The 55,752-nt window shown below is 64.5% G+C and carries 51 protein-coding genes (1 of these 51 only partly in view); 26 read left to right on the plus strand and 25 right to left on the minus strand.

What is annotated here, in order from left to right; all coding sequences use genetic code 11:
• From AB7A72_RS22280 to AB7A72_RS22295, 4 genes are all read left to right on the plus strand, one after another.
• On the plus strand, positions 1-251 hold a 251-nt coding region (locus AB7A72_RS22280), incomplete at its 5' end, for an electron transfer flavoprotein subunit alpha/FixB family protein (RefSeq protein WP_369459085.1).
• A gap of 174 nt (positions 252-425) precedes the next feature.
• Positions 426-2,219, plus strand: coding sequence for an acyl-CoA dehydrogenase (locus tag AB7A72_RS22285; protein WP_369461211.1), 1,794 nt, complete (start codon positions 426-428; stop codon positions 2,217-2,219).
• 106 nt (positions 2,220-2,325) lie between these two features.
• Entirely contained in the window at positions 2,326-3,315 is a 990-nt protein-coding gene (locus AB7A72_RS22290; protein ID WP_239808948.1) for an NAD(P)H-dependent flavin oxidoreductase, read from the plus strand.
• An 86-nt stretch (positions 3,316-3,401) separates the two neighbouring features.
• On the plus strand, positions 3,402-4,046 hold the full coding sequence (locus AB7A72_RS22295; protein ID WP_369461212.1) for a hypothetical protein: 645 nt from the start codon (positions 3,402-3,404) through the stop codon (positions 4,044-4,046).
• On the opposite strand, the gene AB7A72_RS22300 is transcribed toward AB7A72_RS22295, so the two are convergent.
• Positions 4,043-4,504: a hypothetical protein gene (locus AB7A72_RS22300; protein WP_369461213.1), complete on the minus strand. Its 462-nt coding sequence runs from the start codon at positions 4,502-4,504 to the stop codon at positions 4,043-4,045. The two genes, AB7A72_RS22295 and AB7A72_RS22300, sit on opposite strands and share 4 nt — an antisense overlap.
• Before the next feature lies 1 nt (position 4,505).
• On the minus strand, positions 4,506-5,090 hold the full coding sequence (locus AB7A72_RS22305; RefSeq protein ID WP_239808945.1) for a GbsR/MarR family transcriptional regulator: 585 nt from the start codon (positions 5,088-5,090) through the stop codon (positions 4,506-4,508).
• A gap of 209 nt (positions 5,091-5,299) precedes the next feature.
• Here AB7A72_RS22305 and AB7A72_RS22310 point away from each other — a divergent pair, with 209 nt between their 5' ends.
• Positions 5,300-6,484: an acyltransferase family protein gene (locus AB7A72_RS22310; RefSeq protein WP_312807647.1), complete on the plus strand. Its 1,185-nt coding sequence runs from the start codon at positions 5,300-5,302 to the stop codon at positions 6,482-6,484.
• 6 nt (positions 6,485-6,490) lie between these two features.
• On the opposite strand, the gene rnk is transcribed toward AB7A72_RS22310, so the two are convergent.
• Positions 6,491-6,904 (minus strand): nucleoside diphosphate kinase regulator, encoded by a 414-nt coding sequence (gene rnk, locus AB7A72_RS22315; protein WP_133858575.1) that lies wholly within the window; start codon positions 6,902-6,904, stop codon positions 6,491-6,493.
• 266 nt (positions 6,905-7,170) lie between these two features.
• Between rnk and AB7A72_RS22320 the strand changes: the two genes are divergently transcribed.
• The gene (locus AB7A72_RS22320; protein WP_407065015.1) at positions 7,171-8,361 is read left to right on the plus strand and encodes a PA0069 family radical SAM protein; all 1,191 of its coding nucleotides are present in this window, start codon (positions 7,171-7,173) and stop codon (positions 8,359-8,361) included.
• Here the strand turns inward: AB7A72_RS22320 and AB7A72_RS22325 are convergent.
• The 8 genes from AB7A72_RS22325 to AB7A72_RS22360 form a co-directional block, all read right to left on the minus strand.
• Positions 8,358-10,214, minus strand: a complete 1,857-nt coding sequence (locus AB7A72_RS22325; protein ID WP_369461215.1) for a phosphoethanolamine transferase — start codon at positions 10,212-10,214, stop codon at positions 8,358-8,360. The two genes, AB7A72_RS22320 and AB7A72_RS22325, sit on opposite strands and share 4 nt — an antisense overlap.
• A 132-nt stretch (positions 10,215-10,346) precedes the next feature.
• On the minus strand, positions 10,347-11,657 hold the full coding sequence (locus AB7A72_RS22330; RefSeq protein WP_239808941.1) for a citrate synthase: 1,311 nt from the start codon (positions 11,655-11,657) through the stop codon (positions 10,347-10,349).
• 20 nt (positions 11,658-11,677) lie between these two features.
• On the minus strand, positions 11,678-11,971 hold the full coding sequence (locus AB7A72_RS22335) for a succinate dehydrogenase assembly factor 2 (protein ID WP_369461216.1): 294 nt from the start codon (positions 11,969-11,971) through the stop codon (positions 11,678-11,680).
• A gap of 15 nt (positions 11,972-11,986) precedes the next feature.
• Positions 11,987-12,691, minus strand: a complete 705-nt coding sequence (locus AB7A72_RS22340) for a succinate dehydrogenase iron-sulfur subunit (RefSeq protein WP_021026927.1) — start codon at positions 12,689-12,691, stop codon at positions 11,987-11,989.
• 31 nt (positions 12,692-12,722) lie between these two features.
• Entirely contained in the window at positions 12,723-14,528 is a 1,806-nt protein-coding gene (sdhA, locus tag AB7A72_RS22345) for a succinate dehydrogenase flavoprotein subunit (RefSeq protein WP_239808938.1), read from the minus strand.
• 22 nt (positions 14,529-14,550) lie between these two features.
• Complete coding sequence (sdhD, locus tag AB7A72_RS22350; RefSeq protein WP_239808937.1) at positions 14,551-14,916, minus strand: succinate dehydrogenase, hydrophobic membrane anchor protein; 366 nt, start codon at positions 14,914-14,916, stop codon at positions 14,551-14,553.
• Between the two features lie 42 nt (positions 14,917-14,958).
• The gene (gene sdhC / locus AB7A72_RS22355; RefSeq protein ID WP_312415071.1) at positions 14,959-15,393 is read right to left on the minus strand and encodes a succinate dehydrogenase, cytochrome b556 subunit; all 435 of its coding nucleotides are present in this window, start codon (positions 15,391-15,393) and stop codon (positions 14,959-14,961) included.
• Positions 15,394-15,528: 135 nt separating this feature from the next.
• Positions 15,529-16,323 (minus strand): GntR family transcriptional regulator, encoded by a 795-nt coding sequence (locus tag AB7A72_RS22360; protein WP_239808935.1) that lies wholly within the window; start codon positions 16,321-16,323, stop codon positions 15,529-15,531.
• Between the two features lie 277 nt (positions 16,324-16,600).
• Between AB7A72_RS22360 and AB7A72_RS22365 the strand changes: the two genes are divergently transcribed.
• From AB7A72_RS22365 to AB7A72_RS22390, 6 genes are all read left to right on the plus strand, one after another.
• A complete protein-coding gene (locus AB7A72_RS22365; RefSeq protein WP_230774505.1) occupies positions 16,601-17,587 on the plus strand; it encodes a malate dehydrogenase in 987 nt (328 codons plus the stop codon).
• Positions 17,588-17,603: 16 nt separating this feature from the next.
• Positions 17,604-18,392 (plus strand): trans-aconitate 2-methyltransferase, encoded by a 789-nt coding sequence (tam, locus tag AB7A72_RS22370; protein ID WP_369461217.1) that lies wholly within the window; start codon positions 17,604-17,606, stop codon positions 18,390-18,392.
• A 12-nt stretch (positions 18,393-18,404) separates the two neighbouring features.
• The gene (locus AB7A72_RS22375; protein WP_369461218.1) at positions 18,405-19,391 is read left to right on the plus strand and encodes an HpcH/HpaI aldolase/citrate lyase family protein; all 987 of its coding nucleotides are present in this window, start codon (positions 18,405-18,407) and stop codon (positions 19,389-19,391) included.
• A gap of 53 nt (positions 19,392-19,444) precedes the next feature.
• Positions 19,445-20,038 (plus strand): hypothetical protein, encoded by a 594-nt coding sequence (locus tag AB7A72_RS22380; RefSeq protein ID WP_239808932.1) that lies wholly within the window; start codon positions 19,445-19,447, stop codon positions 20,036-20,038.
• A gap of 70 nt (positions 20,039-20,108) precedes the next feature.
• The gene (gene acnB / locus AB7A72_RS22385; RefSeq protein ID WP_369461219.1) at positions 20,109-22,694 is read left to right on the plus strand and encodes a bifunctional aconitate hydratase 2/2-methylisocitrate dehydratase; all 2,586 of its coding nucleotides are present in this window, start codon (positions 20,109-20,111) and stop codon (positions 22,692-22,694) included.
• Positions 22,695-22,920: 226 nt separating this feature from the next.
• Positions 22,921-23,370, plus strand: a complete 450-nt coding sequence (locus tag AB7A72_RS22390) for a hypothetical protein (protein ID WP_369461220.1) — start codon at positions 22,921-22,923, stop codon at positions 23,368-23,370.
• Between the two features lie 69 nt (positions 23,371-23,439).
• Here AB7A72_RS22390 and AB7A72_RS22395 read toward each other — a convergent pair whose 3' ends face one another.
• Positions 23,440-23,733, minus strand: coding sequence for a hypothetical protein (locus tag AB7A72_RS22395; protein WP_239808929.1), 294 nt, complete (start codon positions 23,731-23,733; stop codon positions 23,440-23,442).
• 265 nt (positions 23,734-23,998) lie between these two features.
• Here AB7A72_RS22395 and AB7A72_RS22400 point away from each other — a divergent pair, with 265 nt between their 5' ends.
• A complete protein-coding gene (locus AB7A72_RS22400) occupies positions 23,999-24,676 on the plus strand; it encodes a 7-cyano-7-deazaguanine/7-aminomethyl-7-deazaguanine transporter (RefSeq protein ID WP_239808928.1) in 678 nt (225 codons plus the stop codon).
• A 104-nt stretch (positions 24,677-24,780) separates the two neighbouring features.
• Here AB7A72_RS22400 and bfr read toward each other — a convergent pair whose 3' ends face one another.
• The gene (gene bfr / locus AB7A72_RS22405; RefSeq protein WP_369461221.1) at positions 24,781-25,245 is read right to left on the minus strand and encodes a bacterioferritin; all 465 of its coding nucleotides are present in this window, start codon (positions 25,243-25,245) and stop codon (positions 24,781-24,783) included.
• A 209-nt stretch (positions 25,246-25,454) separates the two neighbouring features.
• On the opposite strand from bfr, the gene AB7A72_RS22410 reads away from it, so the two are divergent.
• Positions 25,455-26,273, plus strand: a complete 819-nt coding sequence (locus tag AB7A72_RS22410; RefSeq protein ID WP_369461222.1) for a nucleotidyltransferase domain-containing protein — start codon at positions 25,455-25,457, stop codon at positions 26,271-26,273.
• On the opposite strand, the gene AB7A72_RS22415 is transcribed toward AB7A72_RS22410, so the two are convergent.
• The gene (locus AB7A72_RS22415; RefSeq protein WP_369461223.1) at positions 26,274-27,173 is read right to left on the minus strand and encodes a LysR substrate-binding domain-containing protein; all 900 of its coding nucleotides are present in this window, start codon (positions 27,171-27,173) and stop codon (positions 26,274-26,276) included.
• A gap of 198 nt (positions 27,174-27,371) precedes the next feature.
• Between AB7A72_RS22415 and AB7A72_RS22420 the strand changes: the two genes are divergently transcribed.
• The 3 genes from AB7A72_RS22420 to AB7A72_RS22430 all read left to right on the plus strand — a co-directional run bounded on the left by AB7A72_RS22420 (position 27,372) and on the right by AB7A72_RS22430 (position 31,315).
• Entirely contained in the window at positions 27,372-29,078 is a 1,707-nt protein-coding gene (locus AB7A72_RS22420; RefSeq protein WP_312415099.1) for an acyl-CoA dehydrogenase family protein, read from the plus strand.
• Between the two features lie 150 nt (positions 29,079-29,228).
• Positions 29,229-30,155 carry a Bug family tripartite tricarboxylate transporter substrate binding protein gene (locus AB7A72_RS22425; RefSeq protein WP_239812746.1) on the plus strand — a complete coding sequence of 309 codons (927 nt, stop codon included), beginning with the start codon at positions 29,229-29,231 and terminating at the stop codon, positions 30,153-30,155.
• A gap of 17 nt (positions 30,156-30,172) precedes the next feature.
• On the plus strand, positions 30,173-31,315 hold the full coding sequence (locus tag AB7A72_RS22430; protein ID WP_369461224.1) for a CaiB/BaiF CoA transferase family protein: 1,143 nt from the start codon (positions 30,173-30,175) through the stop codon (positions 31,313-31,315).
• A gap of 78 nt (positions 31,316-31,393) precedes the next feature.
• Here AB7A72_RS22430 and AB7A72_RS22435 read toward each other — a convergent pair whose 3' ends face one another.
• Both AB7A72_RS22435 and AB7A72_RS22440 read right to left on the minus strand, forming a co-directional pair.
• Positions 31,394-32,104 carry a DNA/RNA non-specific endonuclease gene (locus AB7A72_RS22435; RefSeq protein ID WP_312415103.1) on the minus strand — a complete coding sequence of 237 codons (711 nt, stop codon included), beginning with the start codon at positions 32,102-32,104 and terminating at the stop codon, positions 31,394-31,396.
• A 107-nt stretch (positions 32,105-32,211) separates the two neighbouring features.
• Positions 32,212-33,147, minus strand: a complete 936-nt coding sequence (locus tag AB7A72_RS22440) for a LysR family transcriptional regulator (RefSeq protein ID WP_369461225.1) — start codon at positions 33,145-33,147, stop codon at positions 32,212-32,214.
• Between the two features lie 230 nt (positions 33,148-33,377).
• Here AB7A72_RS22440 and AB7A72_RS22445 point away from each other — a divergent pair, with 230 nt between their 5' ends.
• Positions 33,378-34,178, plus strand: a complete 801-nt coding sequence (locus AB7A72_RS22445) for an IclR family transcriptional regulator (RefSeq protein WP_312463181.1) — start codon at positions 33,378-33,380, stop codon at positions 34,176-34,178.
• A 44-nt stretch (positions 34,179-34,222) separates the two neighbouring features.
• Here the strand turns inward: AB7A72_RS22445 and AB7A72_RS22450 are convergent, their stop codons facing one another.
• Both AB7A72_RS22450 and mutS read right to left on the minus strand, forming a co-directional pair.
• Entirely contained in the window at positions 34,223-35,047 is an 825-nt protein-coding gene (locus tag AB7A72_RS22450; protein ID WP_312531638.1) for a proteasome-type protease, read from the minus strand.
• Positions 35,044-37,635 (minus strand): DNA mismatch repair protein MutS, encoded by a 2,592-nt coding sequence (gene mutS / locus AB7A72_RS22455; RefSeq protein ID WP_312531642.1) that lies wholly within the window; start codon positions 37,633-37,635, stop codon positions 35,044-35,046. Before mutS ends, AB7A72_RS22450 begins: the two co-directional genes overlap by 4 nt.
• Before the next feature lie 547 nt (positions 37,636-38,182).
• On the opposite strand from mutS, the gene AB7A72_RS22460 reads away from it, so the two are divergent.
• On the plus strand, positions 38,183-38,563 hold the full coding sequence (locus AB7A72_RS22460; RefSeq protein ID WP_239808834.1) for an RcnB family protein: 381 nt from the start codon (positions 38,183-38,185) through the stop codon (positions 38,561-38,563).
• Positions 38,564-38,644: 81 nt separating this feature from the next.
• On the opposite strand, the gene AB7A72_RS22465 is transcribed toward AB7A72_RS22460, so the two are convergent.
• Positions 38,645-39,556: an inositol monophosphatase family protein gene (locus tag AB7A72_RS22465; protein ID WP_312415120.1), complete on the minus strand. Its 912-nt coding sequence runs from the start codon at positions 39,554-39,556 to the stop codon at positions 38,645-38,647.
• A gap of 162 nt (positions 39,557-39,718) precedes the next feature.
• Between AB7A72_RS22465 and AB7A72_RS22470 the strand changes: the two genes are divergently transcribed.
• Positions 39,719-40,528 carry an RNA methyltransferase gene (locus AB7A72_RS22470; RefSeq protein ID WP_313334839.1) on the plus strand — a complete coding sequence of 270 codons (810 nt, stop codon included), beginning with the start codon at positions 39,719-39,721 and terminating at the stop codon, positions 40,526-40,528.
• A gap of 39 nt (positions 40,529-40,567) precedes the next feature.
• Positions 40,568-41,347 carry a serine O-acetyltransferase gene (gene cysE / locus AB7A72_RS22475; protein ID WP_239808831.1) on the plus strand — a complete coding sequence of 260 codons (780 nt, stop codon included), beginning with the start codon at positions 40,568-40,570 and terminating at the stop codon, positions 41,345-41,347.
• Positions 41,348-41,427: 80 nt separating this feature from the next.
• On the opposite strand, the gene AB7A72_RS22480 is transcribed toward cysE, so the two are convergent.
• The 4 genes from AB7A72_RS22480 to gdhA form a co-directional block, all read right to left on the minus strand.
• Positions 41,428-42,531: a PLP-dependent cysteine synthase family protein gene (locus AB7A72_RS22480; RefSeq protein WP_369461226.1), complete on the minus strand. Its 1,104-nt coding sequence runs from the start codon at positions 42,529-42,531 to the stop codon at positions 41,428-41,430.
• An 87-nt stretch (positions 42,532-42,618) separates the two neighbouring features.
• Positions 42,619-43,161 carry a DUF2867 domain-containing protein gene (locus tag AB7A72_RS22485; protein WP_369461227.1) on the minus strand — a complete coding sequence of 181 codons (543 nt, stop codon included), beginning with the start codon at positions 43,159-43,161 and terminating at the stop codon, positions 42,619-42,621.
• A gap of 18 nt (positions 43,162-43,179) precedes the next feature.
• Complete coding sequence (gene miaA, locus AB7A72_RS22490; RefSeq protein WP_369461228.1) at positions 43,180-44,199, minus strand: tRNA (adenosine(37)-N6)-dimethylallyltransferase MiaA; 1,020 nt, start codon at positions 44,197-44,199, stop codon at positions 43,180-43,182.
• Positions 44,200-44,341: 142 nt separating this feature from the next.
• Positions 44,342-45,688: an NADP-specific glutamate dehydrogenase gene (gene gdhA, locus AB7A72_RS22495; RefSeq protein WP_369461229.1), complete on the minus strand. Its 1,347-nt coding sequence runs from the start codon at positions 45,686-45,688 to the stop codon at positions 44,342-44,344.
• 383 nt (positions 45,689-46,071) lie between these two features.
• Here gdhA and AB7A72_RS22500 point away from each other — a divergent pair, with 383 nt between their 5' ends.
• The 4 genes from AB7A72_RS22500 (at position 46,072) to AB7A72_RS22515 (ending at position 51,179) form a co-directional block, all read left to right on the plus strand.
• A complete protein-coding gene (locus tag AB7A72_RS22500; RefSeq protein ID WP_369461230.1) occupies positions 46,072-46,698 on the plus strand; it encodes a MarR family winged helix-turn-helix transcriptional regulator in 627 nt (208 codons plus the stop codon).
• A complete protein-coding gene (locus tag AB7A72_RS22505; protein WP_369461231.1) occupies positions 46,695-48,239 on the plus strand; it encodes an efflux transporter outer membrane subunit in 1,545 nt (514 codons plus the stop codon). Before AB7A72_RS22500 ends, AB7A72_RS22505 begins: the two co-directional genes overlap by 4 nt.
• Positions 48,240-48,319: 80 nt before the next feature.
• The gene (locus tag AB7A72_RS22510; protein ID WP_239808824.1) at positions 48,320-49,558 is read left to right on the plus strand and encodes an HlyD family secretion protein; all 1,239 of its coding nucleotides are present in this window, start codon (positions 48,320-48,322) and stop codon (positions 49,556-49,558) included.
• A gap of 52 nt (positions 49,559-49,610) precedes the next feature.
• A complete protein-coding gene (locus tag AB7A72_RS22515; RefSeq protein WP_239808823.1) occupies positions 49,611-51,179 on the plus strand; it encodes a DHA2 family efflux MFS transporter permease subunit in 1,569 nt (522 codons plus the stop codon).
• 68 nt (positions 51,180-51,247) lie between these two features.
• Here AB7A72_RS22515 and mutL read toward each other — a convergent pair whose 3' ends face one another.
• Positions 51,248-53,362, minus strand: a complete 2,115-nt coding sequence (mutL, locus tag AB7A72_RS22520) for a DNA mismatch repair endonuclease MutL (RefSeq protein ID WP_369461232.1) — start codon at positions 53,360-53,362, stop codon at positions 51,248-51,250.
• A 193-nt stretch (positions 53,363-53,555) separates the two neighbouring features.
• Between mutL and AB7A72_RS22525 the strand changes: the two genes are divergently transcribed.
• On the plus strand, positions 53,556-54,200 hold the full coding sequence (locus AB7A72_RS22525) for a VTT domain-containing protein (RefSeq protein ID WP_239812743.1): 645 nt from the start codon (positions 53,556-53,558) through the stop codon (positions 54,198-54,200).
• A gap of 72 nt (positions 54,201-54,272) precedes the next feature.
• On the opposite strand, the gene AB7A72_RS22530 is transcribed toward AB7A72_RS22525, so the two are convergent.
• Positions 54,273-55,752, minus strand: the 3' portion of a protein-coding gene (locus AB7A72_RS22530; protein ID WP_407065013.1) for an N-acetylmuramoyl-L-alanine amidase. It continues 122 nt past the right edge of the window; the window shows 1,480 of its 1,602 coding nt (coding positions 123-1,602); its start codon lies beyond the right edge, outside the window; its stop codon occupies positions 54,273-54,275.

A 55,752-nucleotide genomic window follows, 5' to 3' on the forward strand; every position in this document is an offset into this window, starting at 1 on the left:
GCCGCGCTGCGGTGGATGCGGGCTACGCGCCCAACGACCTGCAAGTGGGCCAGACCGGCAAGATCGTCGCGCCCCAGTTGTATGTGGCAGCGGGCATCTCGGGCGCCATCCAGCACTTGGCGGGCATGAAGGACTCCAAGGTGATCGTGGCGATCAACAAGGACGAAGAAGCGCCGATCTTCAGCGTGGCGGACTACGGCCTGGTGGCTGACCTGTTCGACGCCGTGCCCGAGATGGCCAGCAAGCTGTAAATAACGTGCCTGCCACCACACCACACTGCAACAGCATCCTGCTGAGCTTGGATGTGGTGGGCAGCGTGGTGGCAGACAGCAGCATCTGAAGAAGGCATCCCCTGGCGGGATGCCTTTTTTTGTCTGCGCAGCGCACCCCCAAACCACAAGCAACGATAAGACGAGGAGACAACGATGAGCTACAAGGCACCAGTCAAGGACATGCTGTTTGCAATGGAGCACCTGGCCCGTATCGACCAGGTGGCACAGATTCCCGGTTTTGAAGAAGCGGGGCTGGAGACGGCACAGGCCGTGCTGGAGGAATGTGCACGCTTCAACGAAGAGGTGGTGGCGCCTCTGAACGTGGTGGGTGACCTGCATCCCTCGACCTGGAAGGATGGCCAGGTCAGCACCACGGCGGGATTCAAGGACGCCTTTGCGCAGTATGTGCAAGGCGGCTGGCAGGGTCTGCAGCACCCGGTCGATGCCGGCGGCCAAGGTTTGCCCAAGACGATTGGCGCGGCCTGTGTCGAGATGCTCAACAGCGCCAACATGAGCTTTGCGCTCTGCCCCTTGCTGACCGATGGCGCGATCGAGGCCTTGCTGACGGCTGGCAGCGATGCGCTGAAAACGACCTACCTGGACAAGCTGGTCTCCGGCCAGTGGACCGGCACGATGAATCTGACCGAGCCCCAGGCCGGCTCGGACCTGGCGCTGGTGCGCACGCGCGCCGAGCGGCAGGGCGATGGCAGCTACAAGGTCTTTGGCACCAAGATCTTCATCACCTATGGTGAGCACGACATGGCCGAGAACATCGTGCACCTGGTGCTGGCCCGGGTGGCCGGTGCGCCCGAAGGCGTCAAGGGCATCAGCCTGTTCGTGGTGCCCAAGTTCCTCGTCAATGCCGATGGCGCACTCGGTGCGCGCAACGATGTGCACTGCGTCAGCATCGAGCACAAGCTGGGCATCAAGGCATCGCCCACCTGTGTGCTGCAGTATGGCGACCACGGGGGGGCCACCGGCTTTTTGGTGGGCGAGGAAAACCGGGGCCTGGAGTACATGTTCATCATGATGAACGCGGCCCGCTATGCGGTCGGCCTGCAGGGCGTGGCCATTGCCGAGCGGGCCTACCAGCAGGCCGCCGCCTTTGCCAAGGAGCGTGTGCAAAGCCGCCCGGTCGATGGCAGCGTGGCCGGCAGCGCCACCATCATCCACCACCCCGATGTGCGCCGCATGCTGATGACGATGCGCGCCTATACCGAAGGCTGCCGCGCGATGGCGTTGACGGCCGCTGCAGCCTTTGATGCCGCCCATGCCCATCCCGATGCGCAGGTGCGCCAGGACAACCAGGCCTTCTATGAGTTCATGGTGCCGCTGATCAAGGGCTACAGCACCGAGATGAGCCAGGAGGTCACCAGCCTGGGCGTGCAGGTGCACGGCGGCATGGGTTTTATCGAGGAGACGGGTGCGGCCCAGCACTACCGCGACGCCAAGATTTTGACCATCTATGAAGGCACTACCGCCATCCAGGCCAATGACCTGGTGGGCCGCAAAACGGCCCGCGATGGCGGTCAGGCCGCGCGGGGCATTGCCAGCCAGATCGAGCAGACCGAGCACGCGCTGAAGGCCGGCAGCTCGGCCGCAGCCCAGGCCTTTGCACGTGCGCTGGCGCAGGCGCGGCAGGACTTTTTGGCAGTCGTCGATTACGTGGTCGCCGGCAGCAAGACTGCGCCCAATGATGTGTTTGCGGCCAGCGTGCCGTACCTGATGCTGGCGGGCAATCTGGTGGCCGGCTGGCAAATGGGCCGGGCCTTGCTGGCGGCCGAGCAGCAGCTCAGCCAGGGCGCGGGCGACCAGGCTTTCCTCGAAGCCAAGGTGACAACCGCGCATTTCTATGCCACGCATATTTTGGTAAAAACCTCCGCATTGCGCGAAGAAGTGCTGCACGGTGCGGCCCCGGTGATGGCGCTGCCGCAGGACAGTTTCTGAGCACCATGCCCCCCATCTGAAGTGCCCCGGCGCCTTGGCCAAGGCGCCGGGGGTCTGCGCCGCCCTGACCGCGCAGAAGGCTTTAGCCATTTGAAGGAGACCTTGTATGTCCAAGCTTCCCGGCGCGTTGCAGAACGTGCCTTTTCCGGTCATCGGCTCGCCGCTGTTCATCGTCAGCAACCCGCAGTTGCTGATCGCCCAGTGCAAGGCCGGTATTGTCGGCTCCATGCCCGCGCTCAATGCCCGCCCGGCCGAGCAGCTCGATGACTGGCTGGCCGAAATCACCGAAACCCTGGCTGCTCACAACCGCGCCCACCCTGACCAGCCCGCCGCACCGTTTGCGATCAACCAGATCGTGCACCGGACCAATGAGCGCCTGGAGCATGACATGGCGCTGTGCGAAAAGTACAAGGTGCCCATTTTGATCACCTCGCTGGGCGCGCGCGAGGACGTGTTCCAGGCGGCCCATTCCTGGGGCGGCGTGGTGATGCACGACATCATCAACAACAGCTTTGCACACAAGGCCATCGACAAGGGCGCCGATGGCCTGATCGCCGTGGCCGCTGGTGCCGGTGGCCATGCGGGCATCAAGAGCCCGTTTGCGCTGGTGCAGGAAATCCGTGAATGGTTTGACGGCCCGCTGGCGCTGTCGGGCAGCATTGCGCATGGGCGCGCCGTGCTGGCTGCCCAGGCCATGGGCGCCGACTTTGCCTATATCGGCTCGGCCTTCATCGCCACCGACGAGGCGCGTGCGGTGGAAGAGTACAAGCAGATGATCGTCAGCTCCAACTCGGACGACATCGTCTACAGCAACCTTTTTACCGGCGTGCATGGCAACTACCTGAGCCCGTCGATCCGTGCGGCCGGCATGGACCCGGACAACCTGCCGGTCTCCGACCCCAGCTCGATGAGCTTTGGCAAGGACCGCAAGGCCTGGAAAGACATCTGGGGCAGTGGCCAGGGCATTGGCGCTGTCAAGCAGGTGGTGCCCGCCGCCGAGCTGGTGGCCCGGCTCAAGCGCGAGTACTTCGAAGCCCGCGATGCGCTGCTGGCTGGCGGCCCAAGCCGCGTACCTGCCGCTGCGCAAGCGGCGTAACGCGCAGATACCAACACCGGCCGCCGGGGCTGAACTTTGGCCCTGCGGCGCTGTCGAACCGCGTTTGACAGCTACGGTGTGATGCGATGGTGAATCTGTTTTTTGCCCCAGGGCCAGCCCCGCTGCTGCCGCGCCGCCATTGCCTGGCATGGGCTGCAGCGGCCATGGTCGTAGGGGCCGGCCTTGCGGCCAGCGTGGCGCAGGCGGCCGATGCCCCACTGCCCGCCGGTGCGCGCAGCATCAGCATCAGCCAGGCGCAGTTGCAGCAGGCGGTCGCGGCCAAGTTTCCGCTGGCCCGCTCCTGGCAGGGCATGGTCGTCATCCAGCTGCAAAAGCCCAAGGTGGAGCTGCTGGCGCAGAGCAACAGCCTGCGTGCCGCCTTTGACATCTGGGTGACCGAAAAACTGATGGGCAATGAATACCCCGGCCAGATGACCTTGGACTTTGGCCTGGCCTTCCACGATGCCGATGCCAGCATCCGCCTGCACAATGTGCGCGTGCAGCAGCTGCAGATGCAGGGCGTGCCTGCCGCCTACCAGGGCATGTTCCAGACCTATGCCCCGCGCCTGGCCGAGCAGGTGCTGCAGGGCCTGCTGGTCTATGAGCTCCCGGCCAGCCAGCGCATGCTGCTGCAAGGCCTGGGCTATACGGTCGAGCGCATGGAGGTGCAGGAGCAAGGCCTGCGCATCGTGCTGGCGCCCAAGACGGCTGAGGCAGCGCCCACGCGTTAAGCTAGCGTGTAGGGATAACAGGTAGGCAGGCCCGGCGCCAGCTGCGCCATCAGCACCCGGGCTTGCGGCGCCAACTCCAGCCCCTGGTCCTGCGCCGCTTCCAGCTGGGCCATCAGATCGGCCAGTTGCAGCCATTGCCCGGCATCGATGCCGAGCAGCCTGGGCAGGGCATCAGGCCCGGCATCGTGGTCCAGGAAGGCAATGGTCTGCTGCTGGTCACGGCTCAACAGCCAGGCGTCGCCGGTGCCAGAACAGGCAAACACCCACCACTCCTGGCCCAGGTTCGCCAACGGGGCATCGCGCTCCCAGGTTTCTTCGGCGGCTTCGAGGTGGTCCAGCAGCACGAAATCACCGGCAATCTCGGTGCGGGGCAGGCCATGGCCGGGCATCAGCGCAGGCCAGCCCGTGCCGGGCCAGAGCCGCTCGGCAATGGCGGCCGGAGTTTGCAGCGCCAGCATCTCAGTCGTTGCCTTCCTTGCGGGCGGGCGATTTGCCGGTCAGGCGGTCCTTGATGGTCAGCACCCGGGTGACGGCGCTGCCCATGCCCATCAGCTGTAAGGCGGTGTCGGGGTTGAGGCGCTGCACATCGTCAAACCAGGTCATCAGCTTGTCGATCAGGTCGTACATCTCCTGCATGCGCTGCTGGGCGTATTGCTCGTCGGCCGAATGGGTTTCCTGCAGCAGCGCGGAGCGCAGCATCGACTGGGTGGGTTCGATCTCGCGGCGGCGGCGCTCCTCGGCCAGGGTGCGGAAGATTTCCCAGACATCGGCCGGCGCTTCAAAGTACTCGCGCCGGTCACCCGGCTGGTGGCGCATGTGTACCAGGCGCCAGGATTGCAGCTCCTTCAAGCCCATGCTGACATTGGAGCGCGAGAACGACAGGCCCTCGGCAATCTCGTCGGCATTGATGGGCTGGGGCGACAGAAAGATCAGCGCGTAGATCTGTCCTACCGTGCGGTTGATGCCCCAGCGGCTGCCCATTTCGCCAAAATGTGACACGAATTGGCGGGTGAGCTCGGGCAGCGGCGTTGGGGCTTGTTTCATGGCGCTGATTATCGGTTTTTTCTGGAAAAGCTGAAACGCCAGGCTGCCATGGCCCGGCCCTTGGTATAGCCGCTTTGTAAAGACGGCAGTTTTCGGTCTATCAGCGGGGCCGCCACGTCAACGGCAGCGGATACAACGGCGTTACACATGGAGTGGCACTGCGCGCGCGGTGTCACACCTTTGTCAGAACATTGCCGGACTGCGCCGCGATGGCATGCCCATGGCGGATCAGCTGGCCAGAGACTATCTTGCCTACCACCACAACCCATAACAAACGAAATCTGTGGCTGGACATGACCAAAGGGGCTTGCTGTGCTGCCATCGTCTGGCACCACCTGGCTTTCTATGGCCCGATGTCGGATGTTGCAGCACAAGTCACCCCCGGCATCATCGAGTGGCTGGCGGAATATGCGCGCATCGCCGTGCAGATTTTCCTGGTCATGGGTGGCTTTCTGTCGGCCGCCAGCCTGGCACCCCAAGGCGTGGCCCGCTTTGGCAGCCCGCTGGCCAAGATAGGCCAGCGCGCTCTGCGCCTGCTGGCGCCTTATTCCGTCGCGCTGTTGCTGGCGGTGCTTATCGCTGCCCTGGTGCGGCCCTGGTTTGCCCATGAATCGGTACCCGCCGAGCCGACCTGGCAGCAGTTGATCGCCAATGCGTTGATGCTGCAGGACATCAGCGGTGAAGATGCGCTGTCGGCAGGCGTCTGGTATGTTGCCATCGACTTCCAGCTGTTTGCGGCGGTGACGCTGCTGTTCGCATTCAGCCGCCGCTGGCCGCGCCAGTGGCTGGGCCTGCAACTGGGCCAGTGGGTGGTTCTGGCGATGACGGCGCTGTCGCTGCTGGTGCTCAACCGCCACAGTGAGCTGGACATGTGGTTTGTCTACTTTATCGGCGCCTATGGCATGGGCATGCTGGCCTTCTGGGGCAGCCAAAGTGCCAAGCCCTGGTCCTGGACGGCCGCATTGCTGGCACTGGGCCTGCTGTCATTGGAGGTGGATTTCCGCCTGCGCATCGCGGTGGCGCTGTGTGGCGCCGTGGCACTGCTGTGGTTGATGCGTGTGCCTTCGGACAGCCGCCTGGTCGATTGGCTGGGCCGCCAGGCGCCGGTGCGCTGGCTGCAGTCGCTGGGCCAAATGGGTTACTCGGTGTTTCTGGTGCACTTTTCGATCGTGGTGCTGTGCAACGCGGTGGTCTCGCATGTCTGGCCGAGCCAGCCCTGGCTGAACTGGCTGGGCATGGGCCTGGCCTTTGCGCTGTCGCTGCTGGCCGGGCGCGCGCTCTACCTGGGTGTCGAGGCGCGCACGCCCAGTCTGCGTTCGGTGGCCCGCTGGGAGCTGGGCCTGGTCGGTGCCGGCCTGCTGGTCAGCCTGGTCGGCGCGCGCTTGTCGATGTAGGGATTGCTAGCGGTGCAGATCGCCAGCCCGCTCGGGCTGGTAGCTGATGCCGGTCACGCGCACCGTCATGGTTTTTCCGCCCACCGATGGCCAGGCCAGTTCATTGCCAATCGACAGGCCCAGCAGTGCACTGCCCACCGGTGCGAATACCGAAATCTTGCTGCTGGTGTCGTCCAGGTCCTTGGGGTAGACCAGGGTCAGCTGGAACTGCTTGCCCGATTCGGCAATATCGAAGTTCACCGTGGAGTTCATCGTCACCACATCCGGTGGGATATCGGTCGGCTCCACGATATCGGCACGGGCAATCTCGGCCTCCAGATCCGCCTTGCCAGGGAAGGCACTGGCTGGCATCGCTTCCAGCAGTGCTTCCAGGCGGTCCACATCCAGGGATGACAGGATGAGTTGGGGTTTGCGAGACATGAAAACTTCCTCCGGAGTATGTAATCCCCGAATGTAGGCCATGCCCCATTTCGCACCAAAACGGTGCGAATAGCCCTGGTTTTCTCGGCGCTTGCATGGCCCCTCCGGATCGCGCACAATGCATGGAAATACTGTATATAAAAACAGTTACCATGCCTGCCCGCCATCCCTCCACCAATACCTTGAACGCTGCCGCGCGGGAAGACCCGCAGGCGCTGCAGCGCTGCGCGGACGAGCTGGATGGGCCTGTGCCAGTGTGCGTGCCGCTGCCGGTGGCCCGCAAGGGGCGGGGCGCAGTAGGCGCCCCCCGCCACCGCTTTGCCAGCGATGTGCGGGAATGGGCCGACGATGGCTGGACCCCTGCCACCGCTGCGGCGCCTGTTGCAGGCGATGCAGACCAGCATCTGGAAGAAGGCGCCTGGTGGCAGCAGGACGCGGAAAGCCTGCCGACCCAGGTGCATGAGGAGCAGGCCCGCAGCGCGATCCAGAAAAATGACTCGCCCGATATCTTCTTTGATCACTCGGTCAACCCCTACCGGGGCTGCGAGCATGGCTGCATCTACTGCTATGCCCGGCCATACCACAGCTACCTGAATCTCTCGCCCGGGCTGGATTTTGAAACCCAGCTGTTTGCCAAGACCAATATTGCCCAGGTGCTGAAGGCTGAGATCAGCCGCCCGCGCTACCAGCCTGCCTCGCTCAATATCGGCTCTGCCACCGACTGCTACCAGCCGATCGAGCGGGAGCTGGGGCTGACGCGGCAGCTGATCGAGGTGCTCAGCGAGGCTGAGCATCCGTTCTCGCTGATCACCAAGAGCAGCGCCGTGGAGCGTGATATCGACCTGATTGCTGCAGCGGCGCGCAAGAACGCGGCGGCGGTCTACATCACCATCACCAGCCTGGATCCGCAGCTCACCCGCCTGCTCGAGCCACGGGCAGCGGCCCCCCACCGGCGGCTGCGCACGATACGCCGGCTGACCGAGGCGGGCATCCCGGTGGGCGTGAGTGTGGCGCCGCACATTCCGTTTTTGACCGAGGACATGGAGGAGGTGCTGGCAGCGGCGCGCGAGGCCGGTGCCAGCACCGCCTTCTACACCGTGCTGCGCCTGCCCTGGGAGCTCAATGGCGTTTTCCAGCAGTGGCTGCAGGCCCACTACCCGCAGCGCGCCGCCCGGGTGATGCAGCGGGTGCGCGACCTGCACCAGATCAGCGAGGCCGACCGGCTGCGCGGCAAGAGCTATGACAGCCAGTCGTTCAGCCGCATGAAGGGCCAGGGCCTGTGGGCCGACCTGGTGCGCCAGCGCTTTGTGCGTGCCTGCGCGCAGCTGGGCTATGGGCGCGAGCGGCTGGAGATGGACTGGCGCGGTTTTGAGGCCTGGCGGGCCCGGCAGCTGCTGGTGCCCCGGCAAGCGGGCGCCGCGCAGGCACCACACCCGGGGCAGGGAAACCTGTTTTAGCCGCGCTTTCGTGCAGCAGCGCCATGGACTGGCTGCGCTGTCGCAACGCTTGCAGGCGCAGAGGCTGACGCCAGGTGCGCCACTGTTGCGGGCGGCGCAGAGCCCTTGCAGCTGGCAAAAATGTCCAGATCGGGCTGGTGCAGCGCGGTCTGCACATCGGTCAGGCCCAGCATCGAGTGGAACAGGTTGTCGTGGCTGATGCGGGCGGTGGCCACCGCTTGCTGCAGGCAACTGGTGCGCATGCCCATGCGCTGCTGCATCGCGGGCGACAGCCAGGTGATCCAGGGCACACGCTTTTGCACATCGGGCGCGACGGAGTAGGGCAGGCCGTGCAGATAGAGGTTGTTCTCGCCCAGCGATTCGCCATGGTCGGCCACATACATCATCGCGGTGGGCTGGCGCTGGCCCTTGCTGGCCAGCCAGTCGATCAGGCCGCTCAGCATGCGGTCGGTGGCCACCACGCTGTTGTCATAGGCGTTGATCAGCGATGCGCGGTCGCAGGCCTGCAGGTTGACGTTGTTGCACTCGGGGCTGAAGCGCTTGTCCTGGCTCAGCGAGCGCTTGAAATAGGCTGGGCCATGGCTGCCCATCTGGTGCAGTACCAGCACCACGCCCTTGGCGCGCTGCTCGGCGGGCAGCGCGTTGATGCGCTCGTCCAGGCCATCGAGCAAGGCCATGTCCACGCATTCGCCGTCCTGGCAGAGCGCCTTGCGGGCGGCGGCGGGCAGGTCGGTCTCGGTGTTGGCGTTGTGCACGCGGGCGCAGACGCCCTTGCAGCCCGATTGGTTCTCGACCCAGAGGACGGCCAGGCCAGCGCGCTGCAGCACATCGAGCAGGTTTTCATAGGACTTGTCGCTGTTCTGGCTGCTGCGCCCCAGGTGCGAGAACATGCAGGGCACCGACACGGCAGTGCTGGTGCCGCAGGACCAGGCATTGGTGGCGACTGCCAGATCGTCGCGCGCAGACAGCAAAGGCGTGGTGGGCCGGTCATAGCCATTGACGGCAAAATTGCCCGCGCGCCCTGTCTCGCCGACCACCAGTGCATAGATCGGAAACGTGGTCTGGCCCGCATAGCTGGCTCCGAGCTTGGCGTCTTCGCCAATCGGGTAGAGGGTCGTGTCGCGGTGGTGGATTTGCTGGGCCACCAGATTGCCTGCGGCATAGACGGTCGACAGCGGGTTCATCATGTAGCGCAGATTGGTGTGGTTGCGCATGGCCGACGAGATGGGTCTGAAGCCTGCCATCACGACGACGACCATCGCCAGCACGGCCAGCAGCACCATGCCCAGCTGCTGGAGCACCGGGCGCCAGCCATGGTGCCGGGGCAGGGTCTGGCGCCAGATCCACCAGGTGGGGGGAATGGCGATGGCGCCGACGGTCACAAACAGGCTCCAGTGCAGCAGGTCCGCCGCTTCCTTGACGTCGGTCTGCAGCACATTGGTGAGCATCGATGCATCAATGGCGATGCCATAGTTCAGCATGAAGCAGGCCGCAAAGGCGGAGATCCAGCACAGCGTGGCCATCACCGGCTTGGCCGCACGGCCCCAACTGACCAGGGTCAGCAACGCCCAGCAGGCGCATGCAATGGCCAGGCCCAGACTCGTTCCCAATACCCACTGCTGGGCGCTGCTCAGGCCTTCGGCCTGCGATATCGCCTTCCACAAGGCCAGGTTGCCTACGCTGGCCAGCCACAGGCTGACGACCAGGCTCCACAGCCACACGGGCCGCGCCGGCTGGTGGGGGGTGGTGGTGGCCAGGTCAGCGCTGAAGGGCAGGTCGGCCGGATGGGGCGGGAATGCCGCCGTGCCGGCGGCCTTGCCTGTGGAAGTGATAAACCGGGCAAAGAAATTCATCCCGCCATCGTCGGCGCGCCAGCTTAACAAGCGATTAATGCGTCAGCAGGCGTAAAAAAACCCGCCGTAGCGGGTTTCCAAAGGGTTGCGGCGCAGTGCCAGGCGGCGCATGGGCTGCCTGGCTGCGTCCCATCAACGCTGGGCGATAGGCTTGACGTCGCGCACCACCGAGCCGGTGTACAGCTGGCGTGGACGGCCAATCTTGTACTCGGGATCGGCCATCTGCTCGTTGAGCTGGGCGATCCAGCCGACGGTACGGGCCAGTGCGAAGATGCCGGTGAACAGCTTGACGGGGATGCCGATGGCGCGCTGCACGATGCCGGAGTAGAAGTCGACGTTCGGGTACAGCTTGCGCGAGACGAAGTAGTCGTCTTCCAGCGCGATCTTCTCGACCTGCTTGGCCAGTGCGAACAGCGGATCGTTTTCCAGGCCCAGCTCGGCCAGGATCTCGTTGCAGGTTTCCTGCATCAGCTTGGCACGTGGGTCGTAGTTCTTGTAGACGCGGTGGCCAAAGCCCATCAGCTTGACGCCGCTGGACTTGTCCTTGACTTGCTCCATGAACTCACCGACCTTGGCGATGCCGCCATTGGCCTGGATGCTTTCGAGCATGTTCAGACAGGCTTCGTTGGCGCCGCCGTGGGCAGGGCCCCACAGGCAGGCAACACCAGCGGAGATGGCGGCAAACGGGTTGGTGCCCGAGGAGCCGCACAGGCGCACGGTCGAGGTCGACGCGTTCTGCTCGTGGTCTGCGTGCAGGATGAAGATGCGGTCGAGCGCGCGCTCCACCACAGGGTTCACCACATAGTCTTCGCAAGGGTTGCCAAACATCATGCGCATGAAGTTGCCTGCATAGGACAGGTCGTTCTTCGGGTACATGTAAGGCTGGCCCGTGCCGTACTTGTAGGCCATGGCCACCAGCGTGGGCAGCTTGGCGATCAGGCGGATCGCAGCGATGTTGCGGTGCTCAGGGTTGGTGATGTCGGTGCTGTCATGGTAGAAGGCCGACATGCCGCCCACCAGGCCCGTCAGAACGGCCATGGGGTGCGCATCGCGGCGGAAGCCACGCAGGAAGAACTGCATCTGCTCGTTGACCATCGTGTGCTTGGTCACCGTGTCTTCGAACTCGGCCTTCTGCGTTGCATTGGGCAGCTCGCCGTACAGCAGCAGGTAGCAGGTTTCGAGGTAGTTGCAGTTCTTGGCCAGCTGCTCGATCGGGTAGCCGCGGTACAGCAGCTCACCCTTGTCACCATCGATATAGGTGATGGCCGACTGGCAGGCAGCCGTCGAGAGGAAACCGGGGTCGTACGTGAACATGCCGGTCTGCGCGTACAGCTTGCGGATGTCGATGACATCCGGGCCGATCGAGCCCTGGTAGACGGGAAGGTCTACGCTTGCTGCGCCGTTGCTAAACGATAGCGTGGCTTTGTTGTCTGCTAGTTTCATAAAACTGGTTCCTTCTCGAGTTAGTCCGCAAGAGATGCGCGTGGTTTTCGGCTGCGCAGCATCTCCAGCACTTCATGAACATCTGGCGTGTCGAGGTCGCCTGTTGGTTCCTTGCGCCTGAGCAGCAAGTCCAGCAGGTCGTTGTCCGACAGGTTCATCAAAGTGGTCAGCCCTTGCGCCTGGCGGACATTCAGGCTTGCTCCGTATGTGCGGAAGAACTGCTCGACAAAGATGTCGTTCTCCACCAGCCCTCGGCGGCTGCGCCAGCGCAGCAGATCGCGCGCACGTTCATCCAGCAGTTCGTTTTCCATCATTGCTCAATCTGGTTCTTACACCGCACGGCGAACCATCAGTTCCTTGATCTTGCCAATCGCCTTCGTGGGGTTGAGGTGCTTGGGGCACACGTCCACGCAGTTCATGATGGTGTGACAGCGGAACAGACGGTAGGGGTCTTCCAGGTTGTCCAGGCGCTCACCGGTATGGTCATCGCGGCTGTCGGCGATGAAGCGGTAGGCCTGCAGCAGACCCGCAGGGCCCACGAACTTGTCGGGGTTCCACCAGAACGATGGGCAGCTGGTCGAGCAGCTGGCGCACAGAATGCACTCGTACAGGCCGTTGAGCTCTTCGCGCTCTTCGGGCGACTGCAGGCGCTCCTTCTCGTTGGCGACAAAGCTGTCGGCCATCAGGTAGGGCTTGATCGAGTGGTATTGCTTGAAGAACTGGGTCATGTCCACGATCAGGTCGCGGATGACCGGCAGGCCGGGCAGAGGCTTCAAGACGATGTCACCCTTGAGGGTGTTCATGTTCGTCAGGCACGCCAGGCCGTTCTTGCCGTTGATGTTCATCGCGTCCGAACCGCAGACGCCTTCGCGGCAGGAGCGGCGGAAGGAGATCGACGGATCGAGTTCTTTGAGCTTGACCAGGGCATCCAGCAGCATGCGCTCGTGACCGTCGAGTTCCACCTCCACGGTTTGCATGTAGGGCTTGGCATCTTTATCGGGATCGTAGCGATAGATTTTGAAAGTACGCTTCATTTTGGGATGTTCTTTCGTGGGCTGCGTGGATTTAGAAGGTACGAACCTTGGGTGGTACCGACGGCACGGTCAGCGGCTTAAGTTGCACGGGCTTGTACTCGAGGCTGTTGGCAGCGCTGTACCACAGCGTGTGCTTGAGCCAGTCGATGTCATTGCGGCCCAGTGGGTACTTGGGATCATCGGCGGGGTGTTCGTAGTCGTCCACGGTGTGGGCGCCACGGCATTCCTTGCGGGCAGCGGCCGAGACCATCGTCGCTTGTGCCACTTCGATCAGGTTGGCGACTTCCAGTGCTTCCATGCGGGCGGTGTTCCAGACCTTGGACTTGTCCTTCAAGGTTACGCCACCAACGCGGGCGCGGATGTCGGCAATCTTCTTGACCCCTTCGTCCATGCTCTTTTGTGTACGGAACACGCCGGCGTGCAGTTGCATGCAGGCGCGGATGTCATTGGCCACGTCCTGCGCGTATTCACCGCTGCTCGACTCGTCGAGCTTGTTCAGGCGCGACAGCGAGAAGTCCGATGCGTTCTCAGGCATGGGCTTGAATTCGCCATAGCCGTTGACGTAGTTGACGATGTGCTTGCCGGCCGACTTGCCAAAGACCAGCAGGTCCAGCAGCGAGTTCGTGCCCAGGCGGTTGGCTCCGTGCACCGACACGCAGGAGCATTCACCCACCGCGTACAGGCCGTTGACCACCTTGTTTTCCTGACCGTCCCAGACAACGACCTGGCCGTTGATGTTCGTGGGGATGCCACCCATCTGGTAGTGGATCGTAGGCACCACAGGAATCGGCTCCTTGGTGATGTCCACGTTGGCGAAGTTGTGGCCGATTTCTTCCACCGACGGCAGGCGCTTGCGGATGGTTTCTGCACCCAGATGGGTCATGTCCAGCAGGATGTAGTCCTTGTTCGGACCGCAGCCACGGCCTTCCTTGATCTCCTGGTCCATCGAGCGCGAGACGAAGTCGCGCGGAGCCAGGTCCTTCAAGGTGGGCGCATAGCGCTCCATGAAACGCTCGCCGTCGCTGTTGCGCAAAATGGCGCCTTCACCACGGCAGCCTTCGGTCAGCAGCACGCCCGCGCCGGCCACGCCGGTGGGGTGGAACTGCCAGAACTCCATGTCCTGCAGCGGGATGCCTGCACGTGCCGCCATGCCCAGTCCATCGCCGGTGTTGATGAAGGCGTTGGTCGATGCCTGGAAGATGCGGCCTGCACCGCCGGTGGCCAGCAGCACTGCCTTGGCGTGCAGCTCATACAGATCGCCGGTTTCCAGCTCCAGCGCGGTCACGCCAATGACGTCACCGGATTCGTCACGGATCAGGTCCAGTGCCATCCACTCGACGAAGAAGTTGGTCTTGGACTTGACGTTCTGCTGGTACAGCGTGTGCAGCATCGCGTGGCCGGTACGGTCAGCGGCAGCGCAGGCGCGTTGCACCGGCTTTTCGCCGTGGTTGGCGGTGTGGCCGCCAAACGGGCGCTGGTAGATGGTGCCGTCGGGGTTGCGGTCGAAAGGCATGCCGAAATGTTCCAGCTCGTACACCACCTTGGGTGCTTCGCGGCACATGAACTCGATCGCATCCTGGTCACCGAGCCAGTCCGAGCCCTTGATGGTGTCGTAGAAGTGCCATTCCCAGTTGTCGGGCGACATGTTGCCCAGCGAGGCAGACACGCCACCTTGCGCTGCCACGGTGTGCGAGCGGGTGGGGAAAACCTTGGACAAGGCGGCCACGGACAGGCCGGCCTTGGACAGTTCCAGCGCAGCGCGCAGGCCCGATCCGCCAGCGCCGATGATGACGACATCAAACTTGCGCTTGGTGATGTTCTCTTTTGTATAGCTCATTGTTCTCTTTCAATCGCGGGTATCACAGACGCCACAGAACCTGGAGGCCCCAGCCGAGGCAGCCGACCAGCCAGACCAGCACGAAAATCTGCATCACCAGGCGCAGGCCGACGGGTTGGATGTAGTCCATGAAGATTTCACGCATGCCGACCCAGGCGTGGTAGGCCAGCGCGACGAGCGTGCCCACGGTGATGAACTTCATCCACTGGTGGGCGAAGATGCCTGCCCACTGTTCGTAGCCGATGGGGCCTTTGATCATCAGCACCTGCACCAGCAGGGCCACGGTGAACAGGGCCATCAGCAGACCGGTCACGCGCTGGGCCAGCCAGTCGCGCAAACCGTAGTGGGCACCTGTCACGACACGTTTGGAGCCGTAATTGACGGACATGGGGAATCCTTTCTATTTATCAGTGAATGCAGTCGTGGGCGATCAGTACAGGCCAAACAGCTTGGCGCCCAGGATGGCCGTCAGCGCCAGGCTGATGACAAAGCAGGCGAGCGCCGAGTTCTTGCCGAATTCCTTGTTGACCGCCTTGTGCGAGACGTCCATCCAGATGTGGCGCAGGCCGGCGCAGAAGTGGTGCAGGTAGGACCAGATCAGCGCCAGCACGGCCAGCTTGATGAACCAGCCCGGGAAGATGCCAGCGCCGGTGTTGAAGGCGGCGGTGAAGCGGGCGTAGGAGAACTCGGAGGAGATCGAGGTGTCGAGCAGCCAGATCACGAAAGGCAGCAGGAAGAACATGACCAGACCACTGACGCGGTGCAGGATCGACAGCTTGCCGGCCAGCGGCAAGCGGTAGGTGGTGAGGTCCGACAAAGGGTTGATATTGCGAAACTCGGGCCGCTTCTTCGTGGTATCTGTCATGGTGTGAAAACTTTCGTGGATGTAACTGCTATGTAATCGCTAGGCGCAAACCTGCAAAATTTTATTGCAATGCAGCGCGCAGGTCTAAGGGTTTCTCTTTAACCCCGTGGTGACTACTCTGACTTGACCGGTGCATTAGCTCAGGGTATTGCTGTAATGGTGGGTGTCCGTCCGATAAAGACCTCGTCGTAATTCCATGGGAACATCGTTATAGGTGTAAGCAACGCGCTCCACGCTGAGCAATGGGGTGTGCGCATCGACATCGAGCAGTTGGGCCTGGGCGGCATCGGGCAGCACGGCGCGCAGTTTTTCCTGGGCGCGCACCATGCGTACACCGTACTCCACCTCGAACATGGCATAGGTGGCGCCGGGGTAGTCGCGCATCTGCTCGGCCGACAGGCCCTTGAAGCTGCTGCTGGGCAACCAGATGTCTTCGACAATCGTCGGAATGCCTGCGAACACCAGCACGCGCCGCACGTGGATCAGCGATTCACCCGTGGGCACCTGCAGCAGCTTGCAGATCTCGCTGGGGCCCTTGATGCTGCGGCAGGAGATGATGTTGCGCTGGGCAGGGCCTTCCTCATTGAGGTCGCCACTGTCGGGCAGGAGACGCAGGAAACGGTACTGCACATTGCGTTCGGCATGGGTGGCCACAAAGGTGCCCTTGCCCTGGCGGCGCAGCAGCAGGTTCTCGGCGGCCAGCTCGTCGATGGCCTTGCGCACGGTGCCCTGGCTGACGCGGTAGCGGGCCGCCAGCTCCATCTCGCTGGGGATCATCTCGCCGGGTTTCCAGGCGCCAGCCTCCAGGCTTTGCAGGATCAGGCCCTTGATCTGCTGGTAGAGCGGGCTGAAAGCAGGGGTCGCACCACCCACACTGTCGCCAGCGGACGGGATGCCGGTGTCGTTTGCATTGGGGGTGGAAGATGTCATGCGCTTGTCTTGGGAGAGATTCAATCTCTCGGGTGTCACCGTGGATGTGACATCCAACGGTTCAAAATTACAGCGCGCATTGTATAGCGCATCAGAGGCCAATCATATCTTATATAAGACATAAGACAAATTGACTGAGTGATCTGTTCAAGAGTACACTTACGCGCTGTTTACAGACCTGCCATCGGGGCCTCCCGATCGCTGATTCCAGTCGTTTGACACGTTCTCCGATGCTGGCCTGCTTGGACACCTCATTTCTATTTTCTGGAGTTTTCCCATGAGCAAGAAGCCCGTACGTGTCGCCGTTACCGGTGCCGCTGGTCAAATCGGTTATGCCCTGTTGTTCCGCATCGCGTCGGGCGAAATGCTGGGCAAGGATCAGCCTGTCATCCTGCAACTGCTGGAAATTCCTGACGAAAAGGCACAGAACGCGCTCAAGGGCGTGATCATGGAGCTGGAAGACTGCGCTTTCCCTCTGCTGGCCGGTATCGAAGCCCACAGCGACCCGCTGCAGGCATTCAAGGACACCGACTACGCACTGCTCGTGGGCGCCCGTCCTCGCGGCCCAGGCATGGAGCGCGCCGACCTGCTGGCTGCCAATGCCCAGATCTTCACTGCCCAAGGCAAGGCCCTGAACGCTGTCGCTTCGCGCAACGTCAAGGTGCTGGTGGTGGGCAACCCTGCCAACACCAATGCCTACATCGCGATGAAGTCGGCTCCGGACCTGCCCGCGAAGAACTTCACCGCCATGCTGCGCCTGGACCACAACCGCGCTGCTTCCCAACTGGCTGCCAAGGGCGGCTTCAAGGTGGGCGACATCCGCAAGCTGACCGTCTGGGGCAACCACTCGCCAACGATGTACGCCGACTACCGTTTCGCCACCGTGGACGGCAAGTCGGTCAAGGAAGCGATCAACGACCAGACCTGGAACAAGGACGTGTTCCTGCCCACCGTGGGCAAGCGTGGCGCCGCCATCATTGCTGCTCGTGGCCTGTCGTCGGCAGCATCGGCTGCCAACGCCGCCATCGACCACATGCGTGACTGGGCCCTGGGCTCGGCGGGCGAATGGGTGACCATGGGCGTGCCTTCGAATGGCGAATACGGCATCCCTGCCGGCATCATCTTCGGCTTCCCCGTGACCACCGAAAACGGCGAATACAAGATCGTCGAAGGCCTGGAAATCGACGCATTCTCGCAAGAATGCATCGACAAGACCCTGGCTGAGCTGCAAGGCGAGCAGGACGGCGTCAAGCACCTGCTGTAATCCAAGGCCGACCCGCATGCTTGCATGGAATGCCCAGCTCTACAGCCGGTTCGAGGACGAGCGCACGCGCCCGGCCGCCGAGCTGCTGGCGCGCGTGGCGCTGCCCGACGATGCCGCCTATGTGGTGGATCTGGGCTGCGGGCCGGGCAATTCCACCGAGCTGTTGGCCCAGCGCTTCGTGCATGCACGGGTGCTGGGTGTCGACCAGTCGCAAGACATGCTGGCCGCTGCGCGCCAGCGTCTTGCGCATGTGCATTTTGAGCAGGGTGACATCGCCCATTGGCAGGCTCCACTGCACAATGGGAGTTTGCCCGACCTGATTTTTGCCAATGCGGCCCTGCAATGGGTGCCGGACCACGCGCAGCTGCTGCCCCGCTTGATGGGCATGCTGGCGCCCGGTGGCGTACTGGCCGTGCAGATGCCGGACAACCGCGATGAGCCCACCCACCGCCTGATGCGTGAAGTGGCAGCGCTGCAGCCCTGGGCTGCAGAGATCGGCGATCCGCATGCGTTGCGCACGGATTTGCTGTCTTTGAATGATTACTACGATGTGTTGGCCCGTGTTGCGCAGGTGGATGCCTGGCGTACGGCGTACCAGCACCCAATGGACAGTGCGGAGGCGATTGTCCAATGGGTTCGTGGCACCGGTCTGCGGCCGTTTCTCCAGCCTCTGCGTGCCGAGCTGCAAACCAGCTTTGTGGCCGAATACACGCGCCGCATCGACGCTGCCTACAGCCTGCGCAGCGATGGCCGGCGCCTGCTGGCCTTTCCCCGCTTGTTTTTGGTGGCCCGCCGCCCCATCTGACGATCAGTAGCCATGAGTGTTTCCGCCCTCCATCCCGCCCAGGTACTGCTCGGCGCCCAGTCCGGGGCCCTGGCATTGCCGGTCTGCGACCACTACAGCGGTGTTGAAGACCGCATGCGCAAGAGCCTGGCCTTGCAGGCGCAGATGATGGAAGAGTTTGGCCGCTGCGTGTTCGATGTGACCCTGGACTGCGAAGACGGCGCGGCCGTCGGCCAGGAAAAGGCCCATGCCCGGCTGGTCGCCTCGCTCGCCAGGAACGCCGCACCCGGCGCTCGTGTCGCGGCCCGCGTGCATGCGGCCGACCACGCGGCGCTGGCCGAAGACATCGCCACCATCGCCGGTGAGGCTGGCGAGCAGCTGTGCCACATCATGGTGCCCAAGGTCGAGTCGGCCGATGACATCGACAAGGTCGACCGCTTGCTGCAGGCGGCCACCAGCACCCCGGTGCCGCTGCATGCGCTGATCGAGTCGCCCCAGGCGGTGCACCGCGCTTTCGAGATTGCGGCCCACCCCCGTGTGCAGAGCATCAGCTTTGGCCTGATGGATTTTGTCTCTGCCCATGGCGGCGCCATCCCTTCGAGCGCGATGGGCGTGCAAGGACAGTTCACGCATCCGCTGGTGCTGCGCGCCAAGCTGGAGATCGCCGCCGCCTGCCACGCCTACGGCAAGGTGCCGTCGCACTGCGTGGTGACCGAGTTCAAGAATCCCGATGCGATGGAGCAAGCAGCCCGCCGCGCCTATGGCGAGCTGGGCTACACCCGCATGTGGAGCATCCACCCCGCGCAGATCCGGCCCATCCTGCAGGCCTTCGCGCCGACGCAGAGCCAGGTCGATGAAGCGGCCCGCATCGTGCGGGCGGCGGCAGACGCGCAATGGGCGCCGATCAGCGTCGATGGGGTCTTGCATGACCGTGCAAGTTATCGTTACTTTTGGCAAATTTTGGAGCGTGCTGCGCAGACGGGTTGTCCGTTGCCGGGTACAGTGCGGGAGTGGCTGTAACCATCCGGGTCCAGCCCTTTTCCTGTTTCTTGCGTTGTATCGCGGGAGTTGTTATGAAAAATCGCGTGATTTCTTTGTTGGTCTTGGTTCCTGCATTGACTCTGGCCATGGGCAGTGTGCAGGCGCAAGAGAAAAAGGCTGCCAAGCCAGCGGCTGCCAAAACCACTGCGGCCAAGAAGGCACCGGCCAAAAAGGCCCCTGCCAAGCGTGCCGCCACTGCCAAAAAGGGTGCTGCGGTCGCCGCGGGCGCCGGCGCCGCCACTGCGGCCGCCGCCATTCCCGCCCAGCAGACGCTGACCCCTGCCGAACTGGCCATCGCCGAGCAGGTCTACCAGGGCCGCATCAACTGCGAGCTGGGCGCCTCGATCAATATCGCCAAGGACTCGGTCAACCCCGGCTACTTCTTCGTTGAAGGCAAGGGCTTCAAGTACCACATGGCACCGGTGTCCACCTCCACCGGCACCATCCGCCTGGAAGACCAGCACGCAGGCGCCATGTGGCTGCAGGTGGCCAACAAGTCCATGCTGATCAACCGCAAGCTCGGTCAGCGTCTGGCCGACGAGTGCATGAGCCCCGAGCAGAACCAGGTTGCCGAAGCCATCAAGAAAAACCCACCTGCCGCACTGTTTGAAGGCAACGGCCGCTGATAAGAACAGCGGCGCGGCTGCCCGACGCCTTGCGAGCGCCCCACCATTGAAATAGAGAACCGGAGAACGTATGTTGAAAGCCTACCGCGACCATGTGACTGAGCGTGCCGCTCTGGGCATCCCCCCACTGCCGCTGGATGCCAAGCAGGTCGCTGACTTGATCGAGCTGATCAAGAACCCGCCTGCCGGTGAAGAAGCATTTCTGCTCGATCTGCTGACCCACCGCGTGCCGCCAGGCGTGGACGATGCCGCCAAGGTCAAGGCTTCCTTCCTGGCTGCCGTGGCACACGGCGACCTGAAAGTGGCGCTGATCTCCAAGGCCAAGGCCACCGAGCTGCTAGGCACGATGGTAGGTGGTTACAACGTTCATCCGCTGATCGAGCTGCTCGATGACGCAGACGTGGCAGCCGTGGCTGCCGATGCGCTCAAGAAGACGCTGCTGATGTTCGACTTCTTCAATGACGTCGCCGACAAGGCCAAGGCCGGCAATGCCAAGGCCAAGGAAGTGATGCAAAGCTGGGCCGATGCCGAGTGGTTCACGTCGCGCCCCGAAGTCGAGAAGAAGATCACCGTCACCGTGTTCAAGGTGCCCGGTGAGACCAACACCGACGACCTGTCGCCCGCACCGGATGCCTGGAGCCGTCCCGACATCCCGCTGCACTACCTGGCGATGCTGAAGAACACCCGCCCTGACGCGGCCTTCAAGCCTGAGGAAGATGGCAAGCGCGGCCCGATGCAGTTCATCGAAGCGCTCAAGAAGAAGGGCAACCTGGTTGCCTACGTCGGCGACGTGGTCGGCACCGGTTCTTCGCGCAAGTCTGCTACCAACTCCATCATCTGGGGCACGGGCGTGGACATTCCCTTTGTGCCCAACAAGCGCTTTGGTGGCGTGACCCTGGGTGGCAAGATCGCTCCGATCTTCTTCAACACGCAGGAAGACTCCGGCGCGCTGCCGATCGAAGTGGACGTCTCCAAGCTGGAGATGGGCGATGTCATCGATGTGCTGCCCTACGACGGCAAGATCGTCAAGAACGGCGAGACGATCGCCGAGTTCTCGCTCAAGAGCGATGTGCTGCTGGACGAAGTGCGTGCCGGCGGCCGTATCAACCTGATCATCGGCCGCTCGCTGACGGCCAAGGCGCGTGAAGCGCTGGGCCTGCCCGCGTCCACCGTGTTCCGTCTGCCCCAGGCGCCTGCCGAATCCAAGGCCGGCTTCACCCTGGCGCAAAAGATGGTCGGCCGTGCGGTCGGTTTGCCAGAAGGCCAGGGCGTGCGCCCCGGTACCTACTGCGAACCGCGCATGACCACCGTGGGCTCGCAAGACACCACCGGCCCGATGACCCGTGACGAGCTGAAAGACCTGGCCTGCCTGGGCTTCTCCGCCGACATGGTGATGCAGTCCTTCTGCCACACGGCGGCCTACCCCAAGCCGGTGGACGTCAAGACCCACCGCGAACTGCCCAACTTCATCAGCAACCGCGGCGGCGTGGCCCTGCGCCCGGGTGACGGCGTGATCCACAGCTGGCTCAACCGCCTGTTGCTGCCCGACACCGTCGGCACCGGCGGTGACTCGCACACCCGTTTCCCTATCGGTATCTCGTTCCCCGCAGGCTCGGGCCTGGTGGCCTTCGGTGCCGCGACCGGCGTGATGCCGCTGGACATGCCTGAATCGGTGCTGGTGCGCTTCAAGGGCGAAATGCAGCCGGGCGTGACCTTGCGCGATCTGGTGCACGCGATTCCGCTGTACGCGATCAAGGCCGGTCTGCTGACCGTCGCCAAGGCCGGCAAGATCAACGAGTTCTCCGGCCGCATCCTGGAAATCGAAGGCCTGCCCAACCTGAAGGTGGAGCAAGCGTTCGAGCTGTCCGACGCGTCGGCCGAGCGCTCTGCCGCTGGCTGCACGATCAAGCTCAACCCCGAGCCGATCAAGGAATACCTGACCTCGAACATCGTTCTGATGAAGAACATGATCGCCGACGGTTATGCCGATGCCAAGACCCTGCAGCGCCGTATCGAGAAAGTGGAAGCCTGGCTGGCCAAGCCCGATCTGCTCGAAGCCGACAAGGACGCCGAGTACGCGCACATCATCGAGATCGATCTGGCCGACATCAAGGAGCCTATCGTCTGCTGCCCCAACGATCCGGACGACGCCAAGTTCCTGTCCGAGGTGGCCGGCACCAAGATCGATGAGGCCTTCATCGGTTCGTGCATGACCAACATCGGCCACTTCCGCGCTGCAGCCAAGCTGCTGGGCGGCCAGCGTGACATCCCTGTCAAGCTGTGGGTGGCACCGCCCACCAAGATGGACCAGAGCGAACTGATCAAGGAAGGCCACTACGCCGCCTTTGGTACCGCGGGTGCCCGTACCGAAATGCCCGGCTGCTCGCTGTGCATGGGCAACCAGGCCCAGGTGCGTGAAGGCGCCACGGTGATCTCGACCTCGACCCGCAACTTCCCCAACCGTCTGGGCAAGAACACCAATGTGTTCCTGGGCTCTGCCGAGCTGGCTGCGATCGCATCGCGCATCGGCAAGCTGCCGACCAAGGAAGAGTACCTGAAGGAAATGGGCGTGATCGATGCCGACAAGGCCTCCGTCTACCGCTACATGAACTTCAACGAAATCTCGGAATACGCCGAGGTGGCCGAGAAGATCTAAGCCTTTTGGCCCAAGTGCAGGGGTTTGCAGCCTCTGCCCTTCCAACCCGCTTCGGCGGGTTTTTTTATGCCATGTATCTAGGTTTTGTGTGCTGCCCCGTGCAAAAAAAACGGAGGTATGCACAATGTTCGCTGGCCGCAGGCCGTGCCTGTGCGCCGGAGGGCCTGGCCATGGCCAGGCCTGCTTGCCCCATTTGTAGACATGCCCGACGGGAGAAATGAGTCCGATGAAGATGTGGAAATATGTGGTGGCGCTGCTGGTGCCTGGAGTGATGGCCAGTGCCAGCCTGGCGCAGGTGCAGGGTGGCGCCACGGACAGCGCCGCCTCTGCCGAGGTCACCAGCGCGCAGGCGACGCCCTGTGAAGGCGCCGTGATGTATGCACTGGACAACTGGTACCAGGTGCAGCGCTGCGAAAGCGCAGGCTTTTTGCGGGCCGATGAAACCGCCCAGAGCAGCGCCGATTTTCTGGCCGCGCACCAGGGCATCGAGCAGGATGTGCGCAGCCAGAGCCGGCGTGCGCAGGAAGCGCTGGCCTTGGCCGGCACCAGCCCCTGGGACTGGAATGACCCGGGCAACCGCAGTACGCTGGAAAACCTCTGCCGCGACACCTTGCAGTCGCAAAAGCGCATGGTGAGCGAGCCCAGCTGGCGCGAATCGCTCAGCTGCGCGCGCTGACACTGCGCGGCGGGCAGGGCGCATCAGCGCCCAGCCCTGATCCACCCACTGAAGCCTTGCAGAGGGTTCCTAGCCCAGGCGCACGTCGAAGTACGCCTCTTCCACGCCAATCCCCTGAAAGCCTGCCTGCCGTGCCTTGTCGAAGGCCTTGAGCCATGCGCGTGCCAGCACCTCTTGGCGGGCAGAGATCTCGCCGCCTTCGGCAGCATCGGTGTAGGCACTCAGCGCTTCCAGCATGTCTTGCTCATCGGGGAAAAACTTGCCGATCTCTCTGGCAAAGCGCGCTTCCGCGCGGTGCTTGAGGGCGGGATCAATGCCGTGGCAATCCTGCAGGCTGATGGCGATCGGGGTAGAGACTTCCATAGATTAGATGACTGTTTAAATAAACAGTGCTTAGTATCTCTGCTAACTGTTTATTTGTACAGGTTTTTATCATCGGTCTCTGCATGGGTGTGGCCGGGGACGGACGCGCGCATGCACTCGCGGTCTGGGATTGCACCCTCGCCGAGGCCGGTTTTGCATAGCACGGATACAATACGCCCCCCTGAGTCCAGGAACCTGCGTGGTTCTCGGGCCATTTTTTCGTAGCCATGGGTTCCCTCGCCCCCATTGACCAAAAAGGAATGTCATGAACTCCGCTCATGCCGTGCAGACCCCTGCATCTCGCGTGCCCTTCTATCTGTCCTTGCTGGTGGCCTTCCATATCGCCATCGTCATCGCCAGCAACTACCTGGTGCAGCTGCCCATCTCGCTGTTTGGTTTTCACAGCACCTGGGGGGCCTTCAGCTTTCCCTTCATCTTTCTGGCAACCGATCTGACCGTGCGTCTGATCGGCAAGGCCGAGGCGCGCCGCGTCATCACCCGGGCCATGCTGCCTGCGTTGCTGGTGTCCTATATCGTCGGCGTGATCTTCCATGAAGGGCGCTTCAACGGCTGGGAGGCCCTGCAGACCTTCAACAGCTTTGTGTTCCGCATTGCGCTGGCCAGCTTTGCCGCCTATGTGCTGGGCCAGCTGCTCGACATCCAGGTGTTTGACCGCATCCGCCAAAAGAGCCATGCCTGGTGGATGGCGCCCGCTGCCGCCTCGGTGTTTGGCCAGGCGCTCGATACCGCTGCCTTTTTCTCCATCGCCTTCTGGCGCAGTGCCGATCCCTTCATGGCCGCCAACTGGGTGGAGATCGCGCTGGTGGACTATGTCATCAAGCTGGCCGTGAGCCTGCTGCTGTTTGTGCCCGCCTATGGCGTGGTGCTGGCCGCGCTGGTGCGCTCGATGCGCATGCCGACGGCGCCTGCTGCGGCATCCTGAATGTCTTTGGCAGGTGCCAGCGCCTGAGGGGGCTCTGGGCTATATGCTGCAATGACAAAGGCCGCCAGATACTGGCGGCCTTTTTGCATGGGCGCGGCGTAGCGTCAGGTGTGGCTTTGCAGGTAGTTGGGCAGGCCCATCATGTTGATCAGGCCGAGCTGCTTTTCCAGCCAGTAGGCGTGGTCCTCTTCGGTATCGCGCAGTTGGGCCAGCAGAATGTCGCGGCTCACATAGTCGCTGTGCTTCTCGCACAGTTCCATGCCCTGGCGCAGGCCGGCGCGCACTTCGTATTCGGTGTCCAGGTCCTTTTGCAGCATCTCGGGCACGGTGGCGCCGGGCGTGAATTCCTTGGGGCGCATATCGGGACGGCCACCGAGCATCAGGATGCGGCGCAGCAGCGCATCGGCGTGCTGGGTTTCTTCCTGCATCTCATGGTCCAGGCGGGTGAACAGCTTGCTGAAGCCCTGGTCTTCGTAAATGCGCGAGTGGGCAAAGTACTGGTCGCGTGCGGCCAACTCGCCACGCAGCAGGTCCTTGAGGTAATCGACAACGTCGGGATGGCCTTGCATGTTCTTGTTCTCGGTAAAGTTTGCGAAGCCTGCAGTATCGCGTGTCTGTGTGGCCTTGGTTGCGACAGCAGCCAAATGCCCATGCACCACCGCTCTGGATGCGGGCCGTAAGCAGATGCATTCGCATTGCCTGTGCCGCCTGCGCGGACGATGCCCGGGGCTGGAACGCAACGGTTCTGGCAAGATCAGGGGTTTTGAAGGGAGCGAGCATGAACCCATCCGACGCCTGGCAAGCGCAAGTCCACCCCATCGACCCGGCGGTGCGCGCCGACATCGAGGCCAAACTGGCGCAGATCGAGATCGAGCACCAGGTGCGCATTCTTTTTGCCTGCGAGTCCGGCAGCCGGGGCTGGGGCTTTGCCTCGCCCGACAGTGACTACGATGTGCGCTTCATCTACGCGCCGCGCCTGCCCTGGTACCTGAGCGTCAGCGAGCAGCGCGATGTGATCGAGCTGCCGATCTCCGATGTGTTCGATGTCAACGGCTGGGAGCTGCGCAAGGCGCTGGGCCTGCTCAAAAAGGGCAATGCCACCTTGATCGAATGGTTTGATTCGCCGGTGGTCTACCAGGCCGATCCGCTGTTTGTCGCCGACATGCGTGCCGCCATCGAACGCGTGCACCTGCCTGAGCGCACGCACTACCACTACCTGCACATGGCGCGCAAGAACTACCGCGAGTACCTGCAGGGCGAGACGGTGCGGCTCAAAAAGTACCTGTATGTGCTGCGCCCGCTGCTGGCCTGCCTGTGGGTGTCCGAAGGCCGGGGCGTGGCGCCGATGCGCTTTCAGGATCTGGTCGATGGCACGGTCGCCGATCCGGCGGTGCGCGACGCGATCGCGGCGCTGCTGGTGGTCAAGCGTGCGGCCAAGGAATCCGAGCATGGCCCCGCAATGCCGGTGCTCAATGCCTTTATCGAGACCACGTTGGCACAGCTGGAAGCCGCACCGGCGCCGCAGACGCCGAGCGTGGACTTTGCGCCGCTTGATGACTTGCTGCTGCGCACCGTGCTCAGCGGCCACACGGGCTGATCAAGCGCCTTGCGCCACTGCCTGCACGGCCGATTGCAGGCTGAGCAGCAGCTTGTGCACCAAAGGGTTGTCGGGCTGGCTGCGCCAGACGGCCAGCAGCTCGGATTGCGGCTGCTCGCCCATCAGCGGGATGAACGCCACATCGGGCATGCCCACACGCTGCAGCGCGGCCGGCACAATGGCCGAGCCCTGGCCCAGCGACACCAGCGACAGCACCGACAGCCAGTGCCGCACCTCATGCCGCACCTCGGGCGCAAAGCCATGGGCCATGCACATCTGGTAGATGCGCTGGTGGTAGAGCGGAGAGACGGCGCTGGAAAACAGCACCAGGCGCTCATGCCTGAGCTGTGCCAAATCCAGCACCGCATGGCCGGCCAGCGGATGCTGGCGCGGCAGGCAGGCCACAAAGGGCTCTTGCATCAGCAACTGGCTGTGCAGGCCTTCGGGCAGCATCACCGAATGCACCAGGCCCATGTCCAGCTCGGCCTGCTGCAGGCCCAGCAGCTGCTCGGCGCTGTTGAGCTCGCGCATGTCAATGCGCACCTGTGGATGCGCATTCTGAAAATGGGCCAGCGCCTGGGGCACGCCCCGGTACAGTGCCGAGCCGACAAAGCCCAGGCGCAGATGGCCGCGCACACCCTGGCCCACATCCCGTGTCTCCTGCACCGCCTGGCCGGCCAGCGCCAGCAGCTGGCGTGCGCGTGGCAGCAGGTGGGCGCCGGCAGCGGTCAGGCGCACGCCCTTGCTGCTGCGCTCGAACAGCGCGGCGCCAATTTCTTCCTCCAGCTGGCGGATCGCGACCGACAGCGGCGGCTGCGAAATGGACAGGCGCTGGGCTGCACGGCTGAAGTGCAGCTCTTCGGCCAGGGTTGCGAAGTAGTTCAGCAGCCGCAGCTCCATGGGGTGCTCCTAACTATATTTAATACGTATCGATAAAGATTTTAATAATATTTGACGCGAATAGAAGCGGCTGCTGAAATGGCGCAAAACCCCGCGACCAGAGCGCGAACCCACGCACAAAACACGCGTAACCCGCGGGCCGGCAGCGCAGTCCCTTCCCGAGCGCAGCGCCGCCAGTCCCGCCATCAGGAGACCCGCATGTCCGCACCGGACCCATCCCAGCGCAGCGCCATCGCGCAGGTGGCACACGCCCATGACCACCCCGTGCCCGATCGCCACGGCAGCAATTTCTACAGCACCGACCCGGCTTTGCAGCAGCTGCTGCAGCTCTACCTGCCCGCCGATCTGCTGGCCCATCTGCAGCCCTATCTGCAGCGCATGGGCGAGCTGGCCGGCGGCCGCATCGACGAGTTGGCCAGCATTGCCGACAAGAACCCGCCCACCCTGGAGCACCGCAGCCGCGCCGGGCAAGACCGCCAGCGCATCATCAAGCACCCGGCCTATGAAGAGCTGGAGCGCATCGCCTATGGCGAATTCGGGCTGCAGGCGATCTCGCACCGCGACGACATGCTGGGCTGGCAGGGCAAGATGCCGCCCATCGTCAAATATGCGCTGACCTACCTGTTCGTGCAGTCCGAGTTTGGCCTGTGCTGCCCCTTGTCGATGACCGACTCGCTGACCCGCACGTTGAAGAAATTCGGTGCGCCGGAGCTGGTCGCCAAGTACCTGCCGCAGCTGCTGTCGCTGGACTGGGACAGCCAGGCCCAGGGCGCCATGTTCATGACCGAGCAGGCCGCTGGCTCCGACATCTCCAACACCCAGACCCTGGCGCAACCGCAGGCCGATGGCAGCTGGCGGGTGACGGGCGACAAGTGGTTCTGCTCCAACCCCGATGCCGAGTTTGCGATGGTGCTGGCCCGTGTCGACGGCGCACCCGCTGGCATGAAGGGCATCTCGCTGTTCCTGCTGCCCCGCCAGCTCGATGACGGTAGCCAGAACCACTACCGCATCATCCGCCTCAAGGACAAGCTGGGCACCAAGTCAATGGCCAGCGGCGAGATCCGCATGGAAGGCGCGATGGCCTACCTCATCGGCGAGCAGGGCCGGGGCTTTGTGCAGATGGCCGACATGGTCAACAACTCGCGCCTGTCCAACGGCGTGCGCTCTGCCGGCATGATGCGCCGCGCTGTCGCCGAGGCCGAGTTTGTGGCCAGCGAGCGCGTGGCCTTTGGCAAGCGCCTGCAGGACATGCCGCTGATGCAGCGCCAGCTGGACAAGCTGCGCGTGCCCGCCGAGCAGGCGCGGTCGATGGTGTTCCAGACCGCGCAGACCCTGATGCGCTCGGACGCGGGCGACAAGGAGGCCTATGCGCTGCTGCGCATCCTGACGCCGATGATCAAGTTCCGCGCGTGCCGCGATGCGCGCAAGGTGACCGGTGACGCGATGGAAGTGCGCGGCGGTTGCGGCTACATCGAGGAATGGACGGACCCCCGCCTGGTGCGCGATGCGCACCTGGGCTCCATCTGGGAAGGCACCAGCAATATCGTCGCGCTCGATGTCGTGCGCGCCATCCAGCGTGAAGGCTCGCTGCCGGTGCTGCAGGCCTACCTGCAAGGCCTGCTGGCAGACTGCCGCATCAGTGCCGGCTACCGCCAGGCGCTGGATGCCGCACTGGCCCGCGCCAGTGCGCTGGCCGAGCGTGCCGCGCAAGACGGCGGCGCGGTGCTGGCCCGCCAGGCCGCCACCGGTCTGTACAACTGCACCACCGCCATTGCGATGGCCTGGGAAGCCGGCCAGATCGCATCTGCCGAGCGCCTGCGCCTGTCGCAACTGGTGCTGCTGCACCGGGTGCTGCCGCGCGACCCGCTGGCCAGCGAGTCCATTCCGCAAGAGTGGCTGGCCTGATTTGCCTATCCGCAGACCGGCGCAGATGCCGAGATCAACACGCAGGCACCAGACCTGCATTTCTGAATCCATGGAGACAAAATGCAAAAATTTTCGTTGAACGCGGCCGCGCTCGCCCTCGCTTGCCTGGGTGGCCTGGGTGGCTTGGGTATGGCATCGGCGCAGGCCGCTGACAAGTTTCCCGACCGCCCGATCATGTTCACCGTGCCCTTCCCACCGGGCGGCCCCACCGATGCGATGGCCCGCATTCTGGCGACGGAGCTGACGCGCGAGCTGGGCCAGAGCGTGGTGGTGGAAAACCGCGCGGGCGCGGGCGGCAATATCGGCGCCGAGTATGTGGCGCGCGCCAAGCCCGATGGCTACACCATCATGTTCGGCACCTCGGGCCCGCTGGCGATCAACAAGAGCCTGTACAAGTCGATCAGCTACGACCCGCGCACCAGCTACGCGCCCATCATCTATGTGGGCTACCTGCCCAATATCCTGGTTGTCAAGGCGAGCCTGCCGGCCGACAACGTGCAGGGCCTGATCGCGCTGGACAAGGCCCATCCGGGCAAGCTCAATTTCGCGTCGTCGGGCAATGGCGCTTCGTCGCACCTGGCTGGGGTCCTGTTCAACAACCTGGCCGGCACCAAGCTGCAGCACATCCCTTACAAGGGCACGGGCCCGGCGCTCAATGATTTGCTGGCGGGACAGGTCGACATGAGCTTTACGGATATCCTCACGGCCATGCCCTATATCAAGGCAGGCAAGGTCAAGCCGCTGGGCGTCGCCACCGCGCGCCGCTCCAGCGCCTTGCCCGACATTCCCACCGTGGCCGAGCAGGGCATGGCCGGGTATGACGTGAGTGTCTTCTTCGGTGTTGTGGCTCCCAAGGGCACGCCGCCCGAGCGTGTGCAGGTGCTCAACCAGGCCTTCTCCAGGGCGCTGGATTCGGACAGTGTGAAAAAGGCCTTTGCCGCGCAGGGCCTGGAGGCATCACCCGATCGCTCGCCTGCCTACCTGGGGCGCTTCATCGCCACCGAAGTGGACAAATGGCAGGCAGTGGTTCAGCAGTCGGGTGTGACGCTGGACTGACCCAACGGAAAACGGACATGACAACAACACAGGCGGCCCATGGTGGCGCTTTGCAGGGCATCAAGGTGCTCGATCTCTCGCGTATTCTGGGCGGGCCGCTGTGCGGCCAGATCCTGGGTGACCATGGTGCCGATGTGCTCAAGGTCGAGCCGCCGCAAGGCGACGACACGCGCAGCTGGGGCCCGCCGTTCCGCGATGGCGTGGCCTCGTACTACCTGGGGCTGAACCGCAACAAGCGCGTACAGTTCATGGACCTGGCCAGTGGCGAAGGCCAGGCCCAGGTGCGCGCCCTGATGGCACAGGCCGATGTGGTGGTCGAGAACTTCAAGACCGGCACGATGGAGAAATGGGGCATTGGCTACGAGCAGATGCAGCAGCAGTTTCCGCACCTGGTCTGGTGCCGTGTCACCGGCTTTGGGGCCGATGGCCCGCTGGGCAGCCTGCCCGGTTATGACGCCGCCATCCAGGCCATGGCCGGGCTGATGAGCATCAACGGCGAGGCCGACCGCGACCCGCTGCGCGTGGGCCTGCCGGTGGTCGACATGGTCACCGGCCTCAATGCCGTCATCGGCGTGCTGCTGGCGCTGCATGAGCGCGGCCGCAGCGGCCTGGGCCAACTGGTCGATGCCTCGCTGTACGACGCCGGCATCTCGCTGCTGCACCCGCATGCCGCCAACTGGTTCATGAACGGCAAGATCCCCGGCCGCTCCGGCAATGCCCACCCCAACATCTACCCCTACGATGTCGTGAACACCGGCAAGGCGCCGATTTTTCTGGCCGTGGGCAACGACCGCCAGTTCCGCCTGATGTGCCAGCACCTGGGGCAGGAAGCCCTGGCCGACGACCCGCGCTTTGCCACCGCCGGCCAGCGCTCGGTCCACCGCGATGTGCTCAAGCCGCTGCTGGAACAAGCGTTTGCCGCACATGACGGCGTGCAACTCGCCGAAGACCTGATGGCCATCGGCGTGCCCGCCGCGCCGGTGCTGAATGTGGAGCAGGCCTTGCAAGCCCCGCACACCGCGCACCGCGAGATGGTCGTGAAGATGGGCGACTACACCGGCCTGGGCGCTCCGGTCAAGCTGAGCCGCACGCCCGCGTCCTACCGCTTTGCGCCGCTGACCGAGGGCACGGCGTTCCTGGATGCCGCCAACGACCACTGATCTGCATCGTCACCCCGCAAAAAAGGCCCATGCCTGCGCATTGCAGCATGGGCCTTTTTGTGGGTGGGAGGGCGGTGCTCAGTCCAGCAGACGAATGCCCGTGCGCTGCACAAACTCTTCGTAGCTCAGGGGCTTGCCGGCCTTGGCCGATGGCTGGTTGTCCTGCAGATGCACCCAGCGCTGGCCGGTGGCCGGGTCATAGACCATCTTGAACACGGCATCGGGTACCCAGACCTGGCCTTCGCCAATGGTGCGCCGCTGCTTGCCAAACACCGGGCCGGTGATGACAAACACATCGCCCTGGGCGCGGCGGATATAGCGGCGCGTGTCCTGCTCGATCTGCGACCAGGGCTTGCCGTTCTGGGTCGGGTCCTGCGGCACCATATTGGCCAGCGAGTAGCTTTGGGCCTTGCCGTACTTGGTGCTCATGTCACCAGCGGCAGCCATATGGCCACGGCTGAGGCCGGAGCGCCGGTAGTCCGACAGCTGGGCGCGTTCGCGCTCGGGCAGGCGCGCTTCGGGGTAGAACTTGTCGCTGCGCTTCAGGTCCTTGGCCTGCTCCAGCATGCGGGCGTTCAGGCGCTGGGCCACAAAGATGGGTGTCTTGGTCTGGCCCGAGTGCAGCACTGCGAACTCTTCAAAACACAGCGGGCGCAACTGGCCGTAGGCGCTGGTACTGGGCGGCTTGCCCGCAAAGAACTGGGGACAGTCATCAAAGCCTGCAGCCAGGGCAGGGGCGGCGGCGCACAGCAGCATGGGCGCCAGGTAAACAGAGAGGCGAGAAAACATAAGCGCGCAAGTGTTGCACAAGATCGGGGCGCCCGGCGCAAAGGCCGGGCAGGCCGTCGGCTATGCCGGGCTTGGCGGGGGCGCCTGCGGGTACCTGTTGCGGCTGGCTAGTGGGCGGCTTCTTGCAAAAAACTCCACAGGCGCAGCGCCTGGGGCGGCAGTTGCGCCGGGTCGCGGCAGGCCAGCACCAGCTGGCGCGCGGCCCAGTCGGCGCTCAGCGGCCGCAGGCGCAGCCGCGCCTGGGGCCAGCGCAGGGTGGCGCATTCTGCAGCAGTGCGTGGCACCAGTGCGGCGCCCAGGCCCATCGCGACCCAGTCGCACAGCGCTTCCAGGTGCGGGGCCAGGGCGCGGTAGCGCAGCGCCACACCCGCCTGCAGCGCCTGCGCGGCCATCAGCTGGTGCAGCGCATGCTGGGGCAGCAGGCCCAGCAGCGCAATGTCCTTGAGGTGGTTCAGCTGCACGTCCTGGGGCAGGGCGCTCAACAGGCGCGTCGTCCCCAGCAGCACCAGCGGGTCATCGCGCCAGACCTGGGTGTGCAGGCTGCCCGCAGGCACGGCGTTGGAGAGCACGCCCATGTCGGCTTCACCGGCCACCAGCGCACGGGCAATGGCATCGCTGGTGCATTCGCGCAGCTCCAGCCGCAGCTGCGGGTTGGCCTGCATGAAGGCGCCCAGCGGCGCAATCAGGTGTTCGCTGATCGCCGAGGTATTGGCCAGCAGCTCGATGCGCGTGCCCAGGCCCTGGCCAAAGGCCTGCATGTCGCCGGCCAGCTGCTCCATCTGCAGCAGCATGCGGCGCGCATGGGGCAGCAGCACGGCCCCCGCTTCGGTGGCTGTTACCCCGCGCTTGCTGCGGTGGAGCAGCGGCGCGCCCAGCACCGTCTCCATGCCCCGGATGCGCTCGCTGGCCGATGCCAACGTGATATGGCAGCGCTCGGCCCCCTGGGTGATGGTGCCGGACTCCAGCGTATGGACAAAAAGGCGCAGGTCTTGCAGGTCAAAGCGCATGGCGGACGAGGGCAGCGGAGCGTGGGGATGCGACATCGTAACGGGCCGTCGGCATCGTGGATACGGATTTTCGAGAGTCACTGTTCGGAATGCATTGCTGCAAAAGGCGATGGTCCGCATTCCTATGGAAAAAATGAATGCTTCGGCCAGCGCAGGGCTGGGACGGCCGCAGGCATGCCGCCCTGCGCAAACCGTGCATCGCCTGCGGCTGGCGGCCGTGACCTGGCCTGCGCTGGGGTATGCTCTGCGCAGTATGGGATCCAAACATGGCTACTTCGTCTTCTGAAAGCAGTGTTGCCGGCACGGCAGCGTTTTCCAAGTTCATGCGTGTGCTGCAACTGGTGGCCGACAGCAGCGAGCCCCTGGGCATTGCAGAAATAGCCAAGGCGACGGGCTTTCCGCGGCCCACAGTGCACCGTATCGTGGCGGCGCTGCAGGCCGAGCGCATGCTGGTGGAGGCCGGGTCGACGCGCTGCTGGACCCTGGGCCCGCGCCTGGTGCAACTGGCCAGCCGCAGCTGGAGCCGCTCGGGCCTGCGTCTGGCCGCTACACCGGCGCTGCGTGATTTGCGCGATGCGACACAGGAGACCATCCATTTCGCCGTGCCGTCGGGCCACAGCATGGTCTATATCGAAAAGCTCGAAAGCGACAGCGCTGTGCAGATGTCATCGCGCATTGGCACCAGCGTGAACCTGTACTCCACCGCCGTCGGCAAGGCCTATCTGGCCGCATTGCCGCAGCCCGAGGCCAGCGCATTGATGGCAGCGCTGAGCTATGCGCCGCTGACCGCGCAGACTGTGGGCGATGCCAAGGCGCTGCAGCAGCAGGTGGACGAGGTGCGCGAGCGCGGCTGGTCCACCGATGCGCAGGAGAATGAGGAGGGCATTTACTGCTTTGGCGCCGCCGTCTTGGGGCCGGACGGCAGCCCCGTGGCCGCCATCAGCGTCAGCACCTTGCTGTTCCGCCAGCGTGAGGATGTGCAGGCTGCCTACATCCAGCCGCTGCTGCGCACCTGCCGCGCGATTGCCCAGCAGCTGGCGCAGAACCCGAACCTGGTGCATGGCTGAGTGCCAGCGCCGGGGCCTTGCGAGCCCCCCGCTACCACATCCATTTAGAGCATCACGTTGGAGTTGGTGATCTTCTTTACCGGCCGGATCGCGCTGCTGTCCGGCTGGATGGACGCTGCATTGTCGCCACTGTCCCAGTGCGGGTCTTCGATGCTGTCAAAGGCCTGGCGCAGCTTGTCGCCCCAGGTGTTGCGCACCATGCGGAAGTACTGGTTGAACTCGTCGATGCAGGCGATGTTGTCGCAGGCGAGCGCGTCGGTGTCGTAGACCACCAGGTCCAGCGGCAGGCCCACCGACAGGTTGGATTTGAGCGTGCTGTCCATGGAGACCAGTGCGCATTTGGCCGCTTCGTTGAGCGGCGTCGTCGGCGTCAATACGCGGTCCAGCACCGGCTTGCCGTACTTGGCTTCGCCGATCTGGAAATAGGGCGTCTCGGCCGTGGCCTCGATAAAGTTGCCGGCTGAGTAGACCTGGAACAGGCGCGGGCTCTCGCCGGCGATCTGGCCGCCAAACACCAAGCTGCAGTTGAAGTCCACGCCGGCGCGCTCCAGCGCCTTGCCGTCGCGCTCCTGGATATGGCGCACGGCGGCACCCAGCACGCGGGTGGCATCGAACATGCTCTTGGCGTTCCAGATGGTGATGGGCGGGCCGCCGTTCTCGTCTTCGAGCTGCTGGGTCTGCAAAATCTCGCGCACCGATTGCGAGATCGACAGATTGCCGGCAGACAGCAGCACCATGAAGCGCTCGCCGCGCTTCTCATACACCATCATCTTGCGGAAGGTGCTGATATGGTCCAGGCCCGCATTGGTACGGGAGTCGGAGAGGAACACCAGGCCGGCGTTCAGCTTGATGGCTACACAATAGGTCATGACTTGTCAGCGAGTCGCTTGAGTGAATACAGTAGATCGAGTGCGTCGCGCGGTGTCAACGTGTCCGGTTGCAGCTCGCGCAGTTGCGCCTCGACGGCGCTGGGGGTCGGGGTTTCGGCCGAGGCCGGTTGGGCAAACAGGTCCACCTGGGAGTCGCCTGCCTGCTGGCGCGATTCGAGCGCGGCCAGCGCATGGCGGGCGTGGCTGAGCACGGGCGCCGGCATGCCGGCGAGCTTGGCCACCTGCACGCCATAGCTGCGGCTGGCCGGGCCCGGTTGCAGCTCGTGCAAAAACACGATGTCGCTGCCCGCCTCGGTCGCGGCCACATGCATGTTGATCGCATGCTTGGCCTTGGCCGGCAGCTCGGTCAGCTCAAAGTAATGGGTGGCGAACAAGGCCAGCGCCTTGGTCTTGTCATGCAGGTGCGTCGCAATGCCGCTGGCCAGCGCCAGCCCGTCAAAGGTGCTGGTGCCCCGGCCAATCTCGTCCATCAGCACCAGGCTGTAGGGCGTGGCGCTGTGCAGAATTTGCGCGGCCTCGGTCATCTCCAGCATGAAGGTGGATTGGGCATTCGCCAGGTCATCGGCCGCGCCGATGCGGGTGTGGATCGCATCGATCGGCCCGAGCAGGCAGCGTGTGGCAGGCACATAGCTGCCCATGCTGGCCAGCAGCGCAATCAGCGCCACCTGGCGCATATAGGTGGATTTACCGCCCATGTTGGGGCCGGTGATGATCTGCAGGCGCTGCAGGCTCGACAGCCGCGTGTTGTTGGCGATGAACGAGGCGTTGGAGGTCTCGGCCAGGCGTGCTTCCACGACCGGGTGGCGGCCCGCATCGATGTCGATGCAGGGCTCGGGCACAAACTGCGGGGCGCACCAGTTCAAGGTCAGCGAGCGCTCGGCGAGTGCGCACAGCGCATCCAGCGATGCAATCGCTTGGCCCACGCGGCACAGCGCCGTCACCTGCGGCTGCAGCTGGTCCAGCACCTGCTCGTACAGCCATTTCTCGCGCTGCAGCGCGCGCTCCTGGGCTGACAGCGCCTTGTCCTCGAAGGTTTTCAGCTCGGGGGTGATGAAACGCTCGGCGTTCTTCAAGGTCTGGCGGCGGCGGTAGTCGTCGGGCACCTTGTCCTTGTGGCTGCTGGTGACTTCGATATAGAAGCCATGCACCTTGTTGAACTGCACGCGCAGGTTGCTGATGCCGGTGCGCGCTTTCTCGCGCGTCTCCAAGTCCAGCAAAAAGGCATCGCAGTTGGTCTGGATCGCGCGCAGCTCGTCCAGCTCGGCATCAAAGCCTTCGGCAATCACGCCGCCATCGCGCACCAGCGCCGCGGGCTCGGGCGCGATCGAGCGGATCAGCAGCTCCATCGCATCCAAGGGCGGCTGCAGCGCCTCAAAAATCTCGCCCAGCAACGGCGCAGGTGCGGCGGCATTGCGCGCCAGCTGCTGCGCCTTTTGCAAGGTCAGGCCCAGCGCCACCAGCTCACGCGGGCGCACCTGGCGCAGCGCGATGCGGGCGGTGATGCGCTCCACATCGGAGACGCCCTTGAGCTCGGTGCGCAGGATCTGCCACGGTGCAGCAGACAGCGTATCGCTGTCGCCGCGCAGCACGCCGATGGCGCCCAGGCGCGCGCGCGCATCGCTGCGGTCGCGGCTGGGTTCGAGCAACCAGCTCTTGAGCAGGCGGCTGCCCATGCCGGTCTGGCAGGTATCGATCAGCGAGAACAAGGTGGGGCTGTCTTCACCGCGCAAGGTCTTGACCAGTTCCAGGTTGCGGCGCGTGGTCGCTGGCAGGTCGATCAGCGCATCGTCGCGCACGACATGGATGGTCTGCACATGGGGCAGGTTGCGGCCCTGGGTGTGCTCGGCATAGGTGAGCAGCGCGCCAGCGGCCGCATGGGCGGCATACAGGGTCTGCGCATTCCAGGCCTGCAGGCTGGCGGCGCCCAGCTGCTCCAGCAGCTTGCGCTCGCCCAGCTTTTCGTCGAACTGCCAATCGGGGCGCAGCGCCAGCGGGCAGGTCAGCACGCCGCTGCTGCGCAGCTGGTACAGCGATTGTTCAAAGCGCTGCGAGGCACCGGCGCTGTAGGCCACTTCGCTGGGCGCGATGCGCGCAATCCAGGCGGGCAGCTCTTCATGGGTGCACTCGGCCAGGAAAATCTTGCCCTGGGTCACGCTCAGCCAGGCCAGGCCGCAGCGGGCGCGCTGGGCCTGGTGCACCACCAGCAGCATGGCCTCGGCCTTGTCGCTCATCAGCTCGCTGTCGGTCACCGTGCCCGGCGTGACGACGCGCACCACCTTGCGCTCCACCGGCCCCTTGCTGGCCCCCACTTCGCCCACCTGCTCGCAGATCGCCACCGATTCGCCGAGCTTGAGCAAACGGCCCAGGTAGTTCTCCAGCGCATGGAAGGGCACGCCCGCCATTGGAATCGGCTGGCCGGCCGACTGGCCGCGTTGGGTCAAGGTGATATTGAGCAGCTGCGCGGCCTTCTCGGCATCGCCATAAAACAGCTCGTAAAAATCCCCCATGCGGTAGAACAGCAGGGTGTTGGGGTGATCCACTTTGGCAGCGTGGTACTGCTGCATCATGGGGGTATGCGATGAAAAATCGGCTTTGGTAAGCGTGGGATTTTCCATGGGGTTTGAACTCATCTATGGTTGGTCGGGTGGGGAAGAAGCCAGCCCGGGATGGCAGGGGTAAAGAGGGTCGGTAGGGGCCTTGTCGAGGCGGCTTGACCAGCAGCGCACCCGGGGGCGGGGCGCCTGCGCCGGTCTGCCTGTGGCCGCAATGCGCATCATACAAGGCTGGCCGGAGGCCCAGGGGCCGAGCGGGGTGTGCATATTACCGTATCGGCGGGAGCAAGTTGGCATCCACTCGCTGGTGGAGCGCGGATTTTCCAGGCGTTCACGCGAGGCACAGGCCTTATCCGCCCAGGCGTAAACCGCCGGCCTACCCGCCCCCTTTTTGAAGAGGTTTAACACCCCGATGCGAATGTAAAGCCCGCTGCACGGCCTCGAAAATTCCGGTAAAGCTGGCAGATTCCTACCTATTTGCTGTGTTGCTTGCGCCATCATGGATTGCAAGCGAGGCGATGGTGCCTTGCGTCAAGTACAGGAGGTCCCGATGAAAAATGCAATGACAACTTGGATGAACCGCGCAGCCGCTGCCGCGCTGGTCGCGACCTTGGGTGCGGGTGCCGTCAGCGTGCAAGCCCAGCCGCGCCCTGCGCAGGACTCCCACCGCTACGACAACCGGGGCCATGCGCAGCCCGATCGCCGCCATGATTCGCACCGCCCTGATGCGCGCAACCACCGAGGCGCGGGCCCGGACCACCGCTGGGTCAAGGGCTCGCGGGTGCCGCCGCAGTACCGGGCGCACGGCTATGTCGTCAACGACTGGCGTGGCCACCGCTTGAGCGCACCGCCACGCGGCTACCACTGGATCCAGAATGGCGGTGACTACCTGCTGGTGGCCATTGCCTCCGGCGTGATTGCCCAGATCGTGTTTGGCAACTGACAGCCAGGCCATCTGCTGATCGCCCAAAGACAAAGCCCGCAGGCATGGCCTGCGGGCTTTGTTGTGTATGCGCGCGGAAGTTTACTCGGCTTGCCCGGCGTCCGGCTCGGCCGGGGTGTCTGCAGCGGGCTCGGCGCCGTCGTCGTTCAGCGCCTGGCGCACGCCGGCCTTGTCACCAGCGCTGGCGAACTTGCTGTACTTGGCCAGGATAGGCACCAGCTGGCCGTAGATGCGTGGCGTGCCGGCCAGCACTTCGCGTTGTTCCAGGAAATCAGCTTCACCGGTGAAGTTGCCGACCAGGCCACCGGCCTCGGTCACCAGCAGCGAGCCGGCTGCCACGTCCCAGATGCTCAGGCCCGTTTCAAAGAAACCATCGCTGAAACCGGCGGCCACATAGGCCAGGTCCAGTGCCGCTGCGCCAGGGCGGCGCACGCCGCTGGTGCGCTGCATCACATCGCCCAGCATGGCCATGTACTGCTTGAAGTTGTCGCCTGGACGGAAGGGGAAGCCGGTGGTGATCAGGGTGTCGCGCAGCAGGGTGCGCTTGGACACGCGGATGCGGCGCTCGTTCAGGAACGCGCCACGGCCACGGGTGGCGGTGAACAGGTCGTTGCGGGTGGGGTCGTAGACGACGGCTTGCTCGATGCGGCCGTTCACGGCCAGCGCGATGCTGACGCAGTAGACGGGGAAGCCGTGGATGAAGTTGGTGGTGCCGTCCAGCGGATCGATGATCCAGATGTGGTTGGAGCGGGGGTTGCCGTATTCGTTGCCCGATTCTTCGGCGAGGATGCCGTGGTCAGGGTAGGCGGTCAGCAGGGTCTCGATGATCGCTTGCTCGGAGGCCTGGTCCACTTCGGTCACAAAGTCGTTCACCTGTTTGGTCGAAACCCGCACCGATTCCACGTCAAGCGCGGCACGGTTGATGATGGCGCCAGCAGCGCGAGCGGCCTTGATGGCCATGTTGAGCATGGGGTGCAGGGAGGAGGACGACATAAATTGTGTGGGCGTAAGTGGGGCAGCAAAAACGCTGCGAAACGCTGGGGCAAGAGCGGCTGGTAGATCGCGGCCGGCGATGCGGCAGCGACAATAGGGGCTAGATTGTACCTGCGCTCGATTTTTTTCGCTGGTGCATGCCCCTTTTTGCCCGACCTGTCTATGAAAACCCGTTTTGTTCTGATCGAAACCAGCCATGCCGGCAATGTGGGCGCCGCTGCCCGTGCCATCAAGACCATGGGTTTCGATGACCTGGTGCTGGTGCGCCCGCGCTGGAGCAATGTGCTGCGCAAGGAAGAAACCATCCAACGCGCCAGCGGCGCGCTCGATGTGCTGGCCAACTGCCGCATTGTGCAGTCGGTGGACGAGGCCCTGGATGGCATGAGCCACCTGTGCGCCACCGCCATGACCCCGCGTGATTTTGGCCCGCCTGCCCGCACGCCGCGCGAGCATTTTGCGCTGCTGCTGCAGGGCGCGCTGGCAGCCCAGCCTGCGCCTGGGCCGTTGGATGAAGATGCCGCTCCTGCCGCCACCGATGCCGCCGCCCATCCCAGCGGCGAGACCGGCGTCGCCTTCTTGTTTGGCTGCGAACGCTATGGCATGGCCAATGAGGATGTGTACCGCTGCCATGTGGCGCTGTCGATTCCGACCAATCCGGATTTTGGCTCGCTGAACCTGGCCTCGGCGGTGCAGGTGGTGGCCTATGACTGGCGCCAGGCGCTGGGCGGTTATGGCGTGAGCGATGCCGCAGCCCGGGGCGAGCGCGCCGATGCGCAGCAGGTGGCAGGCATGCTGGCGCACTGGCAGCAGGCGCTGGCCGAGATCGGCTTTCTGGACCTGGAGGCCCCCAAGAAGCTGATGCCCCGGCTCAACCAGATGTTCAACCGCGCGCAACTGACCCAGGAGGAAATCCACATACTGAGAGGTGTTGCCAAGGCTATGCTGCGCACGGCCGAGGCCGCAAAACGATAGACTGGCGGACCCTCGAATATTTATATAACCATTGTTTCCATGTTTGACCGCCTGCGCTCCGATATTCAGTGCATCCTCGACCGCGATCCTGCTGCCCGCAGCCGTTGGGAGGTTGTCACCTGTTATCCCGGTCTGCATGCGATCTGGATGCAGCGTCCTGCGCACTGGTGCTGGAACCATGGGTTCAAATGGACGGGCCGTTTCATCTCGCACATGGCCCGCTGGCTGACCGGCATCGAGATCCACCCCGGCGCGCAGATTGGACGCAATGTCTTCATCGACCACGGCATGGGTGTCGTGATCGGTGAGACGGCTGTCGTCGGCGACGGCTGCACCATCTACCACGGCGTCACGCTCGGTGGCACCACGCTCTACAAGGGCGCCAAGCGCCATCCCACGTTGGGCAGGAACGTGGTGGTGGCAGCGGGCGCCAAGGTGCTCGGCGGTTTTGAAGTGGGTGATGGCGCCAAGATCGGCAGCAATGCGGTGGTCATCAAGCCCGTGCCTGCCGGTGCCACGGCCGTGGGCATTCCAGCCCGCATCATTGCCTCGCGCCAGGGTGCCAGTGCCGATGTGACCGAAGCCCCGGCAGAGCAGAAGTTTGCCGCCTATGGTGTGACGCAAGAGGACGACCCGCTGTCCAAGGCCATGCGCGGCATCATCGACAGCGCTGCCGGCCACGAGCAGCAGATCACCATGCTCTGGGCGGCCATCGAGAAGCTGTCGGTGCAGAGCAAGGTGGGCGATTGCGTGCCTTGCGATGCGCAGCGCGAAGCCGAGTTTGAAGCCCAGAAGCTGAGCGACCTGGTTGGCAAGTAAGCCGGGCTCGGTCGCCAGCGGCACCGCGCTGCTGTTTTGCCGGGCGAGCCGCAGCTGGATGCGTGGTTACCTGATGGGGCTCAGCGCCGGCCGTGCAGCAAGGTCTGCAGTGCCTGCTGCGTGGCATCGCAGTCGCCAAAATGGGTGCTGACCCATTCGCGGTGGTAGTAGGTGGGCAGGTAGCGCTCGCCAGCGTCGCACAGCAGGCTGAGCAACGAGCCGGTTTCGCCCCGCTGGCGCATGCCATCGGCCAGGCGCAGCATGGCCACCATGTTGGTGCCGGTGGAAGGCCCCACCTTGCGGCCCAGCACATCGCCCAGCAGCGCCATGGCCGTGACCGATTCGCGGTTGCTGACGACCTCCATATGGTCCACCACGCCACGGATGAAGCTGGGCTCGACGCGCGGGCGGCCGATGCCCTCGATGCGCGAGCCAGGCGCTGTCAGGCTGGCGTCGCCGCTGCGCCAGTAGGCATGGAATACGCTGCCTTCCGGGTCCGCCACGCAGACCTGGCTGTTGTAGCGCATGTAGCGCACAAAGCGGCCAATGGTGGCGCTGGTGCCCCCGGTGCCTGCGCCCACCACGATCCAGCGCGGAACGGGGTGGCGCTCCATGCGCATCTGCTGGAACATGCTCTGCGCGATGTTGTTGTTGCCGCGCCAGTCGGTGGCGCGTTCGGCATAGGTGAACTGGTCCATGTAGTGGCCGCCGGTGCGCTGGGCCAGCGCACGGGCGGCATCATAGACTTCGCCGGCATGGCCGACAAAGTGGCAGCGCCCGCCGAGAAATTCAATCTGCGCAACCTTCTCGGGCGAGGTGGACTGCGGCATCACCGCGACAAAGGGCAGGCCCAGCAGGCGCGCAAAATAGGCCTCGCTCACGGCCGTGGAGCCGCTGGAGGCCTCGACAATCGTTGTGCCCTCGTGCACCCAGCCATTGCACAGCGCGTAGAGAAACAGCGAACGCGCCAGCCGGTGCTTGAGGCTGCCGGTGGGGTGGGTGGATTCGTCCTTGAGGTAGAGATCAATCCCCGCCTGCGCATAGCAGGGCAGGTTCAGCGGAATCAGGTGGGTGTCGGCACTGCGCTGGTAATCGGCTTCGATCTTCGCAATCGCCTGGTCCCGCCAGCCGGGGTGGCTGGAGGCCGGGGCTGGGCTGGGCGGTGGGGTGTGATGGTGATCCATGGCTATGGATTATGACGCCATGACACGATTTGGCTATCAAGGCTGCGGCTCTTTTGCACTGCCGTGGCCATGGCCGCCTCCCGCCGCTCAGGCAGCTGCTGGCTGCACGCGCCCCAGCGCGGCCAGCACCGCGGGCGCAATGCGCCGGTGCATAGGCGCCACTGGCAGCATGTACAAATGGCCGAGCAGGTTGTGGACATGCACCACCGTCGTGACGGTGATGGAGACCTGGTCCTCGCGGCCGGCCACAGGCGCGCGGTGGACGCTGAGCACCACGTTCAGATGCTTGTCGCTGTCGCCGATCAGCGCTTCATCGGCGCGGTTCTCCAGCACGGTAAATACGCCCACGCGCTCGCCTGGCTGGTAGGCACTGGCGGGGCGCAGCGGGTCGATCTGCGAGAGGGTGCCCAGGTCCTTGAGCCCGACGATGTGACCGACCCGGTTGCGCGCCTGCATGCACCACTCAATCCAGCGCGGCGTGCGCGCGACGGCGGCCAGAAAATAGGCCAGCGCGGGCGCGCCGGTCTGCGCAGTGTGGATGCACCAGGCATCCTGAAAATGCGCGCCGGCCAGGCGTTGGGCGATGCGGCTGCCCGCAGGCGGACGGGTCTCTTGCGGTTGGCTTGGCATGGTGTGGATGAGCGCTAATCAGTGGGCCGCGGCCAGGCGTGCGCTGGCGGCCTGCAGCCATTGGTCCAGCGCATCGGGCGCATCGCAGGCGATGGCCTGGCGGGCAGGCATGCTGCGCAGCCAGGTGATCTGGCGCTTGGCCAGCTGGCGGGTAGCGGCAATGCCCTTGTCGCGCATCTCTGCCCACAACGCGGGCGGTACATCGCTTTCGGTCTGCACGGCAATGCCTTGCTGGGCACAGCTGTCGAGCATCTCCCACATCTGGCGGTAGCCCACGCAGCGCATCGATGGCAGGTTCAGATCCAGATCGCCGCGCGCACGCAACTGCAGCACCTCGGCCAAAAAGCCCTGGGCCAGCATCTGGTCGTAGCGCAGTGCAATGCGCGCATGCAGCCAGGCACGGTCGCTGGGCTCCAGGCTGAAGAGCTGAAAACCGGGTGCCAGCTGCAGCAATGGCGACGGGCGCTTTGGCTGTGCATGGAAATACGACAGCGGCTGGCCGCTGAGCCGCCAGACCTCCAGCGCACGCTGCACCCGCTGGCTGTCGCCGGGCGCCAGGCGCTGCGCAGTGACCGGATCTACCTGCGCCAGCAGCCCATGCATATGCGGCCAGCCATGGACGGCCGCCTCGGCATCGAGCTGGGCGCGCACCGCCGGGTCGGCGGCAGGCATGTCGTCCATGCCGTCCATCAGCGCCTTGAAATACAGCATGGTGCCGCCCACCAGCAAGCTGATGCCACCCCGCGCATGGATTTGCGCCACCAGCGCCAGCGCGTCGTGGACAAACTCGGCGGCGCTGTAGGCATCCAACGGGTCGCGTATATCGAGCAGGTGGTGTGGAATGCCGGCCTGCTCCTGCAGGCTGGGCTTGGCCGAACCAATGTCCATGCCCCGGTAGATCAGGGCCGAATCCACGCTGATGATCTCAACCGGCCGCGCCGCGCCCAGTTGCTGCGCCAGCGCAATGGCAGCGCCGGTCTTGCCGGAGGCGGTGGGGCCTGCCAGGCCCAGGCAGAGAGGGGTATCAACAGCGTGCACGTCGGGAAGCTTGTCAGGGCAGCGGCAGCCGGCACCAAGCGGCGGCTGCTGCGGCGGAACGGGGGAGAGGCGCGCGCCTGCGGACCCAAGAAAAAAAGGAGCCTTGCGGCTCCTTGGGGTGGGGCAATCAGGCGCAGGCCGATTACAGCACACCTTGGGCCAGCATGGCGTCGGCCACCTTCACAAAGCCGGCGATGTTGGCGCCATCGATGTAGCTCACCGTGCCGTCGTCGCGCTGGCCGTACTTGACGCAGGCCGAGTGGATGCCTTCCATGATCTCGAACAGGCGCTGGTCAACTTCGGCAGCAGGCCAGCTCAGGCGCAGCGCGTTCTGGCTCATCTCCAGGCCCGAGGTAGCGACGCCGCCGGCGTTCGATGCCTTGCCGGGTGCGTAGAGCACGCCGGCCTTTTCAAAGGCCTTGGCCGCTTCGATGGTGCAAGGCATGTTGGCACCTTCGGCCACGCAGAGCACGCCGTTGGCGATCAGGGTCTGGGCATCGGCCAGTTCCAGCTCGTTCTGGGTCGCGCAGGGCAGCGCCACATCGGCCTTGATGAACCATGGGGTCTTGCCTTCGTAGTATTCCACGCCGGGCACTTGCTTGGCGTAGTCGCTGACGCGGCCGTATTGCTTGTTCTTGATGTCCATCAGCTTGACCAGCTTGTCGCCGTCAAAACCGGCAGCATCGTAGATGGTGCCCGAGGAGTCGGAGGCCGACACCACCTTGGCGCCCAGCGCCATGGCCTTGTCGATGGCGAACTGCGCCACGTTGCCCGAACCCGAGACCGAGACCGTCAGGCCATCGAAGCTCTTGCCACGGGTCTTGAGCATTTCCTGCGCGAAGTAGACGGTGCCAAAGCCGGTGGCTTCGGGGCGGATCAGCGAGCCGCCAAAGGCCAGGCCCTTGCCGGTGAACACGCAATCGGCGCGGTTGGCCAGCTTCTTGTACATGCCGGCCATGAAGGCCACTTCCCGGCCGCCCACGCCGATATCGCCGGCTGGCACGTCGGTGTCCGAGCCCACATGGCGGAACAGTTCGGAGATGAAGGCCTGGCAGAAGCGCATCACCTCTGCATCGCTCTTGCCCTTGGGGTCGAAGTCCGAGCCGCCCTTGCCGCCGCCCATCGGCAACGTGGTCAGCGCGTTCTTGACGGTCTGCTCAAACGCCAGGAACTTGAGCACCGACAGGTTGACCGACGGGTGGAAGCGCAGACCGCCCTTGTAGGGGCCGATGGCCATGCTGTGCTGGATGCGGTAGCCACGGTTGACCTGGACCACGCCCTTGTCATCCACCCAGCTGACGCGGAAGCTCACCACGCGCTCGGGCTCCACCAGGCGTTCGAGCAGGCTGTGCTGGGCGTAGCGGGGGTTCTTCTCGATGAAGGGCCAGAGGCTTTCCATGACTTCGGTCACGGCCTGCAAGAACTCGGGCTGGCCGGGGTTGCGCTGTTCGACATAAGCGAGAAACTGGGCCAGGGATTGGTGTTGCATGGACAAACTTTCAAGGTCTAGGGCCGGCTTGCACAGAAGTTGTGCGCAGGCTCCGGTGTGCACAGCGATGGTGCGCCATCGCGCCGAAAACCGACATTATGCCGAATCTGCATGCGTTAATGCATAAAACCCACATGGAATGACCCTGATAAGCCAGTCCATTGCACTGCTTTGGTGCTTTTGGAGGCTGCTGGCGGCCCTGCGCAACTGCTGCAATGCCCTGAAATGGGGCTGTGCAGCGAAGCGGGCCTGCTGTCACCCAGAGCACTGCAGTGCAACAAATCTGTGTGCCGGTTGTGGTCTTTGCCTTTTCAACAATTGCCTAGGCAATGAATGATTGGATAATCATTGCCTTGTAAACAATTTCAGAGAGGCCCTGCGGCATGACCGATTCGCACCAGGAAAACACCGCGTCTGCTGGCGAGGACCGAGAAGCGCTGGCAGGCGGATATCCTGAGATTGAAGCCATTCGGCCGGTGGATTTCCCCTGCTGGTTGATGCGCATCATCTCCACTGTGGTCCGTGCCGAGGTGGACCGCCGCATGGAGCCGCTGGGCCTGACGCAGGCGCAGTGGATTCCGGTGTTGCATCTGGCCAGCGGCAAGGCCCATACCTCGGCGGACCTGGCCCGCCGTACCCTGCAGACGCCGGGTGCAATGACGCGCCTGGTCGACCGTCTGGTGGACAAGGGCATCATCGAGCGCGAACGCTCCACCGACGACCGCCGCGTGGTCAGCCTGCGTTTGACCGATGAGGGCCTGGCCGCAGCGAGGCAGGTGCCCGACATCGTCAAGGGCGTTAACAGCGCCGCGCTCAGCCCCTTGTCGCCCGATGAATTGACCCAGTTCCACGGTTACCTGCGCCGCATCTACGAGGCCCTGCCCAACACCTTGTCGGTGGACATGTGCCTGCCCCCGGATGGCTGCGCCGGTGACCCCACAGACAACTCCGACAACTCCGACAACTCCGACAACACCGCACTCCAGCCCGGCAAGGAGAGGGCACTATGACCAGCAGTTTTTCATTTGTGGGCGCCGATCGTCGGCTGGCCCTGTCAGCCATTGCGCTGGCTGCCACCACGTTCATCGCCGGATGCGCCGATATGCGTGGCATCGATACCCATGCGCAGCTGCGCTCGCCGCAGTCCGTAGGCCTGCTCACCGAGCCGTCAGCGGCGGACCAGGCCGCGGCCGTGGCCCCGGTCGATGCGCAGTGGTGGAAGGGCCTGGGTGATGCCCAACTCAACGCGCTGATCGACACCGCGCTGGCGGACAGCCCCAACCTGCAATCAGCGCAGGCGCGCATGCGCAAGGCCTGGTCGCTGGCGCAGGTCAGTGAATCGGCCCTGGGCCCGCAGCTCAATGGCCAGGCCAGTGCCACGCGCAACCATGCGCCGGCCAACGGCTTGGTTCCGCCGCCGCTGGCGGGCAACAACTACAGCACGGCCGAGGCGCGCATCAACGGCAGCTGGTCGCTGGACCTGTTTGGCAAGCACCGCGCAGCGCTGGATGCTGCCGTGGGCTCGGCCCGTGCCGCCCAGGCCGACATGGACGCCGCCCGCGTGCTGCTGACCAGTAACATGGTGCTGGCCTATGTGCAGCTGTCCCGCCTGCAGGCGCAGGAAGAGGTGGCCGTGCGCGCCATCGACCAGCGCGCCCACACCTTGCAACTGGTGCGTGACCGCTATGACGCGGGCCTGGACACCACGTTGGAGGTGCGCCAAAGCGAGAGCGGTGTGCCCCAGGCCAAGGTTCAGCTGCTGCAAGTGCGTGAGCAAAAGCAGCTGGCGCAGAACGCGCTGGCTGCGCTGATGGGCCAGCCGGCACGGGCCCAGGAACTGGTGGCGTCGCCCATTGCGCAGCTGAGCCTGCCGCGCTTTCCGGTGCAGCTGTCGTCCAACCTGCTGGGGCGCCGGGCCGATATCGTGGCCGCGCGCTGGCGCGTCGAGGCCGCCGAGCAAGGCATTCGCCAGGCCAAGGCCGAGTTCTATCCCGATATCGACCTGACTGCCTTCCTGGGTCTGTCGAGCATCGGCTTCAACAACTTTGCCAAGGGCAGTGCGCGCGAATGGGGCGTGGGCCCGGCGCTGAGCCTGCCGATCTTTGATTCGGGCCGTCTGCGTGCGAACCTGAGCGGCAAATCGGCCGACTATGAGCTGGCCGTGCAGGCCTACAACCAGGCCGTGATCACGGCGGTGCATGACGTGGCCGACCAGGTCGCCAGTGCCCGCTCTGCCCATGCACAGCTGCCCGAGCAGCGCCGCGCCGCCGATGCCGCACAAAGCGCACTCGATATTGCCAACCAGCGCTATGCCGCAGGCCTGGGCACCTACTTGAATGTGCTGTCGGCCGAGACCAATGTGCTGACCCAGCGCCAGCAGATGGTGGATGTCGAGGCCCGCATTCTGTCGAGCAATGCCGCCCTGGCCCAGGCTTTGGGTGGCGGCTACCAGGAGCAGACCCACAGCAGTGACAGCAGCGACAGCCTCGCCAACCCGGACAGCAACGCCTCCACCCAGACCAACACCCCGATGGACAGCGCCAAGAGCTGACCTGCCCACCTCGCGTGCAACACACATAAGCAAGACCTTGAAGGCCAGGCCTCTCGTCATATAACTCGCTACGCAACACCATGTCGAACAACAACACCTCCGTTTCTCCCTCCGCTGCGCCCGCTGCCCCTGAGGCGCCCGCTGCCCAGCCCCGCAAAAAATGGCTGCTGCGCCTGACCGGCCTCGTCGTCGTGCTGGGCGCCGCCTACGGCATCTACGACTGGATGGTCAACAGCCACTTCGAAGAAACCGACAACGCCTATGTGCAGGGCAATCTGGTGCAGATCGCGCCGCAGACCGCTGGCACCGTGCAGTCCATCCTGGCCGATGACACCGACTATGTGAAGGAAGGCCAGGCGCTGGTGCGCCTCGATCCCGCCGATGCCAAGGTGGCTTTCGAACAGGCCAAGGCCAACCTGGCCCAGGCCGTGCGCCAGGTGCGCACCTTGTATGTCAACAATGGCTCCTACACCGCACAGATCGCGCAGCGCCAGGCCGAAGTGGCCAAGGCCAAGAATGACCTGGTCCGTGCGCAAAGCGACTTCAAGCGCCGCCAGGCACTGACCGGCAATGGCGCAGTATCGAAGGAAGAGCTGAGCCATGCGCAAAGCCAGGTGGATGCCGCGCAGGCGGCCGTCAACGCTGCGCAGGCCGCTGTCAACACGGCCCGCGAGCAGCTGGCCAGCAACCAGTCGCTGACCGAAGGCATCAGCGTGAACGACCACCCCAATGTGCAGGCCGCTGCAGCCAAGGTGCGCGAGGCCTACCTGGCCATGCAGCGCAATGAGCTGGTCTCGCCCGTCTCGGGCGTGGTGGGCAAACGCTCGGTGCAGGTCGGCCAGCGCGTGGCCCCCGGCACGCCGCTGATGACCGTGGTGCCGATGAACCAGCTCTGGGTGGAGGCCAACTTCAAGGAAAACCAGCTGCGCAACCTGCGCCTGGGCCAGCCCGTCAAGATGACGGCCGACCTCTATGGCAAGAAGATCGAGTACAGCGGCACCGTCGAAGGTCTGGGTGTGGGTACGGGCTCGGCTTTCTCGCTGCTGCCCGCGCAAAACGCCACCGGCAACTGGATCAAGGTGGTGCAGCGCGTGCCGGTGCGCATTGCGCTCGATCCCCAGCAGGTGCAAGCGCATCCGCTGCGCGTAGGCCTGTCGATGCTGGTGGATGTGGACATCCAGAACCAGGACGGCAAGCTGCTGGCCGATGTGCCGCGCAAGGAGCCGCTGGTGCAGACCAATGTGTATGACGTGCAGGACGAAGGCGCCGATGCAGTGATTGCACAAGTGATCGCCAGCAATGCCGGCAAGAAGCTGTAAGCGCCCCTTGTTTTGACCAGGGCCTGCCCACCGGGCGGCCCAAGGATGCGTTATGGCAACTTCCAATCCTCCGTTACCCCACCCGCCGCTCGAAGGATCAGCGCGCCTCATCGGCACCCTGGCGCTCTCGGCTGCGGTGTTCATGAATGTGCTGGACACGTCGATCGCGAACGTGTCGCTGCCGGCCATTGCCGGTGACCTGGGCGTCAGCGCCAACCAGGGCACCTGGGTGATCACCAGCTTTGCGGTGGCCAATGCGATCTCGGTGCCGCTGACCGGCTGGCTGTCGATGCGCTTTGGCCAGGTGCGGCTGTTCATGCTCAGCGTGACCTTGTTCGTGATCTCGTCCTGGCTCTGCGGCCTGGCGCCGAATATGACCACCCTGATCGCGTTCCGCATCCTGCAGGGCTTTGTCGCCGGGCCGATGATTCCGCTGTCGCAGTCGCTGCTGCTGGCCAGTTACCCGCGCGCGATGGCGGGCACGGCCATGGCCTTCTGGTCGATGACGACCTTGATCGCGCCGGTGATGGGCCCCTTGCTCGGCGGCTGGATCACCGACAACATGTCCTGGCCGTGGATCTTCTACATCAATGTGCCCGTCGGCATGCTGTCCGTGGGCGCCACCTGGGCGATCTTCCGCAACCGGGATTCGGCCCGCAAGGCCTTGCCGATCGATGCGATTGGGCTGGGGTTGCTGGTGGTCTGGGTCTCGGCGATGCAGATCATGCTGGACATCGGCAAGGAGCATGACTGGTTCCAGTCGCCGATGGTGGTCGCCTGTGCGGTGATTGCGGTCGTCGGCCTGTTGTACTTCCTGATCTGGGAGCTGGGCGACAAGCACCCGGTGGTGGACCTGCGCCTGTTCAAGAACCGCAATTTCTGGGCCGGCACCCTGGCCATCTCGGTAGGCTATGGCCTGTTCTTTGGCAATGTGGTGCTGCTGCCGTTGTGGCTGCAGCAGTTCATGGGCTATACCGCCACCGATGCCGGTCTGGTGCTGGCGCCAGTGGGTTTGCTGGCGCTGGTGCTCTCGCCGGTGGTGGGCAAGACCATCCACAAGGTCGATCCCCGGCGCTATGCGACGGCCTCGTTCATCGTGTTCGGTCTGGTGATGTGGATGCGCTCGCGCTTCAACACCCAGGTGGACCTGACGACGATCATGATCCCGACCATCGTGCAGGGCGCGGCCATGGCTGGCTTTTTCATCCCGCTGATGACCATCACCTTGAGCGACATCCCGCCCGAGAAAATGCCCAGCGCGTCGGGCCTGTCGAACTTTGTGCGGATCACCGCCGGTGCGGTGGGTACGTCGGTCGCCACCACCTTGTGGGAGCGCCGCGCGACCTTGCACCATGCGCAACTGGTCGAGCACATCAGCCTGGGCGACGGCCCCACCGCGCAGGTGGTGCAAGGCCTGCAGGCCTCGGGGCTGACTTTGCAGCAGGCGTTGGCCAGGGTCGACCAGCTGGTCAACCAGCAGGCCTTCATGCTGGCGGCCAATGATATTTTCTGGGCCTCGTCGATGCTGTTCCTGCTGCTGATCCCGCTGGTCTGGCTGGCCAAGGGCCCGAAGAAGGGCCAGGGCGGCGGTGGATCGGAGGCGGCATCGGCGGCGCACTGATCTGACACCGCTGCATCCACAAAAAAAGGAAGCCTCGGCTTCCTTTTTGTCGTTTGCAGCGCTGCGGTTCAGCGGCCGCGCAAGAACAGCGCGTCCAGCTCCTTCATGCTGAGCTGCCGCCACGTGGGGCGGCCATGGTTGCACTGGTCGGAGCGTTCGGTGTGCTCCATATCGCGCAGCAATGCGTTCATCTCGTCGATGGTCAGTTGCCGGTTGGCGCGCACGGCGCCGTGGCAGGCCATCGTCCCCAGGATCTCGTTGCGGGCGCGCTGCACCACGGTGCTGGCATCGTGCTGCGCGAGCTCGGCCAGCACGCTGCGCGCCAGCTCCACCGGGTTGCCCTGGGCCAACGTGGTGGGCGTCGCGCGCACGGCCAGGGTCTTGGGCGAAAAGGGCACCACCTCCAGGCCCAGCTGGGCCAGCGTTTCGCTGTGGTCTTCGGCCGTGGCGACCTCTTCCGGCGTGGCCGAGAAGGTCGCGGGAATCAGCAGCGGCTGGCTGGCAATGGCGCTGCTGGCATCGCCATCGTCCAACTGGCTTTTGAGGCGTTCATAGACGATGCGCTCATGCGCTGCATGCATGTCGACAATGACCATGCCCTGGGCGTTTTCCGCCAGGATGTAGACGCCATGGATCTGCGCCACGGCGCGGCCCAGCGGCCAGGGGTTGTCGGCAGACTCCGGAGGCAGGGTGGGCACCAGCGGGGCGCCGGCGGCCATCGCGCCAGCGGCCGGTTGCAGGTTCCAGCGTGGGCTGGCTTCCTGCACCTGCCAGGGCGTGGCATCGATGCTGGTGGGCGTGCTGGTCGCTGTGCTGCCGGCCAATGCATTATCCGCTGCTGCCGTGCCGCCAGCCTGGCCCCAGAGTGCAGCCGTTTGCTGCAACGCCTGCAGGCCGTTGACACGGGGTGGGGCCTCAAAGCGCATGGCAGTCTGCGCCTGGGGTGCGGGCGCATAGGCCTGGCCGGGCAACGCGGTCGGCTGGCCTGCAGCAGCGGCTGTGGGTGTGGGTGTGGCGGCTGCAGCATCCAGCAGCTGCTGCGCGCGTGGGGCGGCGAGCGCGTTCTCCACGCCATGCAGCACCGCCTGGTGCACCTCGCGGCTATCGCGAAAGCGCACCTCGATCTTGGTCGGGTGCACGTTCACATCGACCCGCATCGGATCGAGGCTGATGTAGAGCGCATAGACGGGCTGGCGGTGGCCGTGCAGCACGTCTTCATAGGCGGCGCGCGCCGCGTGGGTGAGCACCTTGTCGCGCACAAAGCGGCCGTTGACGTAGCAGAACTGCTGGTCGGCACGCGAGCGCGCCGCATCGGGCAGGCCGGCGCGGCCGCGCACCTGCACATGGCCGGCCTGGTAGTTCACGACAATCGACTGTTCGAGAAAATCGGGGCCCAGCACATCGGCCAGGCGCTTGTCCATCGCCCGCTGCTCCAACTGCTGCCAGGCGGCTTCGTCGTGCTGGTCTTCATCGCTGCGGGGCGGCAGGGTGGCGCGCCACTGCTCCACGAGCTTGCCCTCATGCCATATCGCAAAGCCCACGCCCGGGCGGGTGAGCGCATGGCGGCGCACGGCTTCCACACAATGGGCCAGCTCGGTGGCATCGGTCTTCAGGAACTTGCGCCGCGCAGGCGTGCTGAAGAACAGTTCCTTGACCTCCATCGTGGTGCCGGGGTTGCGGGCTGCGGGGCGCAGCTCGCCACTGCGGGCATCGAGCAGGTAGGCGCTCTCCTGCTGGGCGGGGCGCGAGAGCACGCTCATCTCCGACACCGACGCGATGGCCGCCAGCGCCTCGCCCCGGAATCCCATCGTTGCTACCGATTCCAGGTCATGCAGGTTGCGGATCTTGCTGGTGGCATGGCGGCGCAGCGCAATGGGCAGCTCCTCGCGCGGAATGCCGCAGCCATCGTCTTCGACGGTAATCAGCCGCACGCCACCGGCGAGCAGGCGCACCGTGATGCTGGTCGCCCCGGCATCGAGCGCGTTGTCAACCAGCTCACGCACCACGGAGGCGGGCCGTTCCACCACCTCGCCGGCCGCAATCTGGCTGACCAGCTCATCGGGCAGATCCTGGATGGGACGGCGCGCCGGGGCTGCCCGGTCTGCACTGTGGGCTGCAGGCGTCAAAGCGTCGTCGGTGGCGTCTGCCGGGTCAAGGGTGGCGGGTGCGGTATCTGCGGTCATGCAGGGATTTTAGGCAAAGCCGCCTGGCATTCGGGGTAAAGTGTGCAATCGCCACTCTGGGCCCTGGGGCTGCAGTTCCCTCGCCTGCCTAGGTGGTTATCAAGATGGTTTGCCGCAGGGCCTCAGGGCTGCTGCGGTTTTTGTGTAGAGAGGTTGTGTTTTGGAATTTTTCAGCTGGTTCATCGATGCAGGCATGCATCTGATCGACTTCATCCTGCATGTCGACAAGTACCTGGAAGCCTTTGTGACGACCTATGGCATGTGGGTCTATGCGCTGCTGTTTCTGATCGTCTTTGTCGAGACGGGTGTCGTGGTGATGCCCTTTCTGCCTGGCGATTCGCTGCTGTTCATCGTCGGCGCGATGTGCGGTGCCGGCTTGATGAGCTTTCCGCTGGCGACTGCGCTGCTGTTTGCGGCGGCCTTCCTCGGGGACCAGTGCAATTACCAGATCGGCCACCACTTAGGGCCCAAGGTCTTCAAGTGGGAGAACTCGCGCTGGTTCAACCGCAAGGCCTTTGACAAGGCCCATGCGTTTTACGAGCGTTACGGCGGCATCACCATCATCCTGGCGCGCTTCATGCCTTTCATCCGCACCTTTGCGCCGTTTGTGGCCGGGGTCGCGAACATGAACCGCACCAAGTTCGTCATCTACAACCTGGTGGGCGCGGCGATCTGGGTGTTTGGCATTTGTGCGGCAGGCTATTTCTTTGGCAACCTGCCCTGGGTCAAGGCCAACCTGGAAAAGATCATCTGGGGCCTGATCCTCGTGCCCGGCCTGCTGGCCATCTTTGGCGCCTGGCGCGCCGGCAAGAACGAGAAGGCTGCCGGCCCCGTTTGATCCGCGATCGCACAATGAAGAAGGGACCGCCGAGGCGGTCCCTTTTTTGTGCCGGAAAAGCGGGAGCGAAGGTCAGACCGTGCGGTTGCGCGCCAGCGGCGGGTTCTTCGCGAAGTACGCCTGGATGCCGCGCATGATGGCATCGGCCAGCTGGTTTTGGTAGGCGGTGCTGCGCAGCTTGGCTTCTTCCTCGGGGTTGCTGATGAAGGCGGTCTCGACCAGCACGCTGGGGATGTCGGGCGCCTTCAATACCGCAAAACCGGCTTGCTCCACACGGGGCTTGTGCAGGCGCGCGAACTGGCCCAGCTGGCCCAGCACATGGGTGCCGAGCTTGAGGCTGTCGTTGATCTGGGCGGTGGTGCTCATGTCCAGCAGCGCGCGCTGCACATGGGCATCGCTGCTGCCCACACCGGCCACGTTCAGGCCACCGACCATGTCGGCCTGGTTTTCCTTGTTGGCCAGCCAGCGCGCGGCCGAGCTGGTGGCGCCGCGCTCGCTCAGTGCAAACACGCTCGCGCCATTGGCCGACGGCTTGGTAAACGCATCGGCATGGATGCTGATGAACAGATCGGCCTGCACGCGGCGGGCCTTTTCGACCCGGGTGTTGAGGGGCACAAAAAAGTCGGCGTCGCGCGTCATGAACGCACGCATCGGGTTGCCGCCGACGCTGCTGTTGTTGATGCGCTCGCGCAGCATGTGCCCGATCTTGAGCACGATGTCTTTTTCGCGGGTGCCGCTGGGGCCGGTAGCGCCGGGGTCTTCACCGCCATGGCCCGGATCGAGCGCCACGATGATCAGGCGGTCGGTTCGCGAGGCGGGCCGGCCGCGTGCCGGCGGTGGGCTGGGTGGCGGCGGTGCAGGGGGCGGTGGAGGCGGAGCAGCAGCCACGACCGTGGGCGGCGGCGCGACCGGGGCGGGTGGGGCGACGGGGCGGTTGCCGCTCTTGGCAATCAGCTCGGCCAGCGGGTCGGCGGTCTGGGCCGTGGCGGCTACCGATGGGGCGGCCGCCACCACGGTGCCCAGCGCGGCGGGTGCCGGCGGGTCGCCGGCAATTGCAGCGGCCACAGAAGGCGGCAGGCTGCTGCCGGCAGCCGGTGGGGGCACCGGTGCCGGTGCGGCGGCCACGGCGCTGTGGCTGTTCTCCATCATGCGCTCGGTGATCAGGCTCTCGAGCGGATCGGTGGGCCGGGCGGGGTAGAGGTCAAGCACCAGGCGGTGCTGGTAGGGGGCGACCGGCTTCAACGTAAAGACCTGGGGCTTGGCTTCCTGCTTGAGGTCGATCACCAGCCGCACGACATTGGGCGAGTTCTGGCCGACGCGGATGCCGGCGATATTGGGGTCGTCCGAGCGGACCTTGGCCACCAGCTCGCGCAGGGCCGGGTTGAGGTCGATGCCCTCGATATCGACGGCCAGGCGCGGCGGCTCGGGCACAAAGCGCTGCTCGGTCTTGAGTGGCGTGTCCGACTCGATCGTGACGCGGGTGTAGTCCTTCGAGGGCCAGAGGCGAACCGCGACGATGCTGGCACCGAAGGCCAGATGGCTGCTGCCGAGC

This window comes from Comamonas sediminis (genome assembly GCF_041107495.1).
GTDB lineage: Bacteria > Pseudomonadota > Gammaproteobacteria > Burkholderiales > Burkholderiaceae_C > Comamonas > Comamonas sediminis.

Bases quoted from the DNA above. Each gene is read 5' to 3' on its own strand.
- AB7A72_RS22445 (WP_312463181.1), top strand. From the start codon at position 33,378: ATGGCTACTTCGTCTTCTGAAAGCAGTGTTGCCGGCACGGCAGCGTTT.
- AB7A72_RS22470 (WP_313334839.1), top strand. From the start codon at position 39,719: ATGAAAACCCGTTTTGTTCTGATCGAAACCAGCCATGCCGGCAATGTG.
- AB7A72_RS22330 (WP_239808941.1), bottom strand. From the start codon at position 11,657: ATGAAACTAGCAGACAACAAAGCCACGCTATCGTTTAGCAACGGCGCA.
- sdhA (WP_239808938.1), bottom strand. From the start codon at position 14,528: ATGAGCTATACAAAAGAGAACATCACCAAGCGCAAGTTTGATGTCGTC.
- AB7A72_RS22450 (WP_312531638.1), bottom strand. From the start codon at position 35,047: ATGACCTATTGTGTAGCCATCAAGCTGAACGCCGGCCTGGTGTTCCTC.
- sdhC (WP_312415071.1), bottom strand. From the start codon at position 15,393: ATGACAGATACCACGAAGAAGCGGCCCGAGTTTCGCAATATCAACCCT.
- AB7A72_RS22310 (WP_312807647.1), top strand. From the start codon at position 5,300: ATGGCATGCCCATGGCGGATCAGCTGGCCAGAGACTATCTTGCCTACC.
- AB7A72_RS22425 (WP_239812746.1), top strand. From the start codon at position 29,229: ATGGCATCGGCGCAGGCCGCTGACAAGTTTCCCGACCGCCCGATCATG.
- AB7A72_RS22410 (WP_369461222.1), top strand. From the start codon at position 25,455: ATGAACCCATCCGACGCCTGGCAAGCGCAAGTCCACCCCATCGACCCG.
- AB7A72_RS22485 (WP_369461227.1), bottom strand. From the start codon at position 43,161: ATGCCAAGCCAACCGCAAGAGACCCGTCCGCCTGCGGGCAGCCGCATC.
- tam (WP_369461217.1), top strand. From the start codon at position 17,604: ATGCTTGCATGGAATGCCCAGCTCTACAGCCGGTTCGAGGACGAGCGC.
- AB7A72_RS22415 (WP_369461223.1), bottom strand. From the start codon at position 27,173: ATGGAGCTGCGGCTGCTGAACTACTTCGCAACCCTGGCCGAAGAGCTG.
- AB7A72_RS22335 (WP_369461216.1), bottom strand. From the start codon at position 11,971: ATGATGGAAAACGAACTGCTGGATGAACGTGCGCGCGATCTGCTGCGC.
- AB7A72_RS22500 (WP_369461230.1), top strand. From the start codon at position 46,072: ATGACCGATTCGCACCAGGAAAACACCGCGTCTGCTGGCGAGGACCGA.
- acnB (WP_369461219.1), top strand. From the start codon at position 20,109: ATGTTGAAAGCCTACCGCGACCATGTGACTGAGCGTGCCGCTCTGGGC.
- AB7A72_RS22525 (WP_239812743.1), top strand. From the start codon at position 53,556: ATGCATCTGATCGACTTCATCCTGCATGTCGACAAGTACCTGGAAGCC.
- rnk (WP_133858575.1), bottom strand. From the start codon at position 6,904: ATGTCTCGCAAACCCCAACTCATCCTGTCATCCCTGGATGTGGACCGC.
- AB7A72_RS22440 (WP_369461225.1), bottom strand. From the start codon at position 33,147: ATGTCGCATCCCCACGCTCCGCTGCCCTCGTCCGCCATGCGCTTTGAC.
- AB7A72_RS22465 (WP_312415120.1), bottom strand. From the start codon at position 39,556: ATGTCGTCCTCCTCCCTGCACCCCATGCTCAACATGGCCATCAAGGCC.
- AB7A72_RS22360 (WP_239808935.1), bottom strand. From the start codon at position 16,323: ATGACATCTTCCACCCCCAATGCAAACGACACCGGCATCCCGTCCGCT.
- AB7A72_RS22375 (WP_369461218.1), top strand. From the start codon at position 18,405: ATGAGTGTTTCCGCCCTCCATCCCGCCCAGGTACTGCTCGGCGCCCAG.
- AB7A72_RS22515 (WP_239808823.1), top strand. From the start codon at position 49,611: ATGGCAACTTCCAATCCTCCGTTACCCCACCCGCCGCTCGAAGGATCA.
- mutS (WP_312531642.1), bottom strand. From the start codon at position 37,635: ATGATGCAGCAGTACCACGCTGCCAAAGTGGATCACCCCAACACCCTG.
- AB7A72_RS22340 (WP_021026927.1), bottom strand. From the start codon at position 12,691: ATGAAGCGTACTTTCAAAATCTATCGCTACGATCCCGATAAAGATGCC.
- AB7A72_RS22400 (WP_239808928.1), top strand. From the start codon at position 23,999: ATGAACTCCGCTCATGCCGTGCAGACCCCTGCATCTCGCGTGCCCTTC.
- AB7A72_RS22365 (WP_230774505.1), top strand. From the start codon at position 16,601: ATGAGCAAGAAGCCCGTACGTGTCGCCGTTACCGGTGCCGCTGGTCAA.
- AB7A72_RS22420 (WP_312415099.1), top strand. From the start codon at position 27,372: ATGTCCGCACCGGACCCATCCCAGCGCAGCGCCATCGCGCAGGTGGCA.
- AB7A72_RS22480 (WP_369461226.1), bottom strand. From the start codon at position 42,531: ATGGATCACCATCACACCCCACCGCCCAGCCCAGCCCCGGCCTCCAGC.
- AB7A72_RS22430 (WP_369461224.1), top strand. From the start codon at position 30,173: ATGACAACAACACAGGCGGCCCATGGTGGCGCTTTGCAGGGCATCAAG.
- AB7A72_RS22300 (WP_369461213.1), bottom strand. From the start codon at position 4,504: ATGCTGGCGCTGCAAACTCCGGCCGCCATTGCCGAGCGGCTCTGGCCC.
- cysE (WP_239808831.1), top strand. From the start codon at position 40,568: ATGTTTGACCGCCTGCGCTCCGATATTCAGTGCATCCTCGACCGCGAT.
- AB7A72_RS22505 (WP_369461231.1), top strand. From the start codon at position 46,695: ATGACCAGCAGTTTTTCATTTGTGGGCGCCGATCGTCGGCTGGCCCTG.
- AB7A72_RS22305 (WP_239808945.1), bottom strand. From the start codon at position 5,090: ATGAAACAAGCCCCAACGCCGCTGCCCGAGCTCACCCGCCAATTCGTG.
- sdhD (WP_239808937.1), bottom strand. From the start codon at position 14,916: ATGTCCGTCAATTACGGCTCCAAACGTGTCGTGACAGGTGCCCACTAC.
- AB7A72_RS22510 (WP_239808824.1), top strand. From the start codon at position 48,320: ATGTCGAACAACAACACCTCCGTTTCTCCCTCCGCTGCGCCCGCTGCC.
- gdhA (WP_369461229.1), bottom strand. From the start codon at position 45,688: ATGCAACACCAATCCCTGGCCCAGTTTCTCGCTTATGTCGAACAGCGC.
- AB7A72_RS22435 (WP_312415103.1), bottom strand. From the start codon at position 32,104: ATGTTTTCTCGCCTCTCTGTTTACCTGGCGCCCATGCTGCTGTGCGCC.
- AB7A72_RS22285 (WP_369461211.1), top strand. From the start codon at position 426: ATGAGCTACAAGGCACCAGTCAAGGACATGCTGTTTGCAATGGAGCAC.
- AB7A72_RS22290 (WP_239808948.1), top strand. From the start codon at position 2,326: ATGTCCAAGCTTCCCGGCGCGTTGCAGAACGTGCCTTTTCCGGTCATC.
- AB7A72_RS22380 (WP_239808932.1), top strand. From the start codon at position 19,445: ATGAAAAATCGCGTGATTTCTTTGTTGGTCTTGGTTCCTGCATTGACT.
- AB7A72_RS22395 (WP_239808929.1), bottom strand. From the start codon at position 23,733: ATGGAAGTCTCTACCCCGATCGCCATCAGCCTGCAGGATTGCCACGGC.
- bfr (WP_369461221.1), bottom strand. From the start codon at position 25,245: ATGCAAGGCCATCCCGACGTTGTCGATTACCTCAAGGACCTGCTGCGT.
- mutL (WP_369461232.1), bottom strand. From the start codon at position 53,362: ATGACCGCAGATACCGCACCCGCCACCCTTGACCCGGCAGACGCCACC.
- AB7A72_RS22390 (WP_369461220.1), top strand. From the start codon at position 22,921: ATGAAGATGTGGAAATATGTGGTGGCGCTGCTGGTGCCTGGAGTGATG.
- AB7A72_RS22295 (WP_369461212.1), top strand. From the start codon at position 3,402: ATGGTGAATCTGTTTTTTGCCCCAGGGCCAGCCCCGCTGCTGCCGCGC.
- AB7A72_RS22325 (WP_369461215.1), bottom strand. From the start codon at position 10,214: ATGAATTTCTTTGCCCGGTTTATCACTTCCACAGGCAAGGCCGCCGGC.
- AB7A72_RS22460 (WP_239808834.1), top strand. From the start codon at position 38,183: ATGACAACTTGGATGAACCGCGCAGCCGCTGCCGCGCTGGTCGCGACC.